Genomic DNA, 56290 nt, shown 5'->3' on the forward strand with positions numbered 1-56290 from the left:
CACGGCCCAGCGCGCGGCCCGCACCGCCGCCGACGCCTTCGTGGCCCAGTCGCAGGCCCAGACTCAAGCGACAGGCTAGATTCCCAGGCGCCGGGCGGCTATCGGTCGCCCGGTCGTCCCCGACCTCGCCCGCCTGACGGCGATTCTTGTGTCCGCTCCAGCCGAAGGCGCGTCCTTTGGACATCTATCTGCCGATCGCCGAGGTTTCGGTGAACTGGCCGACCCTGGTGATCCTGGGGGCGGTAGTCGGATTCGTGTCCGGCCTGTTTGGCATCGGCGGCGGCTTCCTGATGGCGCCGATCCTGGTCTTCCTGGGCATCCCGCCGACCGTCGCCGTCGCCAGCCAGGCCAGCCATGTCGTGGCCTCCTCGACGTCGGGCGTCATCCGCTATGCCGGGGCGGGTTCGGTCGATTTCAAGATGGGGTCGGTGATGGCGGCCGGTGGCGCGGCCGGCGCCCTGGCGGGGGTCGAGCTGTTTCGCTACTTGCGCCTGCTGGGCCAGGCCGATCTGGTCGTGGCCCTGTCCTATCTCGTCTTCCTGGGCGCGATCGGCATTCTGATGCTGAACGAGAGCCTGACCGAAATCCTGCGCCGCCGCCGGGGGCTGCCCGCGCCGCACAAGCAGCGTCGGCGACCGATGTGGCTGTATGGCCTGCCGCTGAAGATGAAGTTCCCCAAGTCGGGGCTCTATATCAGCGCCCTGCCGCCGTTCGGCCTGGGCGTCTTCGCAGGCGTCCTGTCGGCCATCATGGGGGTGGGCGGCGGCTTCATCCTGGTCCCGGCCATGCTCTATATCCTGCGCATGCGCGCGGGCGCGGTGGTGGGCACCAGCCTGTTCCAGATCATCATCACCACCGCCATCACCACCATTCTTCAGGCCGGGCGCAACCAGACGGTCGACATCGTCCTGTCCACCATCCTGCTGCTGGGCGGCGTGGTGGGCGCCCAGATCGGCGCGCGCTTCGCCGGGCGGTTCCGCGCCGAGGAACTGCGGGCGGCGCTGGGCCTGATCGTGCTGCTGGTGGGGATCCAGATGGGGCTGGATCTGTTCGTGCGGCCCAACGACATCTTCATGATCGCGCCGGGGATCGCCGACTGATGCAGGCGCTTCCTCCCCCTCCGCCCGCTGTTGCGGCCCCGCCGCTCGATCGGTCCGAAGCGACGACCGGCGACCTGCGCGTCGCCGCCGCCCTGACCGACGCCCAGGTCCGGGTCGATAGCAGTTTCCGGGGCGCGTCCATCGTCCTGTACGGCGCGGTGTTCAATCCGACGCCCGAACCTGCCGACGTGGTGGTCGTGGTGCGCGGGCCGGACGCGCCGATCCGCCTGGTCAAGAAGACGCGCACGTCCGGTGTCTGGCTGAACAGCCGGCCCGTGCTGTTCGAGGGTGCGCCCGGCTTCTACATGACCGCCTCGACGCGCCCGCTCAGCGACATCGCCGACTTCGGCCAACTGCGCCGCCTCGGCGTCGGCGTCGATCACCTGCGCATCGACGCGCCCGAGGAAAGCCGCACCGTCACCCGCTACGGCGTGCGCGATGTGGTCGTCAGCCGTCTGGGCGACGACTATCTGGATTGGCGCCGCGCGGTGATCCGGCTGAAGGAGGCCGCCGCCCTCTATGACACCGATTCCGAAGGGGTCGAGTTCGTGGACCGGGGCCTGTTCCGCGCCGAGGTCAAACTGCCGACCGTCGCGCCCACCGGAAAATACTACGCCGAGGTGTGGCTGTTTCAGGACGGCGAGCCGCAGTCGGTGTCGAACCTGACCCTGACGGTCGAGAAGGTCGGGTTGGAGCGCGACATCTATGAGTTCGCCCACCGTCGGCCGTGGCTGTACGGCGTGCTGTGCGTCGTGCTGGCCGCCCTGACTGGCTACGGCGCCTCGCGCATCTTCAGCCGGCGGAGCTGAAGCCCAGCTCGGCGCGCAGGCCCTCGGCCGTCAATCCGCCGGCCCTCAGCTCGGCCAGGGTGATAGAGCGATCGCGCTTGGCGTAGCGCCGCCCGTCCGGCCCTGTTAGCAAGGTGTGATGACGATAGGTCGGCGCCGGCCAGCCCATCAAAGTCTGGATCAGCCGCTGCACGTGCGTGGCTTCGAACAGGTCCTGGCCCCGGATCACATGGGTGATCCCCTGCAAGGCGTCGTCATGGGTCACGGCCAGATGATAGGCGACGCCCGTATCCTTGCGCGCCAGGACGACATCGCCCGCCGCCTCGGGATCGACGGCGACGACGCCGCTTTCGCCGTTCGGACCCTCGCCCTCCTCGACGAAACTCAGGCCGTTCCAGGCCGCCTCGCCCAAGGCCTCCCGCGCCCGATCCAGCGACAGCCGCCAGGCGAACGCCGCACCCGAGGCCAGCAGATGAGCCTCCTCGTCGGCTGAATGCGGACCGGGCCTCGCCGCCTCCATCGTCCCGTGAGGCGCCTCACCGATGGCGTTCAGGATCTCTTTGCGCGTTCGGAAACACCGATAGAGCAGGCCTCGCGCCCGCAGAATCTCAATCGCGGCGGCATACTCGGCCAGATGATCGGACTGGCGCCGGACCGGCGTCTCCCAATCCAGACCTAGCCAGGCCAGGTCCTCCAGAATGCCCGCCTCATATTCCGGCCGGCATCGCGTCGGATCGATATCCTCAATGCGCAGCACGAACCGCCCGCCTGCCGCCTTCGCCGTCGTCCAGGCGGTCAGGGCCGAGAAAGCGTGGCCCTTGTGCAGGCGGCCGGTAGGCGATGGGGCGAAGCGGGTGGCGAACATCACGACGCTCCTTAGCGGTTTGCGGCCCTCAACGGCGCCCCCGCTCTTTCCGACAAGCGCGACGGGCCGTAAGCATGGCGAATGCCGTTCGCACCCACGCCCGATGACATCGCCGCCGCGCGCCAGGCGCTGGTCGCCGCCGATCCGGCGCTCGTGCGCGTGGACGCCCAGACGCCGCCGCTGGAATGGCGGTTGAGAGTGGGCGGGTTCGAAGGCTTGTTCCGCATGATCGTGGAGCAGCAGGTGTCGGTGGCCTCGGCCGCTTCGGTCTGGGCGCGGCTGCGCGAAGGCATGGGCGGCATCACGCCCGAGCTGTTGCTGGCGCACGATCTGGATCAGCTGCGCGGCATGGGTCTGTCGCGGCAGAAGGCGACCTATGGTCAGGGGATCGCGCGGGCGCAGATCGCGGGCGAGATCGATCTGGAGCATTTGGCCAATCTGGACGACGAGGCGGCGATCGCGTCCCTGACGGCGCTGAAGGGCGTGGGCCTGTGGACGGCCGAGGCCTATCTGATGATGTGCGAGGGGCGGCTGGATGTCTTCCCCGGCGGCGACGTGGCCTTGCAGGAGGCGATCCGTTGGGCGGACGGCGCAGAAGTGCGGTCCGATCAGAAGGGGGCTTACGCCCGCGCCGAGATCTGGCGGCCCTATCGTGCGGTCGCCACTCATCTTCTGTGGGCCTGGTATACGGGCGTGAAGCGCGGCGAGATCGCGCTGGATGCGCCGGCATGACCCCGCTCGATCCCGCTCTGACCGAACCGCTGCGCAATCCGCAGACCGTGTTGACCGCGCTGGATTTCGCCGGCGTGGCGGTCTTCGCCGCCACCGGCGCCCTGGCCGCCGCGCGGGAGAAGCACGATGTCGTCACCTTCGCCTTCTTCGGCGCCATCACCGGCGTGGGCGGCGGGACGTTGCGTGACCTGTTGCTCGGCCTGCCGGTCTTCTGGGTGCAGGACTGGCGCTATCTGGCGGTCTGCCTTTTCGCCTCGACGGCCCTGTGGCTGGTTGGACAGCGCGACTGGCGTTTCCGCGCCCTGCTGTGGCTGGATGCCGTGGGTCTTGCGGCCTATGGCGTGATGGGAGCGGCAAAAGCCGAGGCGGCTGGCGCGCCGGCCCTGATCTGCATCGTCATGGGCACGCTGACGGCCTGTTTCGGCGGGGTTGTGCGCGACACCCTGGCGGGTCAGCCGTCGATCCTGCTGCGGCGAGAGATCAACGTCACGGCCGCGATCCTGGCGGCGACGGTCTATATGGTGCTGAGGGCGCCGGGCGTCGGCGTCTGGCCCCCCGCCATCGTCGCGGCGCTGTCCGGCTTCCTGCTGCGCGCGGCGGCCCTGCGCTGGGGCTGGACCCTGCCGGGGTTTCCGACCCACGCGCGCGGGGTCTGAGCCAAGACGTCACGAAAACGCTGCACACTGGTCATGGCGATGAGCGGGAATCAGGGTTAGGTTAAATCGACAAGACCAAGGCCAAGACTAGGGAAGGAGACGTGTCCTCACCTCTGTCGCCTCAAAATCCCCCCGTCCGCGCGGGAGGGCCTGATGCAGGTTCTCCATCGACCACCCTCCGGTTTTCCCGCGTTGGTGTTGAACGCCGACTTCCGGCCGCTGTCCTACTATCCGCTGTCGCTGTGGCCGTGGGAGGAGGCGGTCAAAGCGGTCTATCAGGACCGCGTGGACGTGGTGTCCCTGTATGACAAGGTCGTCCGCTCGCCGTCGATGGAGATGCAGCTTCCCAGCGTGATTGCGCTGCGCAGCTATGTGGATCAGGACCGCAGCCCCGCCTTCACGCGCTTCAACGTCTTTCTGCGCGACGGCTTCGCCTGTCAGTACTGCGGTCAGTCGGCTGAATTGACCTTCGACCACGTCATCCCGCGCTCACAGGGCGGACGCACGACGTGGGACAATATCGTCGCGGCCTGCAGCCCCTGCAATCTGGCCAAGGGCGGGCGAACGCCGCGCCAGGCCATGATGCCGATCCGCCGCGAACCCTATCGCCCCAACGCCTGGCAGCTTCAGGACGCCGGCCGACGCTTCCCGCCGCACTATCTGCACCAGAGCTGGCTGGACTACCTTTATTGGGACATAGAGCTCGAACCTTAGGGTTCTTTTCAGTTGCTCGAAATGGCTCAAACACCCTTGTGGTGGGCAGGTTCAGGGTTCGTTCTTTTACCGCTGATTTCTCGATTATCCTCCGAAATCCTCCCGGCTGGTGACCATGTGGTGACCAAAACCGGGACCAGAAACGGGACCCCTCGTGGGCCCGAGGAGAGATCGAATGGTTCAGAACCCGAGGTCCGGAAAGATCACCAAACGCCTGGTCGACGCCCTGACGTCTGAAGGGGTGCGCTTCACCCTCTGGGACACGCAGCTCAAGGGTTTCGGGGTGCGCGTCGCCGTCAGCGATACCAAAACCTACGTCGTTCGATACAGGACGATCGGCGGCGCTGACCGCCTCCTTCACATCGCTCGCCATGGCGTCGTGACCGCCGAGGAAGCCCGCGAACGAGCGGCCGCTGTACTGGCCGAAGTCGCGTCAGGTGGTGACCCTCAGGGGACCAAAGTCGAACGACGCGAAGAACTGACCATGTCGGAGCTCTGCGACCTCTACATGAAGGAGGGCGTGACGATGAAGAAAGCGACGACCCTTCGGATCGATCGCATCCGCATCGCCCGCCACATCAAACCCCGCCTGGGCAAGATGAAGGTCACCGATATCGGCCGAGCGGACATCGAGCGGCTGATGGTCGATGTCGGGTCGGGACGCATTCGTGGAGAGGCGACGCCGCACACTCGCGGCGGTATTCATGCGGCCTCGCGCACGGTCGGACTGCTGGGCGGTATCTTCACGTTCGCCGTTGAGCGGGAGTTCGTGAAGACCAACCCCACGCGAGGGGTGAAACGCTACAAGGACAACCGTCGGGACCGCTTCCTTTCCCCGGCCGAACTGGCCCGGCTCGGCGATGTCCTGGCGGAGCTCGAGAAGCATGGGGGCGATCCGCGCCACATCAACATCATCCGCCTGCTGGCGCTGACCGGCGCCCGCAAGAACGAGATCGCCAGGCTCAAGTGGTCGGAGATCGACCGCACCATGGGGATGCTCCGGCTGGAGGATTCCAAGACCGGGGCGAAGGTGATCCGTCTCGGGAGCGCGGCGCTGAAGCTGATCGAGGGCCTGCTCTCGAACGGGAGCATCTACGTGTTCCCGGATCGGAAGGATCCCAAGCGTCCGATCGCCAATCTCGACTGGGCCTGGGTCGGCATCCGCAAACGCGCCGGGATGGAAGACCTGCGGATCCATGACCTTCGGCACAGCTTCGCGAGCGCCGGGCTGGCCGGCGGCGAAGGGCTTCAGCTCATCGGCAAGCTGCTCGGCCACAGTCACGTCAGCACCACAAGTCGATACGCCCACCTGGCGGACGACCCGGTCCGTGCCGCCGCCGACAGGATCAGCGAGAGCGTCGCCGCCTCTCTCGCGGGCTGGTCGGTTGAAGACGGACAGACGGCCCATTGAAAGACGGCCGCCCGGCGGGTCGCCGGGCGGCCGAAGTTGTCGCGATGGACTGGGGAGCTAGGCGCCCTCGTGAGCGGCCTCGCCCCAATGTCCGGCCTGGCGAGGCTGGCTCGACGAAGACCGGAGGCCCGAGAGCTGGCTGCGCGCCCACTCGTGCAGCAGGCTCTTGGGGTAGTAGGGGGTCCGCCCGAGGTGGGTGCAGGGCGGTCCGTCAGACCGGGTGCAGAACACCTTCGCCAGTGTCGACGGTGACCGGCGGATGCCCATACGTAGAAGCTCGGTGGACGCTTCCTTGCGGGTCAGCAGCATTTCCTCAGTTCCGTGAAGATGTAGACCGGCCATGTGGCGCTCCTTTCCGTCTGAACCAGAACTGCAACCAAGCAAGCATCGACGGAAATAAACCGCAACCGGCGGACGTAGAGAACTGATGGACGGAATGAATAGGTGACCTGTTCGATCTGTTTCGGCCTGTTCCGATCTGGTTCTGAGTAAGGAAATCGATCACAGCCTTGTGAGATGGGTCGCTTATGAACTTCGGTTTTTCTTGGATCCCGCGGAGAAGCAAGACATCAAGCGGTGGTGAATGAAGGTGGCCTTGGCGTTGCCCTCGAGTGCGGACATAGTCGAGCGGGCTTTTACGCCCATACTGGTGAACCACAGCCGTTCAGGGGAACTGCATGTCTAGCTTCACGGATCGAGCCATGAGCGCCGAGGTATCGCCCGAGCTTTTTGCGGCGTCGTTGGAAGCCATCGGCGAACTGCCTGCGGATCAACGTGGTTCGTTCGAAGGTCGCGCCTTCCGCCTGTTCAGACTACTCGAGGAGCGTGACGAAGCGGATGAGGCAGCGCTTAATGCCTTTGCCATTCAGCTTCGGCTGGAGGCGCTCGCGCGGTTGCATGATGATCGTGGTCTGCGAGCCTGGACGCTTCCGGGGGACGCCGAAGGCGCTGACTACATACATGCCGACGTAGTGGCTGCCGCGGCAGTTGAGCCGCTTCTGGCGATCGATGATCACACAGTCGGATTCGATCTCGAGTCTTTCCGCGCGCGCGTGCTGGCCGACGCGGCTGTGCGCGGACACGCCTAGCCGGGACATCCTTCGTCATGCCAAGGCGCACAAAGTCACTGAAGCGAGGTGCGGCCGGCGACGCGGCCCCCGCAGGAGATATTGCGACGCGCGCCGGCGTGGTCGCCCAGCGCCTGCTCGCGGAGCGCGGCCTCCACTATCTCGAGGATATGTTACCCGACGATGCCCGAGAGTTGCTCCGAGCGGCTTGGCGTGAGGCCGCCGAACAGATGTTCGAAGGGCGTGACCTCGATGTTGTGCAGGCGGAAATCGACATCATGATCGACAGCCTGGATATGACCGAGCCGCCACCGCCCATGCATCGGTCCGAAATGCACTGACGCCTGCGGCATCACTGAAGCCGGCAACGACTTCCGTCGTTGTCATCGGACCAGCCGTCGCGATTTCAGAATTCGACGCACTTCGTCGATGAGCGGATGACGACTGGCGATCAGGCAAACTGTCCAAAGAATGATGCCCGCCGCGATCGTGCCGAACATCGGGGCTAGGGAGATGCTGGCGGAGAAGTCACGCGCCGCCATATAGGCGAGACTGGGCGTTACGGCCACGGCGGCGAGGACAGCGTTTCTGAGATATATCGGAAGGTAGTCTGACGTCCGAGTGTCCGTCATGCGATTGATGTGGGGTCTGTAGAGGACATAGGCCACGACCGCGTCCAGCACCCGAGCCAATGCCGCAGCTTCGAGGCTGATCAGACAACCAATCGAAAACATTGCGAAGGCGATGAGCGCGCGGAGGATTTCCAGTCTCGTCTGGGTTCGAAGATTGTCCGTGCAGGCGAACAACTCCCAGGCCATCGCGATCGAGACCTGAATGCACGAGGCGATGGCGAGCAGCGAGAGCGGCGCTGCGGCGGCGATCCATTTCTCGCCGTAGAGGGCGGCGATGAAGGGACGCGCCACGATGGCGAGCCCGAGGAAAGCCGGCCATAGGATAACGGAGATAATATCGATCGAGCGCATGTAGCGGTCGCGAAGCGAGTCGCCACGACGGAAAATCTCGGCGAAATCCACGAGAAGCACCCGTCCCAGGACGAGGTAGATATTCGTCCAGAGCAGACCGTTCAAACTGGTGGCTCGTGAGTAGAGGCCAAGGGCGCTCAAGCCGAGAAACCGGCCCAAGACGACATCGGACAATTTGCCTGAGATCGCGCTGACGCCTGTGACGGCGAGTGTCTGCAGGCCGAAATCCGCGACCCGTCGCCAACCCCTGAATCCCGGTTTGAAACGAATGAAGGCGCGACCGGCTATGCAGATGGCGAGGGTGAATATTCCATTCTGCGCCCACTGCCCGTAGGCGAAGCTCATATAGCTGAGACCCATCACGGTGCACGTAACGGTAGTGCCAGCGCCCGCGACGCCGCCGATCACACTTGAAAGGGCCAGTTCCTTGAACCGATTTCTGCGTTCGAGTTGGGCCATCGGCAGAAAGGCGGCGATGCTGGCGAGGGGCGTGAACGCAATGGCGGACAGAACCTGACGCACGCCGGCCTCCTGGAGGAAGGCTCCGCCGACGACGCTCGCCGCCAACATGGTGACGGTCACCGCGACAGCAATCAGGGCATTGACGGTGAATGCGGTTGTCACGACGTCGTCGTGGAGGTCGGGCTCCCTGACGATCAATGCTTGCAGTCCGAGCGCCTGGATCAATGAGAGCACGCCGGAGACCGCCAAGGCGACGGCGAAAATGCCGAACTCGTGCGGCGTCAGAAGACGCGCCAGCACCACGGAGGCCGCAAACTGCAGGACGATCGAGGCGGCCTGCGCCATCGCCATCCAACTGAGCGACTTCTGCAACGACATGGATGGGATCCGGGTATACTTCTGCGCCGCCCTTCGAAGGCGACAGCCGTCCCAAAGACCTTGCAAGCCTTAGGCCTACCGATTGCTTGCGCGCAACCATCGATCGGAACCACCCTCGAATCCTCCACGAGGTGCGGCCTCGACGCCACTTTTTTACCCGAAGCGGGGTTGGCCATCGACATTCCGGTCGGAAACGGCGAGTTGATCGAGATGCTGCCTCCTGAACCGACCCCGTTGCGAGACAGGCCCTCACCGTCTCGCGTGGCGATCATCATTCCCTACTACCAGCGCGACGGCGGCATCTTGGCCCGCGCGCTTCGATCGATCGCGGGTCAGGCGCTGAACGATGCGGTCTTGGCCATCATCGTCGTTGATGACACGTCTCCCGCATCTCCGGCCGATGACATCGCCAGCGTCGCCTTGCCCAGCCACATCGATCTCCATCTGCTGCGACAGCCCAATGCCGGTCCAGCGGCGGCGCGGAATGCGGGATTGCATTTTGCGGAGGGTCTCGATGTTCAGTATGTGGCGTTTCTGGATTCTGACGACGAATGGACCGCCGATCACCTTCAGACCGCTATCCGTTGCCTTGAGGCGGGCGCCGACTTTTATTTCTGCGACAACATCCGGTTTGGTCCGAATGGACGCGATCCGGAAATCGGCTTTGAGCGGACATGGCCGGACCGGGCGGCGACTTCGGAGATCAAGGCGCTCGATGCGGACCGGCACACTTTCATCATGCCGGCGCGAACCGCGTTCAACGCCTTTATCACCTCCTATCCTGGACAGACTTCGACGGTGGTGTTCGTCTCGGCGCATTACAGAGGCGCACGCTTCGACGAGACGCTCAGGGGCGCGGGGGAAGATCATCTTCTGTGGCTGGAGATGATCGAGCGGGGGACAGCCGTCGCGTTCTCGACGTGCGCCAACGTCGTCTGCGGTGTCGGCGTCAATCTGTATTTTTCAGCCACGGGCTGGGACAATCCGGCGACTGTCAGCCGGTACGGCTTCCTGTCGTTGCTCTACAGCCGGATATTGAACTCGTTCGCTCTCCTGCCTGATCAGGCTGGCGAAGTCCTGAAACGCCGAGATGCCGCCCTCTCCCTGTATGCCTATCTCGCGGTCAGAAATCGTCTTCGTGGACAGGCGCCCGATAAGCGGCTTCTGGCCGAGATCGTCAAGGCGACGCCGTTCGGTCTGGTCAGACTGATGTATCTGGCCCTGGCTGTGACGAGACGTTCGCGGGAAGACCGTTTGCGTTTGGCGCAACTCATCAGCTGACCGGGCGCAGATCCGTCCTTTTCACATGGCCGATCGCAAGCGTCGACGGGCCAGTCGATCAAGCGAACGCCTGAAAAACTCCGCATGCTCGCGCGCCACATCCTCTCGCGTCGACTGGCCCGCGACCGCCTCTGCGCCGTCGATCGTGAGGACGCGCCACGCCCAGTCGGTCGGGCTTGTCTGCGCCAACGTAACGGCATGGTTGACCTGGGTGGGCACGATCCGCGTCTCCATTCGGGAAGAATGCTGGAAGCCCTGCAGAAAACTTGCCGGAAGGTGCCCGTGAAACCCGCTGCGCGCCGTGATCGGGCGGCTCGCCGCGAATCCTGCGGGCGACTCTGCTCAGTTGAACGAAAGGGTCGCCGACCCCCGTCTCAGCGATCCTTCTCGGCCAGCGCCTGAACGAACGCCAGAACGGCTTTGCGATCTTGCGGCCGTTCGATCAGCGACCAAGCGGCGGCGAGGCGGTCCGCGCCGGGCTGCGCTTCCAGTACAGGCTCCTCCAAGAGCTCATGCAGGGACAGGTCGAGGCGACGGGCGATCTTCACAAGATCGGCCGCAGGCAGGCTGGTCAGACCTTCCTCGATTCGGCGGAGAACAACGCTGGATACGCTCAGGTGACCGGCCAGTTGTTCCCGGGACCAGCCTTGACGAATCCTGCCGTTCTCGATGCGGCGTCCGAGGCGTCGCCGATAGTCGGAGGCTTCGGTCATGTCAGGCATCCGTTGGCGCAGGCTGGATGTCATTACACCGCGACGCTTGGCTGCGAATCAAACGATTTCCGGCTTCGCGCAGGATTTCCCGCGAGAGCTCGGTGTCATCCGATGGCGGACCAGGCCAGGGCGTGTCCCGGGGTCTGGCGTTTCAGCCATCGATAGCCGGTTCGATCCCACCTCTCGATGCGTGGGGTGAGGTTGTCGAGAACGAGTTCGCCGTCGGTCGTCGACACGAGTAGAACAGCGTGATCTTCTCCCCAGGGCGTTATCACCAGGGCGATGGAAAGCAGGGTGGGTGAATAGCCTGCGGCGACCAGCGCACGGCGCTTTGCCAGCACAAAGTCCTCGCAATCTCCGCGCGGCGCGCGTCCTTCGGGGATCGTCCAATAATCGCCGACGCCGTATTGGCGACGGTCTGGCGACTGGCGGATTGATCGATTGAATCCCCGATTGATCGCGTCGATACGGGCAAGGTCGACAGCGGACAAGGACAGGGCGGCCCGGCCGACCGCCTTCGCCGCATCAGCCGTAAAGCCGGGGTGAGCATAGAGGGCTCTGGGCTCCCGGTCCGGGGCTGCAGGTGCTGAACGGCCCATCGCAATTGCATGCTCGGCGATCCTGGGGGGGCGGCGGTCGCTGGCGCGGGCCGTCCCCGATGGGCGGGTAACGGCCGCGGGTTCAGGATCGGCGTCCGTGAAGACGCTCGCCCAAAACAGGCGTTGCGCTTGCTCGCGTGTGTCATCGACGGAACGGGTCGGCTCCTGACAGTCCCGCGGATTGCGATTGCAAAAGTCCAGGAAGCCCGCCGGCGCCGCTGTCGGTGCGCCCACCGGCATCGCCTGCGCCAAAGCCTGACCTGGACCGAAAACCAGGATCGACGCCGCCGCTCCGAACGCCAGGCGAGGTAAGCGTAGTCGCGATCTGCGCATTGCGGGCACTATCTCAAGTCTTCCCTATCCAGGGCGTCTTGATGATCGAAACGCTTCAAGATCTTGCTTACGAAGATCGTTGATAACTCTTGAAGAAAGGAGGTTGCCTATTTCTTAATACGGGTTCGCGATTTACACTGAGTGTCCCAGCGTCTTCGGATCAGCTGTTGATGCCGTGAATTTTTAGACCGAGCGCTTGCCATTTCGGTCCGAAGCACGGATCAACGGGGAATGTTTGGACGCCGTCACCACCCCGTCGAGGGATTGCCTCCGGCGAGAACGCCATCGACGCCGACAGATACCCTCGTCTGGGCCGTCGGCGATGTGCATGGATGCGCCGATCTTCTTTCGACCTTGGTGGATGCCGTGCTGGGGGATGTCGAGACGCGCAATGCGACCCACGCCCATCTGATCTTTCTGGGCGACTACATCGACAGGGGGCCCGACACGAAAGGGGTGCTGCGATATCTTGCAGCGCTTGAGGAACGCGCGGGTCTCAGCCTCCATTTCCTGAAGGGGAATCATGAGGATCGAATGCAGGCCTTCCTCGCCGATCCTGCGTTTGGCGCCGGATGGTCGGAGTTCGGGGGGCGGGAGGCCCTGGCGTCTTATGGTCTTCAGCCTCCTGGACTCTCGGATGGTCCGGACGTCTGGGAAGCGGCGAGAGACGCCCTGGCCGAAGTCCTGACGCCACAGGATCAACGCTTTCTGGCGGGCTTGAAGTTAAGCGTTTCGGTTGGTGATTACTTTTTTGTCCATGCCGGAGCCGAGCCGGGAGTCGCGCTCGATGAGCAGGACGCCCAGCAACTGCTGTGGATCCGGCGTCGCTTTCTTGAGGATCCGCGGGCTTTCGACAAGATCGTGGTGCATGGGCACACCCCCTCTGACGCCGTCTTCGCCGATCATCGTCGGATCGGGATCGACACCGGAGCCTATGCGACAGGCGTGCTCACGGGGTTGAGGCTGGACGGCGAGGCCCGCCAGCTCTTGCAGACCAGAAGGCGCGGCGGACGGATTGACCTTGAGCGATCGCCGCTTGTGGGTTCAGTCCGTTGATCTTGCTCGCCCCAGTCCCGTGCAGGCGCGGTCGATGGGAGAGGGCTGCTCGCGTTGTTGTGTTATCGCTCCACAAGACAGGGCGCAAAGCGACCAAGCGGGGCTGTGCGACTCTAATCAAGCGATGATAGCGTCAAGCTGAGACCGAAACTCGCACGGGATGAGTCTCAGCTGGAGCGCGGCAAGATGACCATGGATCGGGCGGGACAGTCAGAGAGTTGACCAGTCATGGATGATGACCGTCATCGCTGGAAATGGCGTCTTCTCGGACTGGGAGGTGGCGCTTTATTCTCAGCCCTTGTTTGGGCGGCGGTGATTTACTGGCTGTTCAACCATTAACGGACGGCGGTTCCACGGTCTCGCATTGTACACCGTCAGAACAGACCCGCGATCGCCTCGCGCGCGGCGTCGCCCAGGTCGGGGCGTTTCAGGGCCAGGGCGACGTTGGCGCGCAGCAGGCCAATCTTGTCGCCGCAGTCGTGGGTGACGCCTTCGTATTCGACGGCGGTGAAGCTCTGGTCCGCCATCAGTCGCGCCATGGCGTCGGTCAGCTGGATCTCGCCGCCTGCGCCCTTTTCCTGCGTCGCCAACAGGTCGAAGATTTCCGGCTGCAGGATGTAACGGCCCGAGATCGACAGGTTGGACGGCGCGGTTCCGGCGGCGGGCTTCTCGACCATGCCCTTCATGACGATGCGCGAACCGTCGCGGCTGACCGGATCGACGATGCCGTATTTGTGGGTCTGATCTTCGGGGACGGATTCCACGCCGATGATGTTGCCGCCGGTTTCGGCATAGACCTGGGCCAGCTGTTTCAGGGCGCCGGGCTGCGAATCCACGATTACGTCGGGCAGGATGACGGCGAAGGGCTCGTGGCCGATGATGTCGCGCGCGCACCAGACAGCGTGGCCCAGGCCCTTGGGCTGCATCTGGCGGGTGAAGCTCATCTCGCCGGCCGAGGCCAGTTCGGCGTTCATCATCTCCAGGATGTCGGTCTTGCCCTTGGCCTGAAGCTGAGCTTCCAGTTCGATCTGATGATCGAAATAGTCCTCGATGGCGCCCTTGGAGCGGCCGGTGACGAAGACGATGTGCTCGATCCCGGCTTCGCGCGCCTCTTCGACGATGTAGGACAGGATCGGCCGGTCGACGACGTTCAGCAGTTCCTTGGGGGTCGTCTTGGTGCCGGGCAGGACCCGGGTGCCGAGGCCCGCGACGGGCAGTACGGCCTTGCGCAGGCGCGCGGGCGTGGTGGTCATGGCGGTTCGATCTGTTGCGAGCGAGCATTGTTCGCTGGGGGGGGAGGGTCTCCGTATCAGGGCTGTTCCAGATGTCCATACCGTTACGCGCGACCGGCGAGGCGCCAGAGGCGTCGCAGGCTCCAGCGGGGCCAGCGGACCTGTTCAGGCCCCCTTCATTCTTCGGCCGGTCCCTCTCAAGAGGCTCTGCGCCGATCGTCCGCCGAAGCCAAGCGGGGAACCATCGGTCCGGCCATGGCGGTCGTGGACCGCCCGCGCCGGAGTGGAGATCCTCCTGCCCGTCCCACTGGCGATTTACCCAAGAGTTGATAGAAGCGCCCCAGCGGCGACTGGCGACAGGATGATCTGGGATGAGCACGGCGACGGTAAACAGGACCGTGCTTGTCACGGGCGGCGCCGGATATGTGGGGTCACATTGCTGCCTCGCCCTGGCTGCAGCGGGCTTCATCCCGGTCGTCTACGACAATCTGTCGAACGGACATGCGGAAGCCGTCCAGTGGGGGCCGCTGGAAGTCGGCGACATACGCGATGGCGCGCGACTGGATGAGGTCATAGGCCGCCACCGTCCCGTCGGCGTCCTGCACTTTGCAGCCTTGATCGAGGTGGGCGAGTCGATTCTGGAGCCGGGTCGTTTCTACGACAACAATGTCTCGGGCAGTCTGAGCCTGATCGCGGCCGCGCGGCGCGGCGGCATCGACAAAATGGTCTTCTCATCGACGTGCGCCACCTATGGCGCGCCGGTGGTTCTGCCGATGGGCGAGGATCATCCCCAGGCGCCGCTCAATCCTTACGGCCGAACCAAGTTGATGGTTGAGCAGGCTCTGGCGGATTTCGACGCCCTCTCAGGATTTCGATCGGTGGCCTTGCGATACTTCAACGCCGCGGGAGCCGATCCCGACGGCCGCATCGGAGAGCGCCACGACCCGGAAACCCATGCGATTCCTTTGGCTTTGCAGGCTGCGCTGGGGCTTCGCAGCGGCTTCACCATTTTCGGCCAAGACTACGAGACGCGCGACGGCACCGCCGTGCGGGATTATGTTCACGTGCTCGACCTGGCGGATGCGCATGTGAGGGCGCTCCAGTATCTCCTCGCAGGCGGCGAGACGACGGCCTTCAATCTGGGGACCGGCGAGGGCACTACCGTGCGTGAACTGGTGGACGCTATCCGCCGAAAGACCAATTCGCCTTTCCCCGTCGCCGTGGCGGAGCGTCGGCCAGGAGACGCGGCCTGTCTTGTTGCTGATAACAGACTGGCGGCGAAGCGGCTGGATTGGCGGCCGATCCGCTCGCTGGACGACATCGTGCACAGCGCCTGGAACTGGCACGCCGCGCAGACCTAACGGGCCTTAACCGTTTCTCTTCGCCCAGTGTTGACGTCTGTTGTCCAAAACGGCGGAAGAAGCTGGAGCGACCATGTCGGATTTTTCTGTCGATGCCTTGTCAGGACCAGCGCCGAGGCGATTTTCGACGGCGGACGCGTGCGACCAGAAATGGTCGCCTCGGCGCACCCTCGCCTTCATCCTGATCAGTTCAACGTTTCTGTGGTGCCTGATCCTGTCGCCGGTCTTCCTCCTGCTGTAACCGCGTCACCACGTTGGACGCGCCACTCGGCGCCGAGGGCGGTCGTTGTCTGGCGTCGTGGTCACGGCCTCGGCGGGTGGCGGTGGGGTCGTCTGCACCGACCGAGGCGGGCTCGCCGTCGGCGCGGTCGGAACCTCCGGTGCTGAACTGGGCGGGGCGACGGGCATTTCGGGGATCACGATCGCCGACGGACGCGACGGCGCGATGCGGGGCGCCTCAGGCGGGTCCACGGGTCGGGTGTCGATCTCGGTGAGGGCCGGCGCTGGCAAGGCCGCAGCTGCATCCGCAGCCACATCTGCTGCGGTCCGGCCGCGCACGATCGGCTCTCTTCCAGCGTAAGGACTGTTGAAAGCCGCGCGCTTTCCGTTCCATCCCTTCCACCGGTAGAAGGTGTGGGCTCCGATGTTGGCCACCTTGACCAGAGAGGGACTCCAGTATGGCGCCACATAGAGCGCATGATAGTGCGTCGCCTGGCCGACCGAAGTCTCGACATATCCGGACAGGGCCGCCTCGGCGACAAGCCGCGCGCGGCGCCAGCCGGATGCGGAGGGCGTCCTCGACAGGGAGCCGTCGCAGGTGAAGGTGAACTGACACCCTGTGACGCGCTGCGAGCCTGAATAGACGACCCCGCAGACAGAGGACGGGAACGCGGGATGCCGCATGCGGTTGAGAATCACCTGGGCGACAGCGCGCTGACCCGGCGCGGGCTCGGATCCCGCTTCGTAATAGACTGCTTGGGTGAGGCAGTTCAGAGCCCGGTCCCTTTCGATCGGGCTCAATGATGACGGCAGCACAAACGGCGCAGCCGGCTCCAGGGGCTCTTTGCTCACAGGTATTGAGGCATTGTAGCGATAGGCGTCGCTCCGATCGATCGCCTGGAACGTCAGCGGAACCGGATTGTCTTCAGTCGTCAGCGCGAGGTCCTGTGTCGGCGGCGCATAGAGGAGGCCCGGCAGCGGTTCGAAGACCTGCTCGAAGCGTGACGTCCAGGCGTCTGACGCGACGATCGACATCATGCCGATCGCGATCGCCAGTCCGCCGATGAAGATCGAGCCGAAGATCCGGACCTGGCGCGCACGGTCATAAGACCTCACACTGAAATGGTGCTCATCCATCGGCCGACGTCCTATTCCAAGCCATCGCCTCGCGACGACCCTGAAACCGAGCAGGTGGCGTGCCAGATCCGGGAGAGGTGTCAGAACAGGCGTTCAGCAATCCGTAGCGTGTCCCCAGGCGCGACCTGTAGCGTGGACGTCACCTTGTAGACCTCTTCGCGCTGGCTGCCGTCGCGCCGGATGAAGATGCGCCGGGTATCGCCGCGATAGGTGAAGCCGCCGGCTGTGGCGACCGCGTTGAGGACGGTGAGACCTGCCGCATAGGGGTAGGTGCCCGGTTTGTTGACCTCTCCGAGGACGTAGAACGGTCTATAGGTCAAGACTTCCGCACTGACCTGCGGATTCAGAATATATCCGGCGCGCAGCGCCGCCTCGACCGAGCGCTGCACCTCTTGGATCGTACGACCCTTGGCGGGTATGTCGCCCGCGAGCGGGATGGACAGCAGCCCTGCGCTGCTCACGACAAACTCGCCAGAGAGTTCTTCTTCGCCGAAGACGTTGAGGCGGATCTTGTCTCCGGCGTCGAGTTGATAGTCGCCGACCGTGCGGGTCTCCGCCGCCGCTGCATCATCGGCGACAGGGACCGACTGGCATCCCGCAAGTGACAGCGCGCCTGCAGCGACAAAGAGACGGCGGTTCAGAACGATCTTGGACATGGATCCATCGTCATCCGAAGCGCGATGAATCTCAACCTCCAAGACGAATCCGACGCACAATAGTTTGCGAAAGCGAACGCCGCGCCGACATCGAATGTCGCGACGTCGCCGCTCGGTGTCCCCATTTCACGACGGAGAGGGCGTGCGGCTTTGCCTTCTTGCGCTGCGAGGCGTAGTTCTCCAGCGACAATGACCAGATCACGCAGGCGAACGGTCGGCTATCGGCGCCCATGGAAGAAATTCCTTGCGGCCGTCGGCTCAAGTGTCAGAGCCGCAGCGTCGAGGGACGGGTGGGGCGTGCCCCTCTGCGCCCTCTGCGCGCTCGGCGCCGCCAGGCTCGCCGCGGTGACGCTGCTACGGACGTCGCCGCCGGAGCTGCCCAGGCAGGCTCGCGATGGGCCGGCGCTGGACGCCCTCGCTTCGAAACTGGCCTGGCAGGCCCAGTGGGCCCCCGCGAGCGCCGGACCCGAACTGTCACGCGCCTATGTTGAGAGTTTGCGTCGTCCGGCGCTCAGTGAGGCGGCGATCGCGGCCATTCGTCAGAGCTACCGGATCGAGCCTTTCGGTCCCGACGCCACCGCCTGGCGTCTGAGGTTCGTGTTCGAGCACTGGGGAGGGCTGCCGCCTGATGTCCGGGAGTCGGCGACGGCCGAACTCGCGGCGGCCTTTCCTCGACATGGCTGGGCCATGAGGGGCCTTCCCGACACCGTATCGGATCCCTCAGGCCGGATGGTGGCTGCACTGCTCTTCGACCGGATGCGGGCGTCGCAGTCGCAGCCGCCGATCAGGGCGCCTAGCGAGGGGTGAGGTAGGTGGCGGCGTAGTCGCTGACGTAAGGTCCCAGCTTGACGAGAACTGCGGCCATGACGGCGAAGAAGACGCCAGCCCCAACAGCGATCAGAGACCATTTCTGCAAGGCGCGTCCCGCCTGGACCAGCGGAACCGGCGCTGGCGCCTTTTCCCGGAAAACGCGGGCGCGCGCATCAGTCAGCCGCACCTGGCCGACAGGCGCGCTCTTCTGGGGCGCGTGACCGCCTGGCGTCAGCCATCTCCGTGCGAATTCTTCGCGTGTCATTCTGTTTTCGACGATGATGGGTCCGCACCCCGACGACGGACTTGGCAAAAGGGATGAAATGTCTGGATTTGTCCAGCCTGAGATAGCGGCGGTCTTGGGTTTTGCGTCAGAGACGTGTATCGCGACGGATCAATGGGCTGACGGAAGACTGAACCATGATCCAGTATCTGCGTGTCGCGGGTCTCGTCGCCGCCATCGCGGCCGGCGGCGCGATCTCACCCGCTCGCGGCCAGACGACCGCGTCTGCGGCGCCCTCTCCGGCCTTGACGGCCTCGATCCGGCAGGCCGTTCAGCGGGCGCGGACGTCTTCGGCGAGTGATCCCCAGGAAGCCGGCGTGGTTGCAACGCTCGCCGACATTCTCGTCACGGCGAACGCGGCGCCGGCGCAGGCGCTCGCCTCTGTGCGGTTGGCGATCGCCGAGGAGGGCTGCGTTTTCGATCAGACGGTCTGGAATCGCTGGGGATGCGCCGGAATGTCGAGCGTCGCGTCGAGCATCGAGCGGGCGATCGGCTCTGGCCCGGCCGCCACGGTCGGCCAAGGCGGCGTGGCCGTCCCGCCGCCGACTACGGGGACGGGGAGCGGCGGCGCGGACTATCGGTCCCCGATCGGCGGTTGAGAGTTAAGGGTTCGGGGAAAATGACGATGGGTTTCAAACAAGCCGTCCTGGTCGCAGGGCTGGGAACCATAACGGCTGCCGTTGGCGCGGCCGACGCCGCTCAGGCCCAGGCCGTGGATCTGTTTTCGCGAGATCGTGGTGTTGCGGTGAAGGATCGGCCGCATCCCGAGTACGAGGCGCTCGGCGTGCGTGCCGGGGCGTGGTTGGCCTATCCGAAGGTCCAGGCGGACGTCGGGTATGACAGCAATGTCCTCGCGTCGGAAACGAATGAACTCTCCGACACCGTCTACACCGTGGATCCGAGTGTCGAGGTCGAGAGCGATTGGGCTCGTCATTCTGTAACGGGATATGTGCGAGGCCGCATCACGCGCTATGTGGACAACGACTCCGAGAATACCGGCACCTGGGCGATCGGGGGCGCCGGACGCTACGATATCCAGCGGGGACGGGACGTTCGGGCCGACCTCAACTACGCGCGCGAGGTGGAGCCGAGAACGGCGTCCAACACGCCGGCGTCTATTGCTGAGCCGATCGAGTACGATCGCTACGGCGGCGCCCTCGGCAGCACGTGGACCTTCAACAGGCTTCGCCTCGTCGGAACCGCCGGCGTCCAGGCCTATGATTATAAAGATGGGATCTCCGTCAGCGGCGTCGTCGTTCCGCAGGACACGCGTGATCAGACCACGACGACGGCGTCGCTGCGCGCCGATTACGCGATCAGCCCGGCGACGGCCGTCTTCTTCCAGATCGAGGGCAATCAGCGGCGTTTCGACACAGGCGATGCGCTGACGCCGCTCCGGGATTCGGATGGGGTGAACCTGTTGGCGGGCGCGAACTTCGAGCTCGGCGCGCTTGTGCGCGGCGACGTGGGTGTCGGCTACATCTCGCAACGATTCGATAATCCCCTTTACGGACAACTCGACGGCTTCAGCGCGAGAGGTCGGCTCGATTACTTCATCACCAATCTGATTACGCTCGGACTGAGCGCGAACCGGAGTGTGGCGGACTCCGGGATCGTCGGCTCCGCCGGTATTCTGACAACGCGGGTCGAGGCGACTGTCGACTATGAGTTTCGCCGCAATGTCATCGTCGAGGGCCGACTTGGCACGCTTGTTGAAGAGTTCGACACGCTCGATCGCCAGAATGACACATACTATGCTGGCCTCCGCGCGACCTATCTCCTCAATCGCTCGGTCGGGGTGACGGGAAGCTATGCCTACGAGACCCGGGACTCCTCCGGGACCTCCGCCATCAACGACTACAATGCTCATCGCCTCATTCTGTCTCTCGTCCTGCAGTACTGACGCCGTAAGCGATCAACCTAGGCTATCATGACCGAATCCGGTGTCCCGTCTCTTCCATCCTCGGCCGCCGAGACGTTCAGTCTTCGCAATCTGATCAATATCTTCCGGCGCAGGGTAAGGCTCTTCGGCGCTGTGGCCCTGCTCGTGTTTCTGGCCGCGCTCTTGGTGACGGCGCGGGCGACGCCGCGCTATACAGCTCAGGCGCAGGTGATGCTGAATGTGCGTCAGTCGCAGGTTCTGGACACGCAACAGGTCCTGTCCAATCTTCCGGCCGAAACCGGCGTCGTGGACTCCGAGGTCGAGGTGCTGCAGTCCCGCGACCTGGCCAGGCAGGTCGCCGAAGTGCTGCGGCTCGAAAATGATCCGGAGTTCAACTGGGCGCTCAGAAAGCCCAGCGGACTCGGCGCCCTGATCGCTCGCGTCCAGGGGCGATCCCTGGCGCCGCCAGCCCCCCCCACGACCCCGGATGAGATCCGGCTGGGCCGGGAGCGCGCGGCTTCGGCGCTCCGAGGCGGGCTGAAGGTTCAGCGCATGGGGCTGACCTATATCATCGGCGTAAGCTTCACCTCGCTCAATCCGGAAAAATCCGCGCGCATCGCGAACGCCTTCGCGGGCCAGTACATCGCCAATCAGGTCTCCGACAAAGGCGGCGCCAATCGTCAGGCCAATACTTTCCTGGAAGATCGGCTGAACCAGCTTCGCGGCGAGGTTCAGTCAGCCGAGGCCGCTGTGGAATCCTACCGGTCCGCCAACAACCTGCTGACGTCGTCCGGGGCGACCCTGACAGAGCAGGAGGTCTCGACCTACAATCAGCAACTCGCGACGGCGCAAGCGGATCAGGCGGTTGAGGAGGCCCGGCTTCGCGCGGCGAGAAGTCAGCTCGCCCGAGGGTCGTCAGGCGGCGACGTGGGTGAGGCGCTTCAGTCATCGGTGGTGGGCAGCCTTCGCGCGCAGCGGGCGACCGTAGCCGCGCGCGTCGCGGATCTGCAGGCGCGGTATGGCCCGGACTGGCCCGCGCTGGTGAGGGCTCGCCAGGAGCTGGCTGCGATCGACGGCCAGATCCAGGCTGAGATTCAGCGCGTGATCTCGAACCTGGAGGCCCGCGTTCAGGTCGCGCGTGACCGCACGGCGTCGCTGCGATCCACCCTCGGCCAGACAAGGGGCGCTCTCGCCAGCAACAACGCCGCCAGCGTCCGGCTCAATGAGCTCGAGCGCAATGCGGAAAGCGTCCGCAAGCTGTATGAAGGGCTCCTGGAACGGTACCAGGAGACAACCAACCAGTCCGGAAATGAAACAGCCGACAGCCGGATGTTGCAGGCCGCGCGCGCCTCCGGAGCCCCAAGCTCGCCGAACGTCCCGGTCAATCTGGTTCTTGGTTTCATCCTCGCCCTGGGATGTGGTCTGGCCGCGGTCGTCATCGTCGAGCTGATGGACGATGGGCTGATCACGAGCGAGGACGTGCAAAGGCGTCTCGGCCTGCCCATGCTGGGCGCCGTGCCGCTGTTGATGTCGACGGCGGACCGGAAGGATCGGCGGATGGCGCCGACCGAGTATCTTCTCAATCGTCCGCTCTCGGCCTTCGCCGAGTCCTTCCGGACTTTGCGCACATCGATCATGTACGCCAAACTCGGCGCGGCGGCGAAGGTCGTCGTCGTAACCTCCGCGCTCCCGGGAGAAGGCAAGACCACGACTGCGGTCTGCCTCGCGATCTCGGCGGCGCAGGCCGGCCTCAAGGTCGTGATCGTCGACTGCGACATTCGCCGCCGCAACGTCAGCCGGCTGCTCGGCGTGGACGCGGATTTCGGACTCTTGGATGTGCTCGACGGCTCCAAGCCGCTGGCGGAGGTCCTGCTGAAGGGGGAGGCGTCAGGCGCATGGGTGCTTCCTGTCGCCAAGCGAGACTTCACGCCTCGCGAGGTGTTCAATACGGCCGAGATGACAGCGCTCCTGAGCCGTCTTCGCGAGGATTTCGACATGGTCATCCTCGATACGGCGCCCGTCCTGGCCGTCGCCGAGACCCGTGTGCTGGCCAGTCAGGCCGACGCCGTGATGTTCCTGGCGCGTTGGCGCAAGACGCCGTCGAAGGCCGCCGAGGCCGCACTGCGCTCGCTGGAACAGTCCGAAGCCACGGTCGCCGGCGCGGTCCTGACCCAGGTCGATGTTCAGGAGCAGGCCCGCTACGGCTATGGTGATCCCGGGTACTACTACACCGCCTATAAGGGCTATTACACAAACTGATGCGCCGCTTGGCCTCGCCCGTTCCACGGTCGCCTGTCCGTGCGATCTGGCTCGGCCGCGCAGCGCTGGCGATGGTGTTCGCCGGCTTCTTCATCGGCGGCGCGGTGTCCGCCTCTGAAGCCTTGGTGATGACCGGCCTCTTCGCCCTTCTGGCCTTTGCGGCGTGGGGCGGCGTCGGCGGTCCCGTCCCCCTGCGTCGACTCGCCTTGCCCGCGGCTGCGTTCTTTGTGGTTTTGTGCGTCGGTGTCGCTACCGTGATTCCAATGACCGACCCCTCGGTCCGTGTCGGGCTCTATCGGGCGGTCGGCGGTCATTCGCTCTCGATCGCGCCTGTTCACACCCTTGTCGAAATCGCCAAACTGCTCGGCCTGGCCTGCGCCTTCCTGACCGGCGTCTATGCGATTTCCGGGTTTCGGGCCGGAATCAAGGTGCTCGACGCCTTTATCGCGGGCACGGCGGTATGGACCGGCTGGAGCCTGATCCTCTATGTTCTGGAAGGCGGGCAGGCCCGTCTGGGCGCGCCGTTTCTCAGCCCCAACACGGCGGCGACGGTCGTTGGCGTCGGGGCTGTCGTAACGGCAGGTCGCATCCTGGGTGTGAAGAGCGTCAGGCTGAGAGCGGGCGGTCGATGGACCCTCGCCGTACAGGGCGGCGCTTTGTTGCTCATGATCCTGGCGCTCGTGCTGACCCAGTCCCGGTCTGGTCTCGCCGTGGTCGCGCTCAGCCTTCTGGGCCTCTACTTGTCTTGGCCGCGCCCCACCGAAGAACGCGCAAGAAGTCGGCTCTGGCTCGGCGGCGCCGGTCTCATCGTCCTCGCCTTTGCGCTCATCGAGGCGGGAGACGGTGTGATGGGAAGACTTGGCGGCATCGGGGGAGCGGCGGCTGATCGTGCGGCGATCTATAAGATCTACGCTTCGGCGTTCAGGGATGCGCCGCTGTTCGGCGCCGGTCTTGGGACCGGTTCACTGGTGACCAAGCTTGGCCTCACACCTCAAAGCTACGAGGCGCTGTGGAACATTCAGAGCGCGCATAACTGGGCCCTCCAGTGGTTGGCTGAAGGCGGGCTTGCGGCAGCCTTGCCGATGGGTGCGGCGATCGGGGCTTGCCTTTTGACGGCCATTCGCGGCCTGGACGCCCGATCTGCGCCCCTGTTGCTGCCGTTGCTCTTTGCAGATTCCGTCATTCTGCTCCATGGGATGACCGATTTCGCACTCCAGATCCCGGCTGTCGCCCTATGCTGGTCGTTCCTTCTGGGCGTCCAAGTCGCGATCGCCGAGAGGCCCTTTCGGAAGCGGAAACTCCGGCGTCGGCGCAGGGATGGATTGGCGCATGCAGACACAGTCTGACTCCCCGCGCAGCGGGTCCGTCGCCGTGATCATCGCGGCCTACAACGCGGCCGCGACGGTCCGGCTTGCGATCGAAAGCGCGCTGGCGCAGCCCGAGGCGATCGAGGTCTGGGTGATTGACGATGCATCGACTGACGAAACGGCCAAGCTCGCAGAAACGTGCGACGACGGCTCGGGACGGCTTCGGGTTGTCCGACAAACGGTGAACGGCGGGCCGTCCAGAGCCCGTAACATCGCGCTTTCAAATACTCGGGCGGCTTGGGTTTGCGTCCTGGACGCCGACGATGTCTTTGTCCCTGGACGCCTCGCGCGTCTTCTCGCCGAGGCGGACGGCGCTGAAATGGTCGCGGATGCGATCACGCGCGTCGCCTCCATCGGCGAATTGACCTCCGCCCAGAGCATGCCTTTCGAAGGTCGGTCCGGACCCTGGGTCACGGTTCCGCTTGACGTCTTCATCGACGGCAACGTCAGCCGACCGGGCCGTCACCGGGAGGAACTTGGTTTCATCAAACCTCTGATGTCGACGCCGTTTCTTCGCCGACACCGTCTGGCTTACGCCGAGCCGATGCGACTGGGAGAAGATTTTCTGCTATACGCGCAGGTGCTGGCCCACGGGGGACGGCTGCGGCTCGGTCCGGCTTGCGGCTACGTCGCCCTGACCCGCGCCGACTCGCTCAGCGGGCGGCATTCGATCGATGATTTGCACATCCTGCGTGACTGCACGGCTCAGCTCGCAAAAATCCGATCGCTGACCCCTGCGGAGCATCGCAACATCCGCCGGCATTGGCGGGATATCGATAACCGGCTTCAGTGGCGACGGCTCATCGATGCCGTGAAGGCGAGGGATTTCCGCGCCGCGCTCAGCGCCTTTCACGATCCCGAGGCGTCCCTGCAACTCGTCGGCAAACTCGCGGAGCAGGTCTGGCTGCGCGGGCGACGGCGGCTCACCGGTTCGTCAGAAACCGCCCCTGCAGGAAGCCGAACGACCAGCCCAGGTGCATGAGCATGGCGGCGACACCGGCGAAATAGCCGCATGCCGGTGACTTTGCAGAACGGGCGGCCTGCAGGCCGCCTGCCAGGCAAACCAGAACCCAAAGCAGGGCGGGCAGGGCTGCGACGATCGCCAGAGGACTGAAGACGACCGCGGCCAGCAGGGCCGCGATCCCGACGCCGACGGCGGGCAGCACAAGCGCCGGAGCCAGTTGACGAGGTTTCAGCGCCATACGGTGCTTCCGCGTCGTCCGCGCGCGGCCTCGACCATGATTGACGTACTGGCGAAACAGGGCGGCTGCGGAGCGGCGAGGATAGTAGTCGATCGGCAAGTCGCCCTGAAACCAGATCCGTCCTCCCGCTTCGGTCAGGCGTCGATCGTATTCGGCATCCTCATTGTGGGTGAAGGTCGGATCGTATCCGCCAATCCGCTTGAAGGCTTCCACGCGCATGAGGGCATGGTGACCGTGATCGATCCATCCGCTGCGCCCGCCAATGCGGTGCGCCGATCCGCCCGCGCCGATCTTTGAGTTTTGAGCCGTCGCAGCGGCGATTTGAAAACAGTCGCGACCGACTGTCCGCATTGGAACAACGACGGAATCCGCGCGTGTCCGCGTCGCGGCCGAGATCAAGGCCTGTGCGAAGTGGCGCGGATAGGCCGCATGAGCGTCGATCCTGATCAGAAACTGGCGATCGGCCGCATAGCGCTCGACGGCGAGATTGAGACCGGCGCTCTGAAAACGCGCCGGATTGGCCAACAAAACGACCCTTGAATCTCGGGCGGCCCAGTCTGACGCAATCTCCCGGCTTCCGTCCGTACTGCCGCCATCCACGATCACGATCAGATCGTTCGGCGAGGCGTCCTCGATGATCGATTCAATGAGGTGCGGCAGATGCGCCGCCTCGTTCAGGCAGGGGATGGCCATGAGAAGGCCGGAGGGTGTCATTCGGGTAGTTCCGTCAGCGCTTTAACGAGCTCTCGACAGTCTCGTCGAGTCGCGAACAGGTCTGCCGGGGCAAGGCCGTCCACCGCGTCACGGGACAATCGATAGCGCTCCATAGACATCTTATCCAGGGTTGTTTCAAGCTCGCTTTCGACATCATCCATCAGGATGCCCGCCCCGCGTTCTTCGAGCCAGCGACCGGTTTCAACGCCTCGCAGCGCCAGCAACGGCCGACCATGGGCGGCGCCTTCATAGAGACGATTGGGCAGCAGCCAGTCCGAGTTCTGTCCGGCTTCATAAAAGTCGATCGCCCAGACGAGATGAACAGCGCCATAGGCCGAGGGCAGATCACTGGCCTTGTACGGCCCATGGTAGGTCAATCCTGGCCACTGGGCCACGGCCGCGCTGAAGTCGTCGCCGAAGACGGCCGGTGATGGACGGCCGCGCAGATCGACCTGCACAAGTCCGGGTCTGCTCGCCGCCAATCGACCCAGGAGTTCCAGACTGCGCCGGCATCGCAACATTCCGAACCAGCCGATCCGCCATGGCGGGCCCTCCGACTGCGGCGGCGGCGGCGGCGGAGTGGACGCCGGCGCATCGTCCAGCGACAAGACCTTGTTTTCCAGAAGCAGCCTCGGCGCGGGCAGGGGCTGCAGGCGCTGGAAATAGGCGCGATCAAACGCTTTGGAGCTGATCACCAGCAGATCGACCCGTTTCAACAACGCCGCTTCGACGCGGCGCAGCAGGCGCGACTTCAGCCCGTCGCCGAGCATCACGCGGTGAATGTCGAGAACCTCGTAACACAGTCTGGCGTCGCTCCCCGCCAGCAGCAGGCCGCACCAGGCAAGAACCAGCATCTCGAGATTGCGAGCAAGGACGGCATCCTGTGACCGCACTCTTCGCCGCAGCGCCACGGGATTCAGAAGTCGCCACGCCACCATGAGCGCGCGCTGTCCCAGCGCCGCGTCCTGCGTACGCCCGAGGCTTTCCGCCTTCCAGTCGGCTGGCGGAGGAGAGGCGTTCCCTCTCAGAAATCCAGACACGGTCACCTTGGCGCCGCCTGCCTTCAACATGGTCAGGCGGCGTGCGACGGCTGGGTCGCTGAGATCCGGCGCCATGTACAGAATCCGCGGTTGGGCCGAGGCGGTGGTGGGCGGGTTCACAGCGTTCCCTCGTCGGCGGGGGCGGCGCCGGACGCGCGACGGGCGGTCTCGCTCGCCGCCATCAGCATCCATGCCGAGATGACGTCTGAAGGTTTGTCGCAAAGCGCGCGCAGGAGCTCGCGCCGGCGAATCCACCGCGCCTGACCCGGAGCAAGGACCATGTCCCGAAGAGCAACGTCCGACACTTTCGGAAGAATGTCGCGTCGCTGGCCCGGGGGTATGGTCTCAAACACCACGTCGACGCACCGAACCGCCAGGTCCAGCGTGCGGCCCAGACCCATATCGATCGCTTCCTTGTCGAGACGGGACCAATCCTCCGGCGACAACCGGCGCAGAAAACGTTCGGCGTCGCTCACATACCGACCCGCAGGCTCCCTGTGATGGAGCGCCTTGGCCACGCTCATCGCGGCGACGAGAAGGGCATGGTCGTCACGGAAAGTAAGAACCTCACCGCCGAGGAAGCTTGTGGGGTAGGCGCAGGCGATCAGTCGCTCGGTTCGCCGCGGCATCGGGCATCCGGGCTGCTGCAGGCGATGGTGGAGATCGACGGTCTGCGACCCGGCGTTATCGCGGAACTGCTGTTCAGCCAAAAACCATCTCCACCACAGCGTGTCCGTGTGGCGATCCAGATCGTAGCCCGCCCTCTGCAGGTGAGACGATACAGCGCGATAGGCCGACGGCCGGGTCAGAATATCAATGTCGGACGCCGGGCGGGCGAACGGCGTGCCGTAGAGATGCTGCTGCAGCACAACACCCTTATAGACCACGACAGGGTCCGTCAGCCCGCGCATGGCGGTCATCAACCGCCGCATTGACAGGAGACCGGCCCCATTCATCTGTGCGGTCAAGCGACGAAAACCCTGGACGATCTCGATGACTGCAGCCGTGGGAACGGTCTGGATCAACAGATCGCCCGTCAGGCCGAGCATCCGGTTCTGAGCCAGAAGCGTGGCTGCGGCTGGGCCATGGCCAGGATCGATGGTCCCGATCTCAGAACCGCCCCGCGCCCAAGCGCGCAGAATTTGCGCGGTCAACGGCAGCGCCGCCAGCAGCTGGCGGTCTGTGGCGCTTGGGCTCAGTGCGGAGGGCGATAGGGGCATAAATACGCGTGAGAGGGGAAAACTGTGTTTGCAACTCAACACTTAGCAGTCTCGAGGTCTCGATGTGAGAACTTTGTTCGCTTTCCATTTGACTCCTGAGCCGTATCGTTAAAGAGGTATGAATGCTGTTCCAAATCCATCTTGAGGAAGAAACCCATGACCACGGTCAAGACTCCCTATGAAGCCCCCGAAATGACGTCGCTGGGTTCGTTCGAAACCCTGACGCAAGGCGCCTCGCGCGGTTCGCAGCTCGACGCGACCTTCCCGACCGGCACCCCGTTCGGCGAGCTGACCTTCTCCTGATCGACTGGCGCAGCCGCGCCATTCGAGATTAGAAGCCAAACCGGCGGGATCTTTCGGGGTCCCGCCGTATTTCTTTGCGCCTAGCGATTGAGTCCGAGCGATGAACGAGACCTATGTGGCCGACCCGGAGGTGGTGGCCAGCGAGGTGGACGGTGGAGCGGCGTTGCTCGATCTGAGATCGAGCCAGTACTATGGGCTCAATCCAGTCGGGAGCTTCGTCTGGGACCAGATCCAGTCGTCCCGGACCCTTGATGATATCGTCGATGCGGTCGCGGAAGCCTTTGACGTTCAGCCGGACGCGTGTCGGGCCGATATCGATCGTCTGCTTGTCCAGTTCTGCGATGCGGGCGTGGCCCGACGAAATGGCTAGTCGATATGCCGGGGCAAGACTTGCGACATGGCGTTATCTCGCGGCGTCGTGGGTGTTCCTGATCATCTTCAGGATTGCACTCCGCCTTGCGCCGTACCGCATGGTCAAACATGTCCTCCCGGCGGCGCGCACGGCGCCGGCCCCAGATTGGGTGATCGCGCGGACCCGCTGGGCGGTAGCGAAGGCGGCGCGCGCGAGTTTCGGCGCGACCTGTCTTCCGCAGGCGCTGGCGGCGCAGGTCCTGCTGGCGCTTCAAGGTTACGCCGGAACGGTCCGGATCGGCGTAAGGCGGGGATCGTCCGGCCGGATCCAGGCTCATGCGTGGGTGCTGTCGGGCGAGAGGATCGTGGTCGGCGACGACGAGGCCCTTGAGGGGTTCTCACATCTGACCGATCTCGGTGCTCGCTCTTGACGGCGCTCGCAGCGGTCTGGGGCGCGCGGCCGCAACAGGTCTCGGCCCTTCTCGATGCGATGGGACCCCGTTCGGCGTCTCACCGATCGACCTTCGCCGAAACGGCCGATCTCGCCGTCGCCTGTGGTCACCATGCGGCGCGCGCAGGCCAGGGCGTTTGCATCGACGGGAATCTGGTGCTGGTTTTCGACGGCAGGCTCGACGACGGCGCCGAGCGGGCGGGACGCCGGGATCACCAGATCATCTTCGAGGCTTACAAAACCAGCGGCGTCGCCGGATTTGCTGAGTTGAAAGGCCAGTTCGCGCTCATCCTGTGGGATGGCGAGCGCCGTCGCCTGATTTGCGCGCGCGACGCCTTGGGCGCGAGGCCCTTGGTGTACCGCCAGACCGACGGGGGCTTTGCGGTGTGTTCGGAAGAGCGCGGCCTTGCGCCTCTCTATGGCGACGAGCCCCTACAGCCGCTTCGCGTGGCGGAGTTTCTGGCCGGCCGACCTGCGCCCATTGATGCGGGAATGCGCGCGTCGGTTCGGCGCGTGCCGCCCGGCGAGGCGGTGATCGTGTCCAATGGCGTGATCAAGCTGGAATGCTTTGATCGCCTTGCTCTGCCCGAGGCGACATCGGACGCCCCGGAGGACCAGATCCGGCGGTTCGCCGAGCTTCTTCGAACCTCTGTCGCCCGGCATTGCGCCGGCGAGAAGACCGTCGACTGCTTTCTGAGCGGCGGGCTGGACTCTTCGACTCTGGCGATGATTGCCTCGCGCGAAGTCACCGGCCCAGTCCGCACGCTGTCGCTTGTCGATGACAGCCATCCGGCCCTCAGCGAGAGACCCTACATCGACGCCGTCGTGCAGGCGGCGCCGTTCGACGTTCACCTGAGGAATGTCGCCGGCTATGACCCCTTCGCCGGCGCCGAAGACGCCCTGCGGCGTCATGCGGGCCCCGTCGCGGCTCCGAACCTGTTGATGATGAGACCCCTCTATCAGGACGCCCGAGAGGGCGCTCTTCTGCTGGATGGCCACGGGGGAGACGAAGTGGTCTCGAAGGGGTTGGGTCGGTTGCATGACCTGGCGCGCTCCGGTCGATGGATCACGCTCTACGCCGAGCTGCGGGGCGTGGCTGACCTCTACGGCGAACAGGCGTCGTCGATGCTTTGGTCGCTGTTTCGCGCCTACGGACCGGGCCGATACAAGCTGGCTGCCGTAATGTCCGTCGCGCGGCGATTGACGCGACGACGGGCGGCCCCGCGCGACGCCCTCGATTTGCTCGCCGAAGCGTTCCGGGCGCAATCAGGCATCGAGGAGGAGATCACGCGTCGTCGGCGGCCACGACCAAGCGACGGTCGCACGGCCGAACACGCCGTGCTCCTTGAGCCGCAGCAGGTCTTCGCCTTGGAGGTTCTGGATCGAGAAGCGCAGGACGCCGGGGTCGAGGCGCGCTGTCCGTTCTGGGACCGCAGCCTCATCGACTACTCCATGTCCTTGCCGCCGAGCGCCAAGTTGAAGGGCGGATGGACACGGCTGATCCTGCGACAGGCCATGGCCGGAATCCTGCCGCCTGAGGTGCTGTGGCGGAGGGACAAGCATGATTTTTCGGCGCAGCTGCGTCTGGGGCTGCAGCGCAGCGCAATCATCAGTTCAAGGGCGATCGAAGCCGCGCGGGCATCGCTCGCACCCTATCTCGATGTCGATCGCGTCCTCGCCCTGCGGGCTCGTCTAGACGACGACCGCCATCCCGTCAGCGGCGCCGATCTTCAGATGCTCTGGCGGATCGGCCTCTGGTCGATTTGGCTGCGCGTCCACAACCCGCGGCCCGTTCCTTGAACGCCATTGGCTGACATGTCCCGCATTGATCCACCACCCGCGTTTTGGCGCTATTTCGCGTTCGGTCTTCTGATCGAGTCAGACATCCGACTGCGAGAACTGGAGCCCTCGTTGGAGACGCGCGCAGCGGATCTGACGGTGGTGCGAGGGGACGCGCCGCATATTCTTCAAGGCCCGGGCGCGGCGGCCTTTCGTTTTGAAGGCGATCAAGCCTGGTTCAGCTGGCGCGATGTCGGAGATTTCTGGATCCGCAGCCGTGATGAAATCGTTTACCGACCGCGTGCCGATATCGACGAAGCCCTCGTCAGTCTGCCCCTTCTCGGGCCGGTCATGGGCGTCTTCCTTCAACGGCGCGGCCATCTCACGCTCCATGGCAGCGCGGTCGCGCTCGAGGCCGGCGTCGCCATTTTTCTCGGAGACAAGGGCGCCGGAAAATCGACGACGGCCGCGACCCTGATCAGGGCCGGCAAAACGCTTCTGACGGATGATATCGTCGCTCTGGAAATCGACGCGGTTCCGCGTCTTCACCCTGCCTTTCCCCAGGTGAAGCTCACCCGGGAGGCCAGCAACGCCGTCGTTCTGGACGCCTCGCTCATGGCGCGACCGCATCCGGACTTCGAGAAGACGCTGCTTCGACTGGACGGGGCCTTCAGCACGACGCCCCGAACGCCCAGCGCCGCCTTCGTTCTCGAACGCGGAAATCGCTTCGACCTGGTGAAGCTCGGCGGCGCCGACGCGCTCAAGGCCCTGATGCGGTTCTCGTACGCAACGCGATTTGGACGCGACCTCATCACGGGGGGCGCGGCCGCCGACCATCTCAGACAGTGCGCCGCGCTCAGTCGAGCGGTCCCCGTCTTCAGGATGATCGTGCCCGATGATCTGGACGCCCTGGCGGATTTGCCGGACTGGCTCGAAGGCCGGATGTCGACCCTTGAGGCAGGGGCTCAGCAATGACTTCCGCCAAGCCGTCCGGCATTCTTGGCGTGTTATCCTTCGCGCGTTACGTACTCGGCGCCTCGGAACGGCGCGCCGGCCCGGCTGCGCTGTTTCTCATCCTGGGCAGTTTGACCGAAGGTCTGTCGATCCTGCTGCTCGTTCCGCTCCTGACCCTCCTGGGACCGGGGGCGACTTCCGTCTCCATTCCCGTTCCCGAGCTCCTGACAGGACGGCCGGGCGTGACGATCGGCATGGGCCTGGCGACAGCGTTGATTCTGCTGACGACCGTCATCACGGCGCAAGCCCTGCTGATGCGCGCCAAAACCCTTTATATGGCCGATCTGCTTGTCGAGGTGGTCGATCGCCTTCGCATCAATCTGTTCTCGGCGATCGGGGGCGCGCGGTGGCGCTTCCTGTCCGCGCGTCGACACTCCGACCTTCATCAGGCGCTGACATCCGAGATTGATCGGGTCCATGTGTCACTCAATCACCTGCTGGCGCTGTTGCAGACCCTGGTGATCCTGTCGATCTACACAGGCATCTCGCTGATCATTTCGCCGACGATGACGCTGGTGGCTTCAGGGGTCGGGCTGTCATTCCTAGCCCTTCTGACGCCCCTGCGTCGGCGATCATCCGTCTATGGCACGGTGGTGACGGCTCAAAAACAGCGACAGTTGCGGACCGTCGACGCCTTTCTCGGCGGTTTGAAGGTCGTGAAAAGTCTCACGGCCGAACCCAGATACGTGCGCCGCCTCGACAACGACCTCTCGGACGCGCGCACCGAGTTCCATCGCTACATGGGCCTTGCCTCTCTCGCGGGCGCGCTGTTCCAGATCATGAGCGCCCTTGGCGTCAGCCTGTTTGTTTGGGTCGCGCTGACCGTCATGCGCGTACCCATGGCGCAGCTGATCGTCATGATCTTCCTGTTTATGCGAATCGCGCCGCGCTTTACGGCCATCCAATCCCACCTCCAGGAACTCATGACCAATCTGGAAGGCTTTCATCAGGTGCAGCGTTTGACACAAGCCTGCCGCGAGGAGGCCGAACCTGACCAGGGACGCGTTTCCGCCCTGCCTCTGAAAGATATGCTGACGTTCCACGACGTGAGTTTTCGCTATGGCGCGGGGCAGGCCGAGATCCTTTCCGGATTGTTCCTGGCCGTCCCCGCAAGGCGGATCACCGCCTTGATCGGTCCGTCCGGCGGCGGAAAAAGCACGATCGGAGACCTCATCCTGGGCTTGCTCGAGCCTGACGCCGGCCAGATCCGCATTGACGGCGTCGCGCTCGACAGCCAGGCCGTCAGAGCGTGGAGGCGATCCGTCGCCTATGTGCCCCAGGATGTCTTCCTGATGCATGACACGATCCGCGAAAACCTTCGAATCGCCCTACCGGGCGCCGACGAGGCCGCCATGTGGCGCGCGCTGGACATGGCCCAGGCCGGCGATTTCGTGCGGCGTCTTGATTTCCGACTGGACACGGTGGTCGGGCCGCGGGGGACGCGACTTTCGGGCGGCGAGCGTCAGCGGATCGCGCTGGCGCGTGCGCTCCTGATGGAGCCTCAACTCCTGATCCTCGATGAGGCGACAAGCGCGTTGGATTGGGAGAACCAAGGTTTGATCGCCAAAGCCATCGAGGGTCTGCGCGGCCGGATGACCGTCATCACGATCGCCCATCGGCCGTCAATGATCAGCTTTGCGGACTGGGTGCTCGCGATCGATGGCGGAAGGCTCGTCGAAGCCGGCGCCTATCGCGAACTCCGCGCATCGCCCGCGTCGGTGCTGTCGCGCATGATGGAGGGAGAGAACGGCCAGGTCGGCCCCGAACCCGATCGATCTTCGACCCGTGGAGCTCAGTATGAATCCGTCGCTTGAGCGCCCCCTGACGGAAGGCCGCGTGCATGTGCGCACGCCCACGTACCGCCGACCGGAACTTCTGAAGCGCGCCCTCCAGTCTCTGCAATCCCAGACGTGGTCGGACTGGGTCTGCGACGTTTTTGACGATGATCCGCAGTGTAGCGGCGAGTCGGTCTGTTCGGGGCTTGGGGACGCGCGCATCCACTACCACGCCAACGCGCCTCAGCGGTTTGCGTCACGGAATATCGATGCCTGTTTCGATCGATCCAACCCCCACGGCGCCGAGTTCTTTTTCGTCCTGGAAGACGACAACTATGTGTTCGACGGGTTTATCGCCGAGAACATCGCCCTGAGCCGTCGCGAAAGCGTCGAGCTCATTCTGCGCAATCAGGTGATCGATTACGATCTGACCGGAAAAGGGCGAGAGGTCTCGGCCTTCGGCATTCTCGAGCGCACCTATCGCGAAGGCCGACAGGCGGCCTCCGATATCCGACTTGGAGCCCTGTCGGGCATCGGCGTCTCGAACGGAGCGCTCTTCTGGTCGGTTCGCGCCAAGTCCGATCTCGAAATCGGAATGCCCTGCAACGCCTCGCTGCAGGAATATCTGCGGACCTTGGTGATTTCGGACGACGCCTATGTCGCGCTGACGCCCTTGGCGGCCTGGGCTTCAAACGGCGAAACCACCACGCGCAACCTCGGCGACAGGGCGGGTTATCTGAAGCGTGAACTCGCCCTCAAACGGGCGATCCAGCGGGTTCGCCGCCGAATCTGGGAAACGACCGCCCCTCTCGACCGTGGCGAGCTTCTGGCCGGACGCAAACTCCAGGCTTCGCCCGAAACGATCGCGGAGAACTTCGCCAAGGCCTTGATCTTCCAGGCGACGCCGGGCGCGCGTCCGCCCCTTCATCGCGTCAATGCGATCCTGCGTGGTCTTCTGATCCTGATCGCCGGCCGGATCGAACCCGGCCTGGAGGCCTATATCGCCTCTAAGCCCGATGCTTCGACAGTTTCCCGCGCGCCTTCCTCAACCGACGGACCGCCCCTTCGCTGATTGATCGCGCCAATCGCCTGCGACCTTCAGGATCGATCACAAGGGACGCGAGGGCGGCGAGCTCGCCAGATTTCAGGCGAGCCAGATTCGTTTGATAGGCTTTTTCTGCGACGAGAACGGACCGTCTGAAGGCCACGCTTCGCGCGTCATGACACGGCGCATTCACATCGAGCGTGTCCAGGGCGTCGATCATGCCCTGGACTTGGTCCGGCGACAGGCGGTAAGAGAGCGAAGAGGCATGGCGGCGATAGCGGTATCCAGGCTGCGGCAGGTAGAGATAACTGAACCCTGCGGCTGTCCACCGCGCCATCAGGTCGAGATCCTCGCCGATCACCAGCTCGTCTCGATACGGGATTGAGAGAGCCGACAGCCGTGAGCGTCGGATGACAGGCTTGAGATAACCGATTTCCGGCTGCGTCGCGCCCTTCAATCCGCCCATCATGAGGTCGGCGAAGGTCAGTCTGCGCTCAGACGGCCAGACGGAGGGATCGATCCAGACATGATCCTTCGTGCCGGGCGCCTCGTAGAAGGCGACAAGATTGTCGGCGACAGCGTCGACGCCCCTTGTCTCGGCGATGGAGACCAGGCGTTCCAGGCGATCCGGATCAATCAGATCGTCGGCGTCCACAATCGCAATCCATCGACCGCGGGCCTTTGCGATCGCAAGGTTTCGGGCGCCTGCTGGACCGGTGCCGAAGCCGGACAGAAGTCGTATGCGGCGATCTCGCACAGCGACGCTGTCGATTATGTCTCGTGTTCCATCTGTAGAGCCATCATCAACGACGATGATCTCCAAATCGCCGATAGTTTGGCGGAGAACGCAATTGAGCGCGCTCTCAATATATTTTTCAACATTGAAAGCTGCCATCACAACAGTCGCGATAGGCGATGCGTGCTCTTCTGAACCATGCGTTAGATACATCGGCGAGCCATCTTCAATTTAACGCCACTCGATACGCTGATGACGTCGTCGAATCTTCAAGTGTAAAAATGTGCGGTTTTGCCAAACATCGGCTTGTTGCAAACCAATCCACCTGGCGTCAGGTCTTGGAACCTATTTCTTTCAGGCCAGCCTTCTTAAAGAGACGAAGGTAGGCTTTTCCCGAACAGTTCAGAGATATGTTCTCTGTAACATATCTTCGCGGATCAAACTCAGATTGCATGGAGAGGAATTTGTCGAGCGTTTCCGGAAAGTTGGGGAGCTGAAACGTCAGCCCGCATCGCTCATCGAAGTATGGGACTGAGGACACGCTCAAACCCGGTGGCGCTGATGCCAAGCTGATCGGATCGACAAGCTTTCCTTCATCCCAGGCCAGTATCGGAACTCCACTGGACATGGCTTCCTGATAGGCAAGTCCTTGTGTCTCGTGCTGACAGAGAAAAAGCATTGACTTCGACTTTGACAACGCCTTTCTAAAGTCATCAATATGATGGCTTCCATAACGTAGGATGCAGAAGCTCAACCCTCTCGAATTCAGCTCGGATATACATCTCGCGAGTACGGCTTCTTCGAGTTCTGAGCGGTGCCAGTGGATTTTATCGTATATCAGAAAGTCTATAGATTTGACATCATTGCGCAAGTCGGGCCAGGCGGCTGTGTCTATTCCAGCGAAATACACGGCACCTTTACTTCCGACCCAGCGTTCGTTGTATTTAACCGCCCAGTCGCTTGGTTGCGTCAAAAACTTGATCTTGGGATTACGGGCTAGGCTTTGTGCAATCTCGCCTGACCCGTAGTCGCCTGGCCCGAATATCATCGGATTGGGAAGGTCGACATGTTCTAGGACCGATAGATAGCCGGCGACACCAATAGGCTGGTCGGGGTGTGCGCGAGCATACGAAAAATCATTGATGCGGACCCGAACGCCTTCAGCTCTCAAAGACGCAGCGAGTCCCCGGAACGCTGTGTAGAAGCCGGTGTGGACCTGGCGACGGCGCAGCGACCGGTAAAGATAACGAAGCGCTCTCCGGCTATCGGAATATAGTTTTCCGACTAATCCGTCCCGAGCTTTCATCTCGAAGCCGTCGTAAAATAGTGCGATTTGAAGCGGTTTCTCAATGCCCATGATTACATCGGGTCGAAGCGAGCTTTGATCATCCACGAGCCGACTCATCCTTCCTCATAACTCTTTTTGACTGTGGTGCCACGCATCTATTAATAATCGTAAGCGGGGGAGGTTTCGATTTAGGCGGGTCAGCGCCCCACAGACAATCTATGGATCCTCGTCGATTGGATTTGCTGCGGCGGTAAGATATACCCGAACATTGATGCGCCGATAACAATCAATGAGGAGTCACCAAAAGACCCCAACAGCGTTTCGCCAAAACACCTGAATATAGTTACAATGGCCATTGAAGCTATAAAACACAGTGAAATGTCGAACTTTGATTCCGTCAACTTGAAGACAAGACGAGCAAGGCCTACTCCTAGGGGTATGAATATCAAGGCCGCGCCAACGATGCCGAAGTCCACTAGAACTTCCCTGAAGGTATTGTGGAAATTGAATCCGATACCGGTATCAAGATCTGCCCACCGCAAAAGGCCGATCGTCTCACTACTATGCCCGAGCCATATAGCGCGAAATCCATGACCGAGGATGGGCTTGGTGGCGATGAGTGCATCTGCGTGATGCCAAAGATAGGCTCGTCCTGTCAGCCCGACGTCTTTGTTCAAAACTTCGACTAGGAACCATTCATAAGTTTGGATGATGTCTTGGTAAATAAAAGCAAGGGGCGCCATGGCGACGATGAGGACGCCGACCAACAGGACTTTTGCACCCGCGGTCAGCCTCGAGGCAAATGCGAGCAAAGCGAAGACGCCTGCGAACAGAATCGTGGAGATGACAGCTCCGGTGGCGAAGGTGCGAAGCAAAAAGAGTGTTCCGACAAGGCCTGTTACGATCGCAGCCCTACGCAAGATGACGGGCTGGTTGGAGCTCAGCATGAGGGTTGCAGACGAACAGATGACCAGCATGCACAGCTGGCCCATGGCGTTCTTCGAGCCAAGAACGCCGATCAGCACGGGTCCGCCCTGCGACATCCCCTGACGTCCCGAAAGAATGCAAAGAACCAGAATGATCGCCGTAGCGATGAACAGGCCGCGTACATAGCGGACTTGGCCGGTCGAGATGACCGCGATCATCATCGAGACGACCGTGATGGTCCACTGCAGTCCGTACCGGAAGCTTACAGCTGGCTCATCAGACCAAGAAGCAGACACGGGAGCAAGCACGGCTAACAGAAGGAGAGGCCAGCCCTTGAAGAGTTCGGGCAGTCTCTCGAGGCTCAGTAGCAGCAGGGCCGCTGCTCCCGTCATCACCATCAGGGGTGCGATCGGGCCGATCACATTCAGGAACAGACCGCAGATCATCCAGACCAGAGCAATGTCGCGAGCGACAGGCGGCATCGCTTTTTTGCCGGATGGTGGTCTGAGCCCTGCTTGCGGCGTCGGCGCAACGACAGTCTTCATGGTAGCAGCGTCTTTCGCGAGCGGCGATCACAGGCCTGGCGGCCATCAGAACCAGGAGGATTTCAAATCAGGGCGAGGGCGGTCACCGATGAACGGTGGTTTCAGTACTCGCGTACTTAATAGAGACGGACATCTCGGGCGCCAAGGAGACGGGCCACCACGCCGCGATGCAACGCGCCTCGGACCTGAAGGCGTCTGCGGGCGACGCCGTCGCCCGCTCGGGCGAGGCTGAGCGCAAGACAGGCCAGAGCCTTGGCGCCCGCCTCCAAAATTCCCCGCGCCCGACGGCCAGCGGCGAGATAGGATCTCGCATGGGTCTGGCCCGCTCGAAAGGCGCGTTGCTCGAGCCATTTCAGCGTCAGGCGATCCTGCGCTGTGGGTTCGGACACCAGGGCCTCGGGCGCGGCGACAAAGCGTCGGCCGGCGTCGTAAAGCCTGGAAAAGAACTCGGTGTCTTCCCCTCCGGACCGCCCCAACTCCTCGAGGAAGCGCTGATCGCCTACGGCGTCGCGACGGACCAGGGCGTTGGACGTGTAACCTGTGATGACGCCGCGAGGCGTGATGACAGGGCGTGTCGCGTGAAGGTCAGCCGCCCGGATCCAATCCGGCGCATTGTCGGGATAAATAGCCCTTACGGGTCCGAAAGCGGCGGCATGGTCGCCGATCGTGGCGAGCAGGGCGGACAGCCAGGTTGGATCGGCGATCTCGTCATCATCGATCCAGGCCACATAGGTCGCCGAACTCGCGTCCAACAGGGCGTTTCGGGCAATCGAGATGTTCTGGGCCGGGGCGTGAATATAGAGCCTGGGCCAGCGTCCCTTGTCGGCCTCGACGAGGGCCCGTGCGGTAGGCGCGACATCATTGTCGGCGACAAGAATCCGCACGCTGTCGTCCGTCAGACCGGCCTGAGCGTCGATCGAAGCGAGGGTCGAGGCGAGACTGTTTCGGCGATAGGTGCAGATGCAGACGTCCACCAAAGGTCCTGCTGCCGTCTCGGTCATGTCGAAATGTCCCTTTGGGTCGGGAGACGGCGCGGAGCCGCCTTTGCGGGGCTTTGCGTCAGCGCGCGCCGCGCGCCGCCAGGACGGCGGGGATCGTCAGCACGAGCACGGTCAGATCCGTGACGAGTCCGCGACGGCGGACGTAGAGAACGTCGCAGGCCACGCGGCGGCGATAGGTCGTGTCGCTGCGGCCGCTGATTTGCCACAGTCCGGAGATGCCCGGTTTCACGCGCGCGTAGGCGTCGAACCGGCGTCCGTAGAAGGGGCGCTCCGCCGCCACGATGGGGCGAGGTCCGACCAGATTCATCTCACCCCGCAAGACATTGATGAGCTGGGGCAGCTCGTCCAGACTGCTGGCGCGCAGGAACCGTCCCAACCGCGTGACGCGCGGATCGTTGGAGAGCTTTTGCGTCGCTTCCCACTCCGCGCGGGCGGCGAGATCCGACTGCAACAGCGCCGCAAGGCGAATATCGGCGTCCACCACCATCGTGCGGAACTTGAGGCAACCGAAGGGGCGCCCGCCCTTGCCGAGGCGCTGATGTGAAAAGAAGGCAGGACCACGATCCGAAAGTCGGATCGCGGCGGCGACAAGGCAAAACAGCGGCAGGAGGAAGAGGAGCGCTGATCCGGCGATCAGGAGGTCGAACATCCGCGGGGTGGCCACAGGTCCGCGTCTGCCCGAGCGCCGTCCCTTCGACGATCGGGGGCGAAGGACGCTTGTATCAATATCGACCATCGTGTTCATTCTTTTTTTACTTTTGCGGCAACACGCCGTCCCTAAGCAAGAGGCTTGCCAAGATTCGACGTAATCCCGCGTTGGGATGGCGCCGAGGCGCCACAGTCGGTTTGGTAAATTTCCCTTTACTATGTTGCAGTGCAATGCGAAGGGATGTGTCGACATCCGGGGCATTGAACTACAGGTGACAGCGACCTTCGGGCGCTGGATGGAGCATCCGCGTGGCCTCTGCCGAGATTACCGAGAACACCCGGATGCGCGGCGACGCGATCGGCTTTACGGAACGTCCCCGGATCGACGGCATGCGTGTGATCGACATCGTCGCGGGAACGCTGGGGCTGTTGTTCCTGGCGCCGTTGCTGATCGTGCTGGCGATTGTGGTCTTCGCTCAGGACGGGGCGCCGCCGATCTATCGACAAACCCGCCTCGGTCGTTCGGGGCGGACGTTCGAATGCCTGAAGTTCAGGTCCATGGTGCCACGGGCTCAGGAACGTCTCGAGGCGTTGTTGGCGACTGACGCGCAAGCGCGTCTGGAATGGGAAGCGGACCATAAGCTCCGAAACGATCCGCGCATCACGCACCTCGGTCGATTCCTTCGCAAGACGAGCCTTGATGAGTTGCCTCAACTGTTCAACGTCCTGGCCGGCGACATGAGTCTCGTCGGGCCCCGTCCCATCGTCCAGGCTGAAGCCGCCCGTTACGGCCTCTACCTCCAGCACTATTTCAGTGTAAGGCCGGGGATCACCGGCGTGTGGCAGGTCAGTGGGCGTAACGACGTCTCCTATAGACGTCGGGTGGCGTGCGACGTGCTCTACGCGCGACGTCGAAGCGTGGCCAAGAATGTGATGATCATTGCCGCCACCATCCCCGCCGTGCTCCAGTCTCGCGGTTCATATTAGGCCAAGCGACTTAGAGGACAATTTGCGGCTCATGGCGTCGGCTCTCATCGCAGCCTCGGTTCTTGCAGGGGCGTTGGCGGCTTCAACCGCTCAGGCCCCGCCGGCTCTTGATCCCCTTCCTGACTTTTCGGAGCATCGCCTCCGGCTGTGGGACTGGAACGCCGCCTTTGCTCCATCGGAATGGTCGGAACCGAAGCTTGGAGGATACGCCTGGCGTGCGGATCACGCCGTGATCCGCGAGGGTGAATTGGTGCTCTCCGTGAGCGAACGCGCCTCCGGTCAGGTTCAGGCCGGAGCACAGGCCTCAAGGCTGAACGCCCTCTGGGAGGTGGATGTCACGCTGCCGAACATGCGAGAGGGACTCGTCGCCGCCCCCCTGTGGACGTTCAACGCCAAAACGAACGACGAAATCGATTTCGAGGTCGTCGGTCTGTCTGGACTGCAACTGACCCTGTGGTCTTCAGTGGGGGGACGCCACACTGCGGTCTGGTCCCAGACCGTGCTTCGAGGCGACCTCTCTGGCCGGCGTCTGCGGCTAGGCATCGCTTACGAAGCCGGCGAGCGCGTGAGATTTTTCGTCAACGGCTATCTGGCGGCGGATGTCACCCCGGCGGATACACCTCTCGGATTTCCGTCGACGCCGCAGAAACCCTATTTCGACCTCTGGGTGGCGAACGGCCTGCACCCCGACTGGGCTGGAGCCTGGACTCCCCTGCCGCGCGGTGTTTCGCTGGAGATGATCCTGCACGGATATCGCGTAGGCGCTGTTCCTGCGCCATGACCTCAAAGTCGCACAAGCAAGAGCGCCAGCAGCACAATGCCTGTCCAGAGAAAGGCGGCCGACGCCCCGGCGGCCAACAGGACCCAAGGCTTTCGGAATGCGAGGTTTCTGCACGCGGTCAGGATGGGTTCAAATCCACGATCCGTCATGGTGTTTCCTCCCGCAATTTTTTGCGTGGTAGGCAGACGGTAAATGAGTCGCGGTTAATGAGAAAGTCCGTGATATCCCCGATGTTGCAGCCTGCTTGGAGGGGCGCCGTCGACTGCGCCGCAGCGTCGCCCTATTGCATCGGCAGAAAGACTGACTTGTCCCGGAGTGTGACGTGATAGCGCTGGCCTTGTTCTTTTGCGCATGCGTCGCGATCTGGCTCATCTGGCCGTCGGTTGAGCGGCGTTTGGGGCTTCCGGCGCCGTCGGCCATGGTTCGGCGGTTCCGACGAAGAAGTCGAAGCTATCGTCGACGCAATCGGAACTGAGGTCGCGCGCGCAGGACCGCGGTCACAAGTCTTGAGATCTGTTCATGACGTTGCTTCACGAGCCGTTTGCGCGCCGATCCTAGGCTGACCTTTCAATCAAAGGTCGTCATCTTGGTCACTCCCCACCGCGCCGTCATCGCTATGCGCATCGTCACCGCGATCGCGGTGGCTGGTCTCCTGATCGTCACGCTTGGCCCGTTCCAGGGGGCGGAAAGTCGGGCCGGGCTCAGCGATAAGGCGGCCCATGTCATCGCCTTCTACTGCATTACGCTGCTTGCCTTCAGCACTGCGCCGCGGACGCGTCGGACAGATCTGGCGCTTGCGATCCTGGGCTTGGGGGTTGTCATCGAACTCATTCAGGGCGCGATAGGCCGAAGCCTGTCGGTGGGGGACCTCGCCGCCGATGGTCTGGGTGTCGTGGCGGCCCTGGCGCCGACCTGGGTCGAAGGGTTTCGTCAGCAGGCGCGACGTCGCCCCTACCTACCGCTCGGACAGATCGCAAAGACCGATCGTCGCCGCCGCGGAAAACGCATCAAGGCGTTCCGGTCCCAGGCTGCGACCGTTTGCGATGGCGATCCAGTCGCGGGTGTAGCGACCGGGGGCGGCGTTATTGCGACTGTCACAGAAGTTGCATAAGGGCGGACCGGACCGGGCGAAAGCCACGGCCTCGGTTGGGCGGTCCGCAGGCTGCTGTTCCGCACGGACCGCCCGGCCGGTGAGGGGAGGAAGACGCGAACCCGCATCGGCAAGCCGACCATAACGCCTTGTCGCCCGGCGTCTCGGAGCAGGGTGGTTAACGGTCGAGAAAAGCCAGGGTGCCCCAGTACGGGACAGACCAGGATTTTGAGTGTCCCGAAGAGAGACAGCCGTCCCGGCCGCACACGTCACAACCCATCGCCTCAATCTAGGCGGAAACGCCTATGGAACGCCCGCGCGCTACCGGCGTTCTGGCGAGGTGATGCGCCACGGCGGTCCCTGGCGAGGCGTGGGCCTCTGGAACAGCGTTCATGTCTCGCCAGACCTGATGTGAGTTTCACGCCAGAAGGTTCGACAGCCGCGAGCCGCGATCTAGAGATCAAGATCTATCGATTGAAAGGTCATCGACAAGGGCGATGATGGCTGCACGTGAGGCGGCCGTGGGTAGGCGACCCCAGGCTGAAAGCAGTCGACGCAGCTCAGGTTGCTCATAAGGATCAGGCGTGCCGAGCAGCTCCGACGGCATGATGTCCAGCGCCAATGCGATCTTCACCAAACTGTCCGCCGAGAGTTTCCAGCCCATCTCATATTTATGCATCATCGGTTTGCTTACGCCGACCGCGGTCGACACCTCGTCCAGCGTCAACCCGATCTCCAACCGCCGTCGGCGAATGGTCGTTCCGACTTCAGCGTAGAAAACCCGGTCCTCCTCGGAGGCGAACGGCGGCGGCGTTTCCGCCATCAGCGCCGCCACCGCTTTTCGGGCCGCACGGTTTCGGGTTTCCATCGGCGTTCGGTCGCGCGCATCAGGCTTCGTCCTCTTGCGGTCTACACGGTCCCATGCCGCCTCAAGTCCAGAGATCGGCGTACGCCGCTGTTGCAATGCACAATAGCATAGCCGGAACGATTGCGGCTCAATCTTTCGAAGAGGACCTTCCGGTCTAAGGCTGCCGCGACGAAAAGCTGATGGGCGGCGACGACCGTTAGGCCCGGCGTCCGAGGCGACAAGTGGTTCCTGGATACTCTCTATGCTTCACAGCAAGCGGCGGCTCATGGGGCTGTCGAGGTCAGGGCGAGCCGGAGGTCCGTGTCCGCCACGCCGATCTTAGGCCCTGCCTCAACGTAGGGTCGAGAATGAGGGACAGCACGGCGAAGATCGCCACGCCAGAGACGACCAGCACAGCCAGAGCCAGCCGTGGTTCCAGCCATACGGCCACAACGCCCTTCAAGCCCATGACCAGACCGGCCATCGCCAGCGCCGCCACGAATGGTTTCAGACTTGGCGCAATCAGACTCGTCACCGGCGTGGCCGCCTGTCGCTTCAGCCAGTTCATCCCAATCGGCAACATGACGTAGCTGCGAAGCACGGTCAGACCGACGAGGGGGAACAGGCCGAAGACGCCGCCGATCAGCGCAAGCGGCAGCCCTATGCAGGCCTGGAGAATGGTCCATTTCAGAATGAGGCGTCCCTGGCCCTTGGCCACCAAGACGGCATTGATCAGAAGGTTGGCCTGCAGCGGAATCGCGAGCGCACAGAGGATCGGCATGACGAGGCCCGAAAGCGACCAATGGGCGCCGAACACGATCGGGAAGGCGAGGCTGGAAACCGCCATCGCCCCGAAGAAGACCGGATAGATGACGATCGCCGAAAGTCGGGCCACCTTCGCGACCGCGTCTTCATAAAGCGACGGCTCCCCTTGCGCGCGCGCCAGGAGCGGCATGCTGATCTGGGTCAGGGGCGCGATCGTGAGCTGGGTCAGCAGGTTCAGGCACTGGGCGCCCACGCGAAGGAAACCGACCGCGGCGGGCGCAATCAGAAGGCCGGCGATGAGTTCCACCCCACGGGCGTTGATCTGGCCGACCACCCTCGCCCCCAACAGTTGAGACCCCAGGCCGAGGAAGGCCCGCGCCGCCGCCCGGTCAATCACGACGCTGGGGCGCCACGGCGATCCCCGCCATGCCAACAGGACCAGGCCGGCTGTGGAAACGACACTGCGCGCCGCCAGCGCCCAGACGCCGAATCCCTTCAGGGCGAGCGCAATGCCGACAAGGCCGGCGATGACGTTTGCAGCAAGGTTCCAGATCGCCAGCTTGCGGAAGCCCAGTTCGCGCGTGACCCGCGCGATGTGGATCGACCCCAGAGGCGAGATCAGCAGGGTGCTGGCCATCAACACGATGACCGGCGCCACCGACGGCGTCTTGAACACGAGCGCCGCCACTGGAGCGAGGCCGACGCAAAGGATCGCAGCGACAGACCCGAAACCGAGGATCATCCAGAACCCCGTGCTGGCTTCTCTCTGCGTCAAGGTCGGATGCCGGATTGCGGCTTCGCTGACGCCGCCGTCCGAGACGCTTCCGACCAGTTCAATCAGGATCGCCGCCAGGGCGACCAGGCCGAACTCCGTCGGGCTCACCAGTCGCGACAAGGCGACAAACAGGCCGAAACGGATCAGTTGGCCCGTCGCCGCTGATCCCGTCGACCAGGCTGCCGCGCTGTTGAACGTCGATCCGGATCGCACCGCCGTCTTCAAGCGCTGGCCGTGGCGGTTTGCGTCCTGTCGAGATCGGCTTGCGCGCGGGAGATCGACTGACCGAACAGCTCCGCCGCCACCTCGACGTTTGGAGACGAAAGCATCGACAGATGATCGCCTGGACAGTCGACGACCGTGAGAGCCGCGCAGAAATGGGTCCAACCCAGGTCCGGCGCGGCGTCGGGCTCACGCTGGATCGCCGCCCGATAAAGGGTAATGGGCGCGTCGTAGCGAGATGGCCGCCATCCGAGGATCGCGGGACCCCTCATGTATTCGAGCAGCACCTTCCTGACGAAGGTCACGCTGTGCGCGCCGAACGCCCGGCCCTTGGCGAGAATCAGAAGCCTTAAGAGGGCGTAAGCCCGCAAATCCAGGAGGCGGAAGAAGGCCCAATTAACCGCTCGCGATCCGAAACCCCCGGTGCGCCCCCGCAGTAATGGAGACAGGACTTCCGCGAGGGTCATGCCCCTGTAGCCTGAGGTCGGCGTCCTCGACCGAACAGCGGCCAGGTCGATGAGGCTGAGATCCGGCGCCGCATTCGTGACGGCGCGCAGTCGGCGGGCCATTTCGAACGCCACCACACCGCCGGCGGAGTAGCCGGCCAGGTGATATCGGGTGTCCGGCGTTGCGCGCGCAACCTGAGCCAGGGCGTCATCGACAAGCGCATCCAGCCGACCGAGACGTCTCGTGGGCGTCTCCAGACCAGGATATTCGATCACCAGGAACCGCACCCTTTCACGCAGCGCGCGTCTGAAGGCCGCCAGCCGAGGCTCATCGCCGCCCATTCCGGGGCAGAGGACCACCAGCGGCAGGTCCTCAACCGCGTGGCGCTGGCGACTTGATCGGAAGTCCGTCAGTCGGCGACCCAGGATAGCCGGAGAGATCTCGAGATCGAACAGATCCAGGGGGAGGTGACAGCCGAGGCTCTGTTCCAGGTGCAGCGAGAGTTGGAGCAACTTCAGCGAATCGCCGCCGGCTTGATCGAACGCCGTGTCGCTCGCCTGGGAGCCCAGAATGTCGGTCCAGGCGCGGCGGACCGCGTCTTCGATAGAGGGGTCGCCCGGTCCAGACGACGGCAGATCCGGCGATATCGGGATCGCAGGTTGGGAGGCGCTGTCGAGGGCGTGAAGGGCCGTGAAGTTCGTCTTGTAATTCGGCAGCCGCGGCAGGTCGGGCAGGTAACGGATCTCGGACGGCAGCATATGCGCCGGCACCTCGGTCGTCAGACTGTGCCGCAGCTCCGCCGCCCGTGGGGGAGCATGGAGATCGATCGGAACGACATAGGCGATGAAAACCGCCTCGGAACCATGGTAGCGGGGAATGACGGCGACATCCTTCACGTCCGGCATTCGTCGCAACGCCGCCTCGACCTCGCCCGGATCGCCCCTCAATCCGCGCATCTTGATCTGGCGGTCGCGCCGACCGACGAATTCGAAAAGACCATCGGCCCCGCGCCGCATGAGGTCGCCGCTGTCATAAACCCGGCGACGATCGGGCTCGCGCTCGGACACGAATGGGCCTGGCGTTAGACGCCCGCCCTGCCAAGCCCCCGCCGCCAGAGTGGCGCCGCTCACCATCAGCTCGCCCGGCTGGCCGTCTTCGACGTCCCCGCCATGGTCAGATGCGGACAGCGCGACGGCATGCGAAGGGCCGACGTAACCCGATGGGACGGCGGCGTCGGGTTCGAACAACCTTTGTCTCGGAATGACCCACTGGAACACCACGCCGGTCTCGGTCGCGCCTTGGGTGGTTCGGATGAGCGCGTCGGGCGGCAGCACCGCGCGAAAAAGGTCGACGTCCTTGCCGAAAAGCCGATCGCCGCCTGTCGATACGGCGCGGGTCTTCGCGAACGCCCAGACGGCATTGGGCTGGGACATCAGCGTCCGAAGGACGAGCGGGATCATCGACAGCAGCGTCGTTCCCTCTTCGCCCATCACACGCAGCGTCTCGCCTATTCCGACCGTCTTCAGGTCGAGCAGTCGGACACGCGCCCCGACCAGGATTGCGGAGAGAATGTCTTGGTTGCCGCCGGCGCCGAGCGAAGCCAGGGAGAGAATGACGTCGTCCGGTCCGATGCCGAGCGCCGTCACATGTTCAGCGACCATCGCAAGGATGGCGCTTTGTCGGTAAGCGAGGCCCTTCGGCCGTCCCATGCTGCCCGAGGTGAAGGCGATGCCGATGATGGGATCGCCACTTACTTCGGGCCAAGGGGCGTCGTCCGCGCCTTGCGTCGAGACGGCGATCGAACGGTGTCCCTGCGCCAGCTCCGCCTCGACCGGCATCTCGGGATTGATCAGAAGGGTCGACGGCTGCGCCTCCTGCAGAATGGCGCGGCGTCGTTCCAGAGGATGGCTCATATCCACCGGGACCAGGGGGCGGCCCGCTCCGATCGCGGCCAGGAGCGCCACCGCATAGTGAACCGTGCCCGACATCACCGCCGCGACAGGCCGGGGATCGTAAGGGGCCGCAGCGAGCGTGGCGGCGAGCGCGGCCGCCGCGTCTCGAAGACCGCGATAGGTCAGTGCGACCTGACCGTCGAAGACCGCGACGGCGTTCGGTTGCGCTTTCACCTGGATCTCGAACAGCCGAACGATGTCTCCCGCGCACCAGACCGGGCCCAACGGAAGGGCGCCCGCGAAACGCGGGCGCGGGTGGTCGATGGGCGCACCTGCGCGCCACTGTGGCGATTTGGGCGGCATTCCGTAAGTCCTTGAGGCGACCGGTGCTGACGCCATAGCCAACAGCGTTCGGCCTGATTAGTGCAAGCCCCGGGCCGAAGTCACTATTTCGAGAATTTCCATGTTTCCCTGGAAGATGACGTTTTACGCGATCGGCGCCGCCGGCGCGGTCACGTTCGGGCAGGCGAGCGTCGCTCGCGCGCAGGCCACTACTCAAGGCGCAGCCGTCGAGGCCCAGGTCGACGACGTCGTGGTCACGGCTCAACGTCGTCCCGAGGCGGGGTTCAGGGTGCCCGTCGCGGTCAGCGTGACGGGCGGAGCCGCGCTTTCAGAGCGCCGTATCCAGAATTTCGCCGACCTGGCTCCGCTGATCCCCGGCCTGACTGTGCAATCGAAATCGGCTGCGGACTCCACGCTCGTCTTGCGGGGGATCTCCAGCGGAGACGGATCGTCTTACCAGGAGCCGCGTGTCTCGGTGTTTCAAGATGGGGCGCCGATGGCCAAGGCGCGGGGCGCCTTTGTCGAACTCTTCGACCTGGAGCGTGTCGAAGTGGTTCGCGGGCCGCAGACGACCCTGTTCGGCCGAAGCGCTCTGACGGGGGCGATCAACATCGTTCAGAACAAGGCCGCACCCGTCGACAGTTTTCAGGGGACTGCGGAGTGGGATGGCGGACGTCATCGTCTGTTGGAGGCTGTCGTGAACGCGCCGATCAGCGACACCCTCGCCGTGCGGATTGCGGGGCGCTTGAGGGAGGAAGGTGGTTCTACGCCAAACCTCATCGACGGCGGCCGCTACGGCGACACGCGGGTCGAGGCCGGACGGCTGACCTTGTCGTTCAGACCTCACGCGACGATCACGAGCCATCTGATCCTGAACGCCGAAAGAGACACCAGTTCGGGCCAGGGCTTCAAGTCGGCGACGTTCCTCCCCTCCACCGAATCCGGCGCGACGCTTGGCGATCGTTCGGTCTACAGCGGAGCCGCCCTCGCGGCGGGCGTCGGATTTGAAGGGGATCGCGGCCTGGGTCTGGACCGTCGAATCGCAAGCCTGTTGTGGCTCACACGATGGGCGGCGAGTTCGCAACTGTCCCTGACCTCCACCACATCGGTTCGACGCTTCGAGAGCGACGAACGGTTCGATTATGACGGCGTCGTATTGCCGCTCCTGACTGTTGGCGACGATTCCTTCGGGCGACAGACGACGCAAGAGTTCCGGCTCAACTTCGAGCCGTCGGACCGCGTCAGTCTCGTCACGGGAGCGAGCCTTGTCCGCGAGACTGGGGCGCAGCGCATCCCGCTCCAGGTGGACGAGCGTCTGGTGCTCGCCCTTCTCACCGGACGCCTGGACCGCCGCAATCCCTCGTTGGCGTCCTATGAGGCCTACACATCCCCGAACGCCGTCGCCGCCCAACTGCGTGGGCTGGCGGCGGCGCGCGGCGTCGCGCTGAGCCAGGTTCAATCGCTTTCCATCGCATCAAACCTTCGCGGCGATCACCGCGAGGGCTACCGCGACGCCTCGGGATCGACGGGTGCGGATCTCTATGCGGACCTCGCCTGGACGCCCGTCGATCGTCTGCAACTGACCGCAGGCCTCCGATACGGGTGGCTTGATCGGACCGTGGGTCTCGCCTCGGATGTCGAGGGGCGCTCGGTCCTCGCCGGCTTCCTGGGCGCCTTGGGGCAACCGGCCGCTCAGCGTCAGGCCTTGTTCGCGGCCCTGGCGTCTCCCGGTGCGGCGACGCTTCCCCGCTCCCCGACCTATCCTGTTCCGCGGTTCGGTCTGCGCGCCCAGCCGACGCCGGGGGGAGAGACGCAGTTCGCCGGCCTGACGGACGAGGGAGCGGCCTGGCGGCTCGCCGCGCGCTACGGCGTATCGGAAACCGCATCGATCTATCTGAGTTATGCGCGCGGCCGGCGTCCGGAGCTGCTTTCGCCTGACACGCCGTCGCGGCCGGAGGGCGCCATCGTCTTCAACACCGTTGCGGCGGAGACCATCGACTCGTTCGAGGCGGGCGCCAAGGCTGTCTGGCCGAGGCTCGGGCTCAAGGGCGGCGCGGCCGTGTATCGATACGACTACCGTCACTTCCAGACCATCGTTCAGCAGGGCGCCATGTTCGTCGCCAGTGACGCCGGGCGTGCGTCGTCCACCGGACTTGAAGCCGATCTGAGGTGGCGGGGACCGGGGGGACTGGAGGCGTTCGGCGTCCTTGAGCTGTCACACGCGCGTTTCCGAGACGGCCTGTATTCCGGCAACCGTCTCGCCCTTAACTCGGACGCGAAGCTGACGGTCGGGATGACCTTCGAGTGGATCCTGCCCGAGGGATCGCTTCGCTTCACGCCGACCTACGCCTGGCGATCAGCCCTTTATTTCACCGACGACAACGGCAAGCCTGCGCTCGCGACCGGTGCCTTCGTCGCGCCCATCGACTTCATGCCGCGGCAGGCGGCCTATGGGCTGCTGGATGCCGCCCTCGATTACCGGCCCGCGAGCGGCGCCTGGGGGGCAGGGGTGTTCATACGCAATGGTTTAGACGAAGAGTATCTCACCGACGCCGGCAACGGAGGGCAGGACTTCGGACTTCCAACCTACACGCGGGGAGCCAAACGTCTCATCGGGCTGCGATTGAGCCTCTACCGCTAGGGTTGAGGTCCAAGGTCCGCCGGCACGCGCCTCAGGCAGATGTAGCCAGCGGCCAGAAACAGCACGATGACGGGCATGGCGATACGCTGGCTCTGGGTGACGATCGTTAATCCGGCGATGAGGAGCGGGGCCAGGAAGGCCGTCGCCTTGTTGGAAAAGGCGAATAGCCCGAACCACCGGCCTTCGAACCCTGGCGGCGTGAGCCTGGCCATCCAAGCCCTCATGGACGCTTGCATCGGGCCGGCGGCGGCGCCGATGACAAGGCCCAGCACCATGAATATCCGTTCCGACGGCGACGCCAGGAACCCGTCGCCGGCCGTCGGCGGCGGGACCGGAATCAGCATTACCCGATCCGCCGTGATCATGGCCGCCCCCAGCACGGCCGCGGCGAGCACGACGACCGAGAGCAGAACGACCGTTCTCGGGGCATGGCGAGGTTCGACGGCACCCGAAGCCCATGCCGCCAGTCCGGATGTGATGATGATCAGTCCCCCGTAGGTTCCGAGTTCGGCGACGCCCCAATCGAACAATCCCGCAGCGAGGACGCCTCCGAAGACAGCGGCGGCCGTAAGCCCATCGGCGACCAGCATCCGGCCAAGGAGGAAGCGGCGGGTCTTCGCCGGCATATCGCGCAAAGCTGAAACGAGCGATATCCGGCTCCCGGCCGCGGACTGGGGCTTCGGGTCGCGCGTCCAGAGGACGAACGGGATGAGGAAAAGGGCGTACCAGCCCGCCACGAACGGACCCACGATCCGGTCGGGTTCGCGGGCGATCGGGTCCAGCCCAAGAAGAGGCGGGTCCATCACGTTGAAGCCGATATAGAATACGGCGAGGCTCAGCAGTCCTCCGAGATACCCCAGAGCCACGGCTGAGCCCGACAGTCTTCCGAGACGCCCCGGGTGAGCGATGTGGGGCAGCATGGCGTTATTGGCGGTGACGGTCACTTCCGCCGAAACCGCCGCAACGATCAGACAGCCCATGATCAGGGGAAGACGCTCGAGATGGCCGGGCGCGGCGAACCACAACCCCGCGCAGGCCAACATGAAGGGAAGGGAGGCGGCGAGCACCCAGCGTTTCGCATCTGAGCCTCGATCGATCCTGGAGCCGACGAAGGGGCTGAGAAGCGCGATCAGAAGCGCCGCCACGCCGCCCGCCAGCCCGATCAGCGCCTGGCCCCTAACCGTATCGCCGACAAATCCTGAGGCGAAGTACGGCTTGAAGATGAACGCGGCGACGAGGGTGAAGTAAGGCTGTTGCGCCCAGTCGAACATCGACCAACCAAACTGTTCCAGGCGTCGATCGCCGAAACTTTGGGGGGTGGACACAGCTGTCATCGGACTCTCAAGCCATCTCGTATCGAGGTTTCTAACAGGCGTGCCTCAGTCTGTCTGGCGAAAGCAGGCTCGCCTGACTGTCCCGGGTTGGCAAAGCAAAATTTGCGACAAGTCGGATCATGGAAGCCTGGCTGACGCCGGGGCGCAGTTGCGAGATCATGCGCGATCAATAAGTCGGGCCTAGACGAGCTGTGCTCATCCGCCATTCTTATGAAGCTGATGCATTGATATCAAAATACAAACCGGAGAAAGCGATCGTATATGATTGATGGATGACGAGTTGCGACCTTTATACTCTTAATAATATTGGATTGCACATACTGGAATATTGCGGAGAAGGTGCGCTGCTTGGCGATATTCTGCGCAAGCCCGTCGTCAAGCATAAATCGGAACATCCAGCTCAACGCGATAACCACACAAAGCAACACGATGCCGTATGCAATCGAGCCAAATAGTCCAGTCTTAATTTCAGGCGCGACAATGAGGGCGATGTTTCCGAAGGAAAAAGTAAAAAGACTCGTAGATCCAATGAAGTTCAACTGGCGGCCAATCTTTTGCTCCCGCAGGTCGTAAAACTCCAAGGCTGCCCAACAGGCCGAGGTCAAACCGAAGACGCCGAGCGCGTAGTAAAGAGGATGGTTTATGTTGCGAAGCGACATGTCTGCGAGCGCGTTCAGCGTGCCGAAAGCATCGCTCCAGTCCCAGAGAGCCGCCGAGACCAATCCGCTCAATATCGTCGCGCCGAGCAATGTCCGTCTTGCGAGACGTCTGAAATGTTTGTCTCCGTTGATCAGCCCTTCTGCAATTTTTCCAAGCCACATGCCGTAGACGACCAGGATGAGACCATGAAGCAACGAGGGGCCTCCCGCGCCTGAATTGCCGCCATAAAGGAATGATGCGGGAAGACTGAGGTAATCGTGACCGAAAACTATCGGAAGCGGCTCGAGAGGCGGCCACAATGGATAGGCGAGATGGGGCGCCATCGCCAAAGCGAGCAGGATGGCGAGGCCGCGTTTGAAACGGGTTGAGACGCTGATGATGATAGGGGCCACGAACAGCATGACCGTATAGAATTTCAGTATGTCAACAAAGGGCGTCACGCCGATTAAAAGTGCGCATCTCAGTCCATAAGTCGCAGAGAATGTACCATTCATGACCCAAGTCAAGATGCAAATCAGATACAAAAAATAGCATTGTGCTGATCTGGAAAGAAGTTGTTGGATACCTTCCAAATCTCGCCCATATATAAACTTGGGGCGATAGGCGATGTACAACATAGAGCCAAACAGTCCAATGAATACAGGCGTGGCTAGGTGGGTGGCGATTTGAAACCACATCATTGCGACTGACGGGTCGTACCTGAACGCTCCAGAAGCCACGAAAGCATGACTGCTTGTGGCGGCAATGATGGCCATTGAGCGACAGACATCAATGCCTACGATGCGTTGCTTGGCTGGCACTAACGGACTGCTCTGTATCAATGGGGTGAAAAGTTGGGCGAAGGTGACTTTGGAGATGTCCGGGGAGACGCCTCGATGTTAGCGTCCCTTTCAGCTTGACGGCGACAACTATCACCTTTTGGTAGAGAAATGCGGTCCGCGTTGCGCTCAAGCCTCGCTCGAGCGTAAAGGTCGATGTCCGGTATTGCAGCTGGAAGGCCCCTGACGACGCATTGCGACGCCGCTATCGCAGCGTTTTGAAGCTATGGAGCGATCAGAGCCAAAAGCCCTTATCGCGGACAGGCCTGTCGCCGCTGGCCTTGTCGGGCGCTCCCAAGCGCTGCAGACATTCAGCCATGGATGTCCACCGCCTTGGGCGCGGAAGCATCACCTCTGCCGCTGCCTATCCCTCCGCGCATCGCTGATGCGCCTGCAACGCGATGAGGTAAGGCAGGACCGCACAACTTCACTAGGCAAGGCGAGCAGACGACCGAAAGTCGCCGGCAAGTCGTCGTGAGACGATTTCGAGATCAATCATCACAAGTAAAGATCCAAGCGCGCCGCCTCAAAGAATATATTCGTGAGTCACGTTGACTCCCTGTGGATGATTTTGCTTGCTGTGGATCGGGAGCGCCGACCTTCCGGCCCGACCACAGGAACTCAAACCATGCGACGTTTACTTCAACGTGGCCTTTCGGCTGCGACGGTGACTTGCGGCCTGTTCTTTGCCGGACAGGCCCTGGCGGGCGGATCCGGGATGCCCTGGGAGGGACCGCTCCAGCAGATCGTGGAATCGATCACCGGGCCGGTCGTCCAGGCCGCCGCCGTCGTGGCCGTGGTGTTGTTCGGCGCCGGGGTCGCCATGAGCGAGAACGGCTCGTCCATGCGGCGAGGTCTGGCCGTACTCGATGACGCACTGTTCGGCGCACCGGCGGCGCGCGAGAATGCGGCGATCGGGTCTGGCGACGGGGAAGCTCATTCCCGACACCTAGTGCGAGGCGCTGAAGGCTCGTTTAAGCGTCGCCGTTAACGGCCCCATTCACCCTGTTTCTTATCGCCAGCGGGACGTAGCGGGGCGGGACCCCGTGCCCGCCGACCGTATTCCCGCTATGGCGATCCGAATGGCCCAATACAAACTCGTCCTGTTCGACTTCGACGGCGTGCTCGCCGACAGCGCGGCATGGTTCATCGCCCAGCTGCCGAGCCTCGCCGAGGCTCATCGTTTCCGGTCTCCCGATGTGGCGGAGATCGAACGTCTTCGGGGCCTGCCGACCCGAGACGTCGTCAAGGCGTTGGGCGTGTCGCCGCTCCGCCTGCCGGGGATCGCCGCCGATTTGCGCAAGCGAATGGCCGATGAGGCGCACCAGATCGCGCTGTTCGAAGGCGTCCCCGATCTTCTGCGGCGGCTGCATGACGGCGGCGTCCGGTCTGCCGTGGTCAGCTCCAACAGCGAAGAGAACGTCCGCGCGGTGCTCGGGCCATCGGCGGCGTTGATCTCCGCCTTTAGCTGCGGCGCGTCGCTGTTCGGCAAGGGGGCGCGCTTCTCTTCCCTGATCCGTAAACTGGATGTCGAACCGGCCCGCGTCTGCGCCGTCGGCGACGAGGTGCGGGACATCGAAGCGGCGCACCACGTTCATGTGGCCGCCATGGCCGTGTCCTGGGGATACGGAGCGGCCTCGGCTCTCAGCGCCGCCGTGCCGGACTACATGGTCCATACGCCGGCCGAGGCTGCCGCTGTGCTCTTGGCCTGACGACGGTTCACGATCGCCGCGACCTACCTGTCGGCCTGTCTCTACGTTAGAATGGCGCCGCCCGGTGCGGCTCACGCGTATGTACAGGCTTCGGCTAAAGGCGTGAGCGCATGCGAATCTCACATGTTCTCAACGCCCGGCGCACCTCCACAGCGCGCTTTAAAGCGTGCGGCTTGTCGTGAAGGCGGTTTGCGCCTAAATAGTACGCAGGTTTTTGCGTTATCCTAATTCGCACCTGAGCCATTTTTGGTGGAAGTGCACGGGACTGACGAGGGGATAACACCTCTCTCGCCGTCGCCGAGGATCTTGGATCCGTTGAAACCGGGCACTGGGGACATAGGGCCTTGGAGCTTTGGGGCCGACGCAGTTGAGACCTCAACTGAATCGGCGGTAAACGAAGATAACGCGACTATGTATCGGGCGGGTGCACCAGCACCCGCCCTTTACTCATTCTGGGCGTCTTCGATCCGGTGTGCGGTGATCATGTCGCTGCCGAAGACGTTGGCGTGATCCCCAAACACATGCACCGGGCCGCGATCGATGCAGAACATGCGCTCCCGGACCAGAGGGGTGCTGACGTGACCCCCGTTTCTC

General features: G+C 63.7%; 52 protein-coding genes. 30 read left to right on the top strand and 22 right to left on the bottom strand.

Features of this window, described 5'->3' with window-relative positions; translation table 11 throughout:
• Positions 1–184: hypothetical protein (locus B3T77_RS10640; protein ID WP_292079470.1), on the bottom strand; the 184-nt coding region annotated here is incomplete at its 3' end.
• Here B3T77_RS10640 and B3T77_RS10645 point away from each other — a divergent pair.
• Both B3T77_RS10645 and B3T77_RS10650 read left to right on the top strand, forming a co-directional pair.
• Positions 177–1100: a sulfite exporter TauE/SafE family protein gene (locus tag B3T77_RS10645; protein WP_017506607.1), complete on the top strand. Its 924-nt coding sequence runs from the start codon at positions 177–179 to the stop codon at positions 1098–1100. The two genes, B3T77_RS10640 and B3T77_RS10645, sit on opposite strands and share 8 nt — an antisense overlap.
• A complete protein-coding gene (locus B3T77_RS10650) occupies positions 1100–1909 on the top strand; it encodes a TIGR02186 family protein (RefSeq protein WP_039244008.1) in 810 nt (269 codons plus the stop codon). The genes B3T77_RS10645 and B3T77_RS10650 overlap by 1 nt, the downstream gene beginning before the upstream one ends.
• Here B3T77_RS10650 and gluQRS read toward each other — a convergent pair.
• Complete coding sequence (gluQRS, locus tag B3T77_RS10655) at positions 1893–2756, bottom strand: tRNA glutamyl-Q(34) synthetase GluQRS (RefSeq protein WP_292079474.1); 864 nt, start codon at positions 2754–2756, stop codon at positions 1893–1895. The genes B3T77_RS10650 and gluQRS overlap by 17 nt on opposite strands.
• Positions 2757–2834: 78 nt before the next feature.
• Here gluQRS and B3T77_RS10660 point away from each other — a divergent pair, with 78 nt between their 5' ends.
• The 6 genes from B3T77_RS10660 (at position 2835) to B3T77_RS10685 (ending at position 7674) form a co-directional block, all read left to right on the top strand.
• Complete coding sequence (locus B3T77_RS10660) at positions 2835–3485, top strand: DNA-3-methyladenine glycosylase family protein (protein WP_292079476.1); 651 nt, start codon at positions 2835–2837, stop codon at positions 3483–3485.
• Positions 3482–4141, top strand: coding sequence for a trimeric intracellular cation channel family protein (locus tag B3T77_RS10665; RefSeq protein WP_292079478.1), 660 nt, complete (start codon positions 3482–3484; stop codon positions 4139–4141). Before B3T77_RS10660 ends, B3T77_RS10665 begins: the two co-directional genes overlap by 4 nt.
• A gap of 153 nt (positions 4142–4294) precedes the next feature.
• Positions 4295–4855 carry an HNH endonuclease gene (locus B3T77_RS10670; RefSeq protein ID WP_026108602.1) on the top strand — a complete coding sequence of 187 codons (561 nt, stop codon included), beginning with the start codon at positions 4295–4297 and terminating at the stop codon, positions 4853–4855.
• 175 nt (positions 4856–5030) lie between these two features.
• Complete coding sequence (locus B3T77_RS10675) at positions 5031–6266, top strand: tyrosine-type recombinase/integrase (RefSeq protein WP_035308713.1); 1236 nt, start codon at positions 5031–5033, stop codon at positions 6264–6266.
• A gap of 701 nt (positions 6267–6967) precedes the next feature.
• A complete protein-coding gene (locus B3T77_RS10680; protein ID WP_054764216.1) occupies positions 6968–7354 on the top strand; it encodes a hypothetical protein in 387 nt (128 codons plus the stop codon).
• Positions 7355–7452: 98 nt separating this feature from the next.
• Positions 7453–7674, top strand: a complete 222-nt coding sequence (locus B3T77_RS10685; protein ID WP_035308709.1) for a hypothetical protein — start codon at positions 7453–7455, stop codon at positions 7672–7674.
• A 42-nt stretch (positions 7675–7716) separates the two neighbouring features.
• Here B3T77_RS10685 and B3T77_RS10690 read toward each other — a convergent pair whose 3' ends face one another.
• Entirely contained in the window at positions 7717–9156 is a 1440-nt protein-coding gene (locus tag B3T77_RS10690; RefSeq protein WP_292079480.1) for an oligosaccharide flippase family protein, read from the bottom strand.
• Positions 9157–9216: 60 nt separating this feature from the next.
• Here B3T77_RS10690 and B3T77_RS10695 point away from each other — a divergent pair, with 60 nt between their 5' ends.
• On the top strand, positions 9217–10437 hold the full coding sequence (locus B3T77_RS10695) for a glycosyltransferase family 2 protein (protein ID WP_157076456.1): 1221 nt from the start codon (positions 9217–9219) through the stop codon (positions 10435–10437).
• 374 nt (positions 10438–10811) lie between these two features.
• Here the strand turns inward: B3T77_RS10695 and B3T77_RS10700 are convergent, their stop codons facing one another.
• A complete protein-coding gene (locus B3T77_RS10700) occupies positions 10812–11150 on the bottom strand; it encodes a helix-turn-helix domain-containing protein (RefSeq protein WP_169802119.1) in 339 nt (112 codons plus the stop codon).
• Positions 11151–11254: 104 nt separating this feature from the next.
• Positions 11255–12001 (bottom strand): transglutaminase-like cysteine peptidase, encoded by a 747-nt coding sequence (locus B3T77_RS10705; protein WP_169802120.1) that lies wholly within the window; start codon positions 11999–12001, stop codon positions 11255–11257.
• A gap of 312 nt (positions 12002–12313) precedes the next feature.
• On the opposite strand from B3T77_RS10705, the gene B3T77_RS10710 reads away from it, so the two are divergent.
• Positions 12314–13138 (top strand): metallophosphoesterase family protein, encoded by an 825-nt coding sequence (locus B3T77_RS10710; protein ID WP_084375384.1) that lies wholly within the window; start codon positions 12314–12316, stop codon positions 13136–13138.
• 374 nt (positions 13139–13512) lie between these two features.
• On the opposite strand, the gene galU is transcribed toward B3T77_RS10710, so the two are convergent.
• A complete protein-coding gene (galU, locus tag B3T77_RS10715) occupies positions 13513–14391 on the bottom strand; it encodes a UTP--glucose-1-phosphate uridylyltransferase GalU (protein ID WP_292079487.1) in 879 nt (292 codons plus the stop codon).
• A 350-nt stretch (positions 14392–14741) separates the two neighbouring features.
• Between galU and galE the strand changes: the two genes are divergently transcribed.
• On the top strand, positions 14742–15731 hold the full coding sequence (gene galE / locus B3T77_RS10720) for a UDP-glucose 4-epimerase GalE (protein WP_066629681.1): 990 nt from the start codon (positions 14742–14744) through the stop codon (positions 15729–15731).
• Positions 15732–15977: 246 nt separating this feature from the next.
• On the opposite strand, the gene B3T77_RS10725 is transcribed toward galE, so the two are convergent.
• Positions 15978–17087, bottom strand: a complete 1110-nt coding sequence (locus B3T77_RS10725) for a cell wall hydrolase (RefSeq protein WP_066629678.1) — start codon at positions 17085–17087, stop codon at positions 15978–15980.
• Between the two features lie 80 nt (positions 17088–17167).
• Positions 17168–17743 (bottom strand): polysaccharide biosynthesis/export family protein, encoded by a 576-nt coding sequence (locus B3T77_RS10730; RefSeq protein ID WP_066629676.1) that lies wholly within the window; start codon positions 17741–17743, stop codon positions 17168–17170.
• A 297-nt stretch (positions 17744–18040) separates the two neighbouring features.
• Here B3T77_RS10730 and B3T77_RS10735 point away from each other — a divergent pair, with 297 nt between their 5' ends.
• The gene (locus B3T77_RS10735) at positions 18041–18550 is read left to right on the top strand and encodes a hypothetical protein (RefSeq protein WP_292079492.1); all 510 of its coding nucleotides are present in this window, start codon (positions 18041–18043) and stop codon (positions 18548–18550) included.
• Here B3T77_RS10735 and B3T77_RS10740 read toward each other — a convergent pair.
• The gene (locus B3T77_RS10740) at positions 18537–18818 is read right to left on the bottom strand and encodes a hypothetical protein (protein WP_066629672.1); all 282 of its coding nucleotides are present in this window, start codon (positions 18816–18818) and stop codon (positions 18537–18539) included. The genes B3T77_RS10735 and B3T77_RS10740 overlap by 14 nt on opposite strands.
• Positions 18819–18973: 155 nt before the next feature.
• On the opposite strand from B3T77_RS10740, the gene B3T77_RS10745 reads away from it, so the two are divergent.
• The 5 genes from B3T77_RS10745 to B3T77_RS10765 are packed head-to-tail and all read left to right on the top strand — an operon-like array spanning position 18974 to position 25326.
• On the top strand, positions 18974–19435 hold the full coding sequence (locus B3T77_RS10745) for a hypothetical protein (RefSeq protein WP_066629670.1): 462 nt from the start codon (positions 18974–18976) through the stop codon (positions 19433–19435).
• 26 nt (positions 19436–19461) lie between these two features.
• Positions 19462–20739 carry an outer membrane beta-barrel protein gene (locus B3T77_RS10750; protein WP_292079495.1) on the top strand — a complete coding sequence of 426 codons (1278 nt, stop codon included), beginning with the start codon at positions 19462–19464 and terminating at the stop codon, positions 20737–20739.
• Between the two features lie 27 nt (positions 20740–20766).
• Complete coding sequence (locus B3T77_RS10755; RefSeq protein WP_066629665.1) at positions 20767–22977, top strand: GumC family protein; 2211 nt, start codon at positions 20767–20769, stop codon at positions 22975–22977.
• An 8-nt stretch (positions 22978–22985) separates the two neighbouring features.
• The gene (locus B3T77_RS10760) at positions 22986–24323 is read left to right on the top strand and encodes an O-antigen ligase family protein (RefSeq protein WP_169802136.1); all 1338 of its coding nucleotides are present in this window, start codon (positions 22986–22988) and stop codon (positions 24321–24323) included.
• The gene (locus B3T77_RS10765) at positions 24307–25326 is read left to right on the top strand and encodes a glycosyltransferase family 2 protein (protein WP_066629659.1); all 1020 of its coding nucleotides are present in this window, start codon (positions 24307–24309) and stop codon (positions 25324–25326) included. The genes B3T77_RS10760 and B3T77_RS10765 overlap by 17 nt, the downstream gene beginning before the upstream one ends.
• On the opposite strand, the gene B3T77_RS10770 is transcribed toward B3T77_RS10765, so the two are convergent.
• The 3 genes from B3T77_RS10770 to B3T77_RS10780 are packed head-to-tail and all read right to left on the bottom strand — an operon-like array spanning position 25268 to position 28454.
• Entirely contained in the window at positions 25268–26260 is a 993-nt protein-coding gene (locus B3T77_RS10770; RefSeq protein WP_066629656.1) for a glycosyltransferase family 2 protein, read from the bottom strand. The two genes, B3T77_RS10765 and B3T77_RS10770, sit on opposite strands and share 59 nt — an antisense overlap.
• Complete coding sequence (locus B3T77_RS10775; RefSeq protein ID WP_066629693.1) at positions 26257–27375, bottom strand: hypothetical protein; 1119 nt, start codon at positions 27373–27375, stop codon at positions 26257–26259. The genes B3T77_RS10770 and B3T77_RS10775 overlap by 4 nt, the downstream gene beginning before the upstream one ends.
• A 41-nt stretch (positions 27376–27416) precedes the next feature.
• Positions 27417–28454 (bottom strand): nucleotidyltransferase family protein, encoded by a 1038-nt coding sequence (locus tag B3T77_RS10780; protein ID WP_169802135.1) that lies wholly within the window; start codon positions 28452–28454, stop codon positions 27417–27419.
• A gap of 222 nt (positions 28455–28676) precedes the next feature.
• Between B3T77_RS10780 and B3T77_RS10785 the strand changes: the two genes are divergently transcribed.
• The 7 genes from B3T77_RS10785 (at position 28677) to B3T77_RS10815 (ending at position 35265) form a co-directional block, all read left to right on the top strand.
• Entirely contained in the window at positions 28677–28823 is a 147-nt protein-coding gene (locus B3T77_RS10785) for a lasso RiPP family leader peptide-containing protein (protein ID WP_157076490.1), read from the top strand.
• A 100-nt stretch (positions 28824–28923) separates the two neighbouring features.
• Positions 28924–29193: a PqqD family protein gene (locus tag B3T77_RS10790; protein ID WP_066629651.1), complete on the top strand. Its 270-nt coding sequence runs from the start codon at positions 28924–28926 to the stop codon at positions 29191–29193.
• Positions 29186–29605: a lasso peptide biosynthesis B2 protein gene (locus B3T77_RS10795; RefSeq protein ID WP_280513221.1), complete on the top strand. Its 420-nt coding sequence runs from the start codon at positions 29186–29188 to the stop codon at positions 29603–29605. Before B3T77_RS10790 ends, B3T77_RS10795 begins: the two co-directional genes overlap by 8 nt.
• A complete protein-coding gene (locus B3T77_RS10800; RefSeq protein ID WP_066629640.1) occupies positions 29602–31425 on the top strand; it encodes an asparagine synthetase B family protein in 1824 nt (607 codons plus the stop codon). The genes B3T77_RS10795 and B3T77_RS10800 overlap by 4 nt, the downstream gene beginning before the upstream one ends.
• A gap of 15 nt (positions 31426–31440) precedes the next feature.
• The gene (locus B3T77_RS10805; protein ID WP_066629638.1) at positions 31441–32379 is read left to right on the top strand and encodes a hypothetical protein; all 939 of its coding nucleotides are present in this window, start codon (positions 31441–31443) and stop codon (positions 32377–32379) included.
• Positions 32376–34232 carry an ABC transporter ATP-binding protein gene (locus B3T77_RS10810; RefSeq protein ID WP_066629636.1) on the top strand — a complete coding sequence of 619 codons (1857 nt, stop codon included), beginning with the start codon at positions 32376–32378 and terminating at the stop codon, positions 34230–34232. Before B3T77_RS10805 ends, B3T77_RS10810 begins: the two co-directional genes overlap by 4 nt.
• Complete coding sequence (locus B3T77_RS10815) at positions 34216–35265, top strand: glycosyltransferase family A protein (protein WP_066629634.1); 1050 nt, start codon at positions 34216–34218, stop codon at positions 35263–35265. Before B3T77_RS10810 ends, B3T77_RS10815 begins: the two co-directional genes overlap by 17 nt.
• Here the strand turns inward: B3T77_RS10815 and B3T77_RS10820 are convergent.
• The 5 genes from B3T77_RS10820 to B3T77_RS10840 form a co-directional block, all read right to left on the bottom strand.
• On the bottom strand, positions 35201–36133 hold the full coding sequence (locus B3T77_RS10820; protein WP_169802133.1) for a glycosyltransferase family 2 protein: 933 nt from the start codon (positions 36131–36133) through the stop codon (positions 35201–35203). The two genes, B3T77_RS10815 and B3T77_RS10820, sit on opposite strands and share 65 nt — an antisense overlap.
• Before the next feature lie 172 nt (positions 36134–36305).
• Complete coding sequence (locus B3T77_RS10825) at positions 36306–37331, bottom strand: glycosyltransferase (RefSeq protein ID WP_292079511.1); 1026 nt, start codon at positions 37329–37331, stop codon at positions 36306–36308.
• A 128-nt stretch (positions 37332–37459) separates the two neighbouring features.
• On the bottom strand, positions 37460–38734 hold the full coding sequence (locus B3T77_RS10830) for an O-antigen ligase family protein (RefSeq protein WP_084375462.1): 1275 nt from the start codon (positions 38732–38734) through the stop codon (positions 37460–37462).
• 116 nt (positions 38735–38850) lie between these two features.
• Positions 38851–39735, bottom strand: coding sequence for a glycosyltransferase family 2 protein (locus B3T77_RS10835; protein ID WP_066629621.1), 885 nt, complete (start codon positions 39733–39735; stop codon positions 38851–38853).
• A gap of 58 nt (positions 39736–39793) precedes the next feature.
• On the bottom strand, positions 39794–40384 hold the full coding sequence (locus B3T77_RS10840; protein WP_244878410.1) for a sugar transferase: 591 nt from the start codon (positions 40382–40384) through the stop codon (positions 39794–39796).
• A 308-nt stretch (positions 40385–40692) separates the two neighbouring features.
• Between B3T77_RS10840 and B3T77_RS10845 the strand changes: the two genes are divergently transcribed.
• From B3T77_RS10845 to B3T77_RS10855, 3 genes are all read left to right on the top strand, one after another.
• Complete coding sequence (locus B3T77_RS10845) at positions 40693–41370, top strand: sugar transferase (RefSeq protein WP_292079515.1); 678 nt, start codon at positions 40693–40695, stop codon at positions 41368–41370.
• Between the two features lie 31 nt (positions 41371–41401).
• Complete coding sequence (locus B3T77_RS10850; RefSeq protein ID WP_084375460.1) at positions 41402–42151, top strand: family 16 glycosylhydrolase; 750 nt, start codon at positions 41402–41404, stop codon at positions 42149–42151.
• A 586-nt stretch (positions 42152–42737) separates the two neighbouring features.
• On the top strand, positions 42738–43262 hold the full coding sequence (locus B3T77_RS10855) for a hypothetical protein (RefSeq protein WP_157076487.1): 525 nt from the start codon (positions 42738–42740) through the stop codon (positions 43260–43262).
• Positions 43263–43701: 439 nt separating this feature from the next.
• Here the strand turns inward: B3T77_RS10855 and B3T77_RS10860 are convergent, their stop codons facing one another.
• The 3 genes from B3T77_RS10860 to B3T77_RS10870 all read right to left on the bottom strand — a co-directional run bounded on the left by B3T77_RS10860 (position 43702) and on the right by B3T77_RS10870 (position 48552).
• Positions 43702–44109 carry a helix-turn-helix domain-containing protein gene (locus B3T77_RS10860; protein ID WP_066629614.1) on the bottom strand — a complete coding sequence of 136 codons (408 nt, stop codon included), beginning with the start codon at positions 44107–44109 and terminating at the stop codon, positions 43702–43704.
• 280 nt (positions 44110–44389) lie between these two features.
• Positions 44390–45853: a lipopolysaccharide biosynthesis protein gene (locus B3T77_RS10865; protein ID WP_066629612.1), complete on the bottom strand. Its 1464-nt coding sequence runs from the start codon at positions 45851–45853 to the stop codon at positions 44390–44392.
• Positions 45850–48552, bottom strand: coding sequence for an alpha/beta fold hydrolase (locus tag B3T77_RS10870; RefSeq protein WP_066629610.1), 2703 nt, complete (start codon positions 48550–48552; stop codon positions 45850–45852). Before B3T77_RS10870 ends, B3T77_RS10865 begins: the two co-directional genes overlap by 4 nt.
• A 115-nt stretch (positions 48553–48667) precedes the next feature.
• Here B3T77_RS10870 and B3T77_RS10875 point away from each other — a divergent pair, with 115 nt between their 5' ends.
• Entirely contained in the window at positions 48668–51172 is a 2505-nt protein-coding gene (locus B3T77_RS10875; RefSeq protein ID WP_292079522.1) for a TonB-dependent receptor, read from the top strand.
• On the opposite strand, the gene B3T77_RS10880 is transcribed toward B3T77_RS10875, so the two are convergent.
• The gene (locus tag B3T77_RS10880; RefSeq protein WP_084375456.1) at positions 51169–52506 is read right to left on the bottom strand and encodes an MFS transporter; all 1338 of its coding nucleotides are present in this window, start codon (positions 52504–52506) and stop codon (positions 51169–51171) included. The two genes, B3T77_RS10875 and B3T77_RS10880, sit on opposite strands and share 4 nt — an antisense overlap.
• 230 nt (positions 52507–52736) lie before the next feature.
• On the bottom strand, positions 52737–53921 hold the full coding sequence (locus B3T77_RS10885; RefSeq protein WP_066629603.1) for a hypothetical protein: 1185 nt from the start codon (positions 53919–53921) through the stop codon (positions 52737–52739).
• A gap of 691 nt (positions 53922–54612) precedes the next feature.
• Between B3T77_RS10885 and B3T77_RS10890 the strand changes: the two genes are divergently transcribed.
• Both B3T77_RS10890 and B3T77_RS10895 read left to right on the top strand, forming a co-directional pair.
• Positions 54613–54975 carry a TrbC/VirB2 family protein gene (locus tag B3T77_RS10890; protein ID WP_292079525.1) on the top strand — a complete coding sequence of 121 codons (363 nt, stop codon included), beginning with the start codon at positions 54613–54615 and terminating at the stop codon, positions 54973–54975.
• A 91-nt stretch (positions 54976–55066) separates the two neighbouring features.
• Complete coding sequence (locus B3T77_RS10895) at positions 55067–55696, top strand: HAD hydrolase-like protein (protein ID WP_197273335.1); 630 nt, start codon at positions 55067–55069, stop codon at positions 55694–55696.
• Positions 55697–56290: the final 594 nt, after the last annotated feature.

The sequence above is a fragment of the Brevundimonas sp. UBA7838 genome, assembly GCF_002500885.1.
GTDB lineage: Bacteria > Pseudomonadota > Alphaproteobacteria > Caulobacterales > Caulobacteraceae > Brevundimonas > Brevundimonas vesicularis_C.

What these genes read in the sequence shown, in the direction of transcription:
- B3T77_RS10675 (WP_035308713.1), top strand. Translation starts at nt 5,031, where the DNA reads ATGGTTCAGAACCCGAGGTCCGGAAAGATCACCAAACGCCTGGTCGAC.
- B3T77_RS10750 (WP_292079495.1), top strand. Translation starts at nt 19,462, where the DNA reads ATGGGTTTCAAACAAGCCGTCCTGGTCGCAGGGCTGGGAACCATAACG.
- B3T77_RS10770 (WP_066629656.1), bottom strand. Translation starts at nt 26,260, where the DNA reads ATGACACCCTCCGGCCTTCTCATGGCCATCCCCTGCCTGAACGAGGCG.
- B3T77_RS10680 (WP_054764216.1), top strand. Translation starts at nt 6,968, where the DNA reads ATGAGCGCCGAGGTATCGCCCGAGCTTTTTGCGGCGTCGTTGGAAGCC.
- B3T77_RS10895 (WP_197273335.1), top strand. Translation starts at nt 55,067, where the DNA reads ATGGCCCAATACAAACTCGTCCTGTTCGACTTCGACGGCGTGCTCGCC.
- B3T77_RS10700 (WP_169802119.1), bottom strand. Translation starts at nt 11,150, where the DNA reads ATGACCGAAGCCTCCGACTATCGGCGACGCCTCGGACGCCGCATCGAG.
- B3T77_RS10725 (WP_066629678.1), bottom strand. Translation starts at nt 17,087, where the DNA reads ATGGATGAGCACCATTTCAGTGTGAGGTCTTATGACCGTGCGCGCCAG.
- B3T77_RS10690 (WP_292079480.1), bottom strand. Translation starts at nt 9,156, where the DNA reads ATGTCGTTGCAGAAGTCGCTCAGTTGGATGGCGATGGCGCAGGCCGCC.
- galU (WP_292079487.1), bottom strand. Translation starts at nt 14,391, where the DNA reads ATGACCACCACGCCCGCGCGCCTGCGCAAGGCCGTACTGCCCGTCGCG.
- B3T77_RS10815 (WP_066629634.1), top strand. Translation starts at nt 34,216, where the DNA reads ATGAATCCGTCGCTTGAGCGCCCCCTGACGGAAGGCCGCGTGCATGTG.
- B3T77_RS10875 (WP_292079522.1), top strand. Translation starts at nt 48,668, where the DNA reads ATGACGTTTTACGCGATCGGCGCCGCCGGCGCGGTCACGTTCGGGCAG.
- B3T77_RS10775 (WP_066629693.1), bottom strand. Translation starts at nt 27,375, where the DNA reads ATGGCGCCGGATCTCAGCGACCCAGCCGTCGCACGCCGCCTGACCATG.
- B3T77_RS10785 (WP_157076490.1), top strand. Translation starts at nt 28,677, where the DNA reads ATGACCACGGTCAAGACTCCCTATGAAGCCCCCGAAATGACGTCGCTG.
- B3T77_RS10825 (WP_292079511.1), bottom strand. Translation starts at nt 37,331, where the DNA reads ATGGGCATTGAGAAACCGCTTCAAATCGCACTATTTTACGACGGCTTC.
- galE (WP_066629681.1), top strand. Translation starts at nt 14,742, where the DNA reads ATGAGCACGGCGACGGTAAACAGGACCGTGCTTGTCACGGGCGGCGCC.
- B3T77_RS10885 (WP_066629603.1), bottom strand. Translation starts at nt 53,921, where the DNA reads ATGGCCATCATTGCCGCCACAAGCAGTCATGCTTTCGTGGCTTCTGGA.
- B3T77_RS10660 (WP_292079476.1), top strand. Translation starts at nt 2,835, where the DNA reads ATGCCGTTCGCACCCACGCCCGATGACATCGCCGCCGCGCGCCAGGCG.
- B3T77_RS10740 (WP_066629672.1), bottom strand. Translation starts at nt 18,818, where the DNA reads ATGACACGCGAAGAATTCGCACGGAGATGGCTGACGCCAGGCGGTCAC.
- B3T77_RS10860 (WP_066629614.1), bottom strand. Translation starts at nt 44,109, where the DNA reads ATGGAAACCCGAAACCGTGCGGCCCGAAAAGCGGTGGCGGCGCTGATG.
- B3T77_RS10830 (WP_084375462.1), bottom strand. Translation starts at nt 38,734, where the DNA reads ATGAAGACTGTCGTTGCGCCGACGCCGCAAGCAGGGCTCAGACCACCA.
- B3T77_RS10820 (WP_169802133.1), bottom strand. Translation starts at nt 36,133, where the DNA reads ATGGCAGCTTTCAATGTTGAAAAATATATTGAGAGCGCGCTCAATTGC.
- B3T77_RS10870 (WP_066629610.1), bottom strand. Translation starts at nt 48,552, where the DNA reads ATGCCGCCCAAATCGCCACAGTGGCGCGCAGGTGCGCCCATCGACCAC.
- B3T77_RS10650 (WP_039244008.1), top strand. Translation starts at nt 1,100, where the DNA reads ATGCAGGCGCTTCCTCCCCCTCCGCCCGCTGTTGCGGCCCCGCCGCTC.
- B3T77_RS10805 (WP_066629638.1), top strand. Translation starts at nt 31,441, where the DNA reads ATGTCCCGCATTGATCCACCACCCGCGTTTTGGCGCTATTTCGCGTTC.
- B3T77_RS10810 (WP_066629636.1), top strand. Translation starts at nt 32,376, where the DNA reads ATGACTTCCGCCAAGCCGTCCGGCATTCTTGGCGTGTTATCCTTCGCG.
- B3T77_RS10755 (WP_066629665.1), top strand. Translation starts at nt 20,767, where the DNA reads ATGACCGAATCCGGTGTCCCGTCTCTTCCATCCTCGGCCGCCGAGACG.
- B3T77_RS10795 (WP_280513221.1), top strand. Translation starts at nt 29,186, where the DNA reads ATGGCTAGTCGATATGCCGGGGCAAGACTTGCGACATGGCGTTATCTC.
- B3T77_RS10745 (WP_066629670.1), top strand. Translation starts at nt 18,974, where the DNA reads ATGATCCAGTATCTGCGTGTCGCGGGTCTCGTCGCCGCCATCGCGGCC.
- B3T77_RS10835 (WP_066629621.1), bottom strand. Translation starts at nt 39,735, where the DNA reads ATGACCGAGACGGCAGCAGGACCTTTGGTGGACGTCTGCATCTGCACC.
- B3T77_RS10665 (WP_292079478.1), top strand. Translation starts at nt 3,482, where the DNA reads ATGACCCCGCTCGATCCCGCTCTGACCGAACCGCTGCGCAATCCGCAG.
- B3T77_RS10765 (WP_066629659.1), top strand. Translation starts at nt 24,307, where the DNA reads ATGCAGACACAGTCTGACTCCCCGCGCAGCGGGTCCGTCGCCGTGATC.
- B3T77_RS10730 (WP_066629676.1), bottom strand. Translation starts at nt 17,743, where the DNA reads ATGTCCAAGATCGTTCTGAACCGCCGTCTCTTTGTCGCTGCAGGCGCG.
- B3T77_RS10790 (WP_066629651.1), top strand. Translation starts at nt 28,924, where the DNA reads ATGAACGAGACCTATGTGGCCGACCCGGAGGTGGTGGCCAGCGAGGTG.
- B3T77_RS10850 (WP_084375460.1), top strand. Translation starts at nt 41,402, where the DNA reads ATGGCGTCGGCTCTCATCGCAGCCTCGGTTCTTGCAGGGGCGTTGGCG.
- B3T77_RS10670 (WP_026108602.1), top strand. Translation starts at nt 4,295, where the DNA reads ATGCAGGTTCTCCATCGACCACCCTCCGGTTTTCCCGCGTTGGTGTTG.
- B3T77_RS10880 (WP_084375456.1), bottom strand. Translation starts at nt 52,506, where the DNA reads ATGACAGCTGTGTCCACCCCCCAAAGTTTCGGCGATCGACGCCTGGAA.
- B3T77_RS10710 (WP_084375384.1), top strand. Translation starts at nt 12,314, where the DNA reads ATGTTTGGACGCCGTCACCACCCCGTCGAGGGATTGCCTCCGGCGAGA.
- B3T77_RS10890 (WP_292079525.1), top strand. Translation starts at nt 54,613, where the DNA reads ATGCGACGTTTACTTCAACGTGGCCTTTCGGCTGCGACGGTGACTTGC.
- B3T77_RS10840 (WP_244878410.1), bottom strand. Translation starts at nt 40,384, where the DNA reads ATGTTCGACCTCCTGATCGCCGGATCAGCGCTCCTCTTCCTCCTGCCG.